63 protein-coding genes and 1 tRNA gene (2 of these 64 running past the window's edge) are annotated in these 56019 nt (G+C 36.5%); 30 read left to right on the top strand and 34 right to left on the bottom strand.

The features are described 5' to 3' along the window. Window positions 1-1381, bottom strand: the 5' portion of a protein-coding gene (locus ABMA78_RS11045) for an AMP-binding protein (protein ID WP_392860053.1). It extends 188 nt beyond the left edge of the window; only the first 1381 of its 1569 coding nucleotides appear in the window; it begins with the start codon at window positions 1379-1381; its stop codon lies beyond the left edge, outside the window. 48 nt (window positions 1382-1429) lie between these two features. Between ABMA78_RS11045 and ABMA78_RS11040 the strand changes: the two genes are divergently transcribed. Next, entirely contained in the window at window positions 1430-4105 is a 2676-nt protein-coding gene (locus ABMA78_RS11040; protein WP_392860052.1) for a PEP/pyruvate-binding domain-containing protein, read from the top strand. 27 nt (window positions 4106-4132) lie between these two features. On the opposite strand, the gene ABMA78_RS11035 is transcribed toward ABMA78_RS11040, so the two are convergent. Beyond that, on the bottom strand, window positions 4133-5170 hold the full coding sequence (locus ABMA78_RS11035; protein ID WP_392860050.1) for a DUF3419 family protein: 1038 nt from the start codon (window positions 5168-5170) through the stop codon (window positions 4133-4135). A gap of 63 nt (window positions 5171-5233) precedes the next feature. Between ABMA78_RS11035 and ABMA78_RS11030 the strand changes: the two genes are divergently transcribed. The 6 genes from ABMA78_RS11030 to ABMA78_RS11005 all read left to right on the top strand — a co-directional run bounded on the left by ABMA78_RS11030 (window position 5234) and on the right by ABMA78_RS11005 (window position 12428). Next, window positions 5234-6169 (top strand): hypothetical protein, encoded by a 936-nt coding sequence (locus ABMA78_RS11030; RefSeq protein WP_392860048.1) that lies wholly within the window; start codon window positions 5234-5236, stop codon window positions 6167-6169. Further along, complete coding sequence (locus ABMA78_RS11025; RefSeq protein WP_392860047.1) at window positions 6159-7073, top strand: hypothetical protein; 915 nt, start codon at window positions 6159-6161, stop codon at window positions 7071-7073. The genes ABMA78_RS11030 and ABMA78_RS11025 overlap by 11 nt, the downstream gene beginning before the upstream one ends. A 104-nt stretch (window positions 7074-7177) precedes the next feature. Continuing rightward, a complete protein-coding gene (locus ABMA78_RS11020) occupies window positions 7178-9523 on the top strand; it encodes a phosphotransferase (RefSeq protein WP_392860045.1) in 2346 nt (781 codons plus the stop codon). Continuing rightward, window positions 9516-11132 (top strand): AMP-binding protein, encoded by a 1617-nt coding sequence (locus tag ABMA78_RS11015; RefSeq protein ID WP_392860043.1) that lies wholly within the window; start codon window positions 9516-9518, stop codon window positions 11130-11132. Before ABMA78_RS11020 ends, ABMA78_RS11015 begins: the two co-directional genes overlap by 8 nt. Window positions 11133-11145: 13 nt before the next feature. Beyond that, a complete protein-coding gene (locus tag ABMA78_RS11010) occupies window positions 11146-11403 on the top strand; it encodes an acyl carrier protein (RefSeq protein WP_392860041.1) in 258 nt (85 codons plus the stop codon). Between the two features lie 11 nt (window positions 11404-11414). Further along, window positions 11415-12428, top strand: coding sequence for a diiron oxygenase (locus ABMA78_RS11005; protein WP_392860040.1), 1014 nt, complete (start codon window positions 11415-11417; stop codon window positions 12426-12428). 36 nt (window positions 12429-12464) lie between these two features. Here ABMA78_RS11005 and ABMA78_RS11000 read toward each other — a convergent pair whose 3' ends face one another. Both ABMA78_RS11000 and ABMA78_RS10995 read right to left on the bottom strand, forming a co-directional pair. Further along, complete coding sequence (locus tag ABMA78_RS11000) at window positions 12465-12830, bottom strand: response regulator (RefSeq protein WP_392860039.1); 366 nt, start codon at window positions 12828-12830, stop codon at window positions 12465-12467. After that, entirely contained in the window at window positions 12802-14094 is a 1293-nt protein-coding gene (locus ABMA78_RS10995) for a CFI-box-CTERM domain-containing protein (protein WP_392860037.1), read from the bottom strand. Before ABMA78_RS10995 ends, ABMA78_RS11000 begins: the two co-directional genes overlap by 29 nt. A gap of 105 nt (window positions 14095-14199) precedes the next feature. On the opposite strand from ABMA78_RS10995, the gene ABMA78_RS10990 reads away from it, so the two are divergent. From ABMA78_RS10990 to rpsD, 3 genes are all read left to right on the top strand, one after another. Further along, window positions 14200-14709: a rhodanese-like domain-containing protein gene (locus ABMA78_RS10990; protein ID WP_392860036.1), complete on the top strand. Its 510-nt coding sequence runs from the start codon at window positions 14200-14202 to the stop codon at window positions 14707-14709. Next, window positions 14706-15566, top strand: coding sequence for an aminotransferase class IV (locus tag ABMA78_RS10985; RefSeq protein WP_392860034.1), 861 nt, complete (start codon window positions 14706-14708; stop codon window positions 15564-15566). The genes ABMA78_RS10990 and ABMA78_RS10985 overlap by 4 nt, the downstream gene beginning before the upstream one ends. Window positions 15567-15749: 183 nt before the next feature. Beyond that, window positions 15750-16382, top strand: coding sequence for a 30S ribosomal protein S4 (gene rpsD / locus ABMA78_RS10980; protein WP_392860033.1), 633 nt, complete (start codon window positions 15750-15752; stop codon window positions 16380-16382). Window positions 16383-16647: 265 nt separating this feature from the next. On the opposite strand, the gene ABMA78_RS10975 is transcribed toward rpsD, so the two are convergent. Both ABMA78_RS10975 and ABMA78_RS10970 read right to left on the bottom strand, forming a co-directional pair. Continuing rightward, window positions 16648-17202 carry a hypothetical protein gene (locus ABMA78_RS10975; RefSeq protein ID WP_392860031.1) on the bottom strand — a complete coding sequence of 185 codons (555 nt, stop codon included), beginning with the start codon at window positions 17200-17202 and terminating at the stop codon, window positions 16648-16650. Window positions 17203-17205: 3 nt separating this feature from the next. Further along, window positions 17206-17508, bottom strand: a complete 303-nt coding sequence (locus ABMA78_RS10970) for a hypothetical protein (protein ID WP_392860029.1) — start codon at window positions 17506-17508, stop codon at window positions 17206-17208. A gap of 69 nt (window positions 17509-17577) precedes the next feature. On the opposite strand from ABMA78_RS10970, the gene ABMA78_RS10965 reads away from it, so the two are divergent. Together ABMA78_RS10965 and ABMA78_RS10960 are read left to right on the top strand one after the other, a co-directional pair. Beyond that, window positions 17578-17922 (top strand): hypothetical protein, encoded by a 345-nt coding sequence (locus ABMA78_RS10965; protein WP_392860028.1) that lies wholly within the window; start codon window positions 17578-17580, stop codon window positions 17920-17922. Beyond that, window positions 17922-18338: an NINE protein gene (locus ABMA78_RS10960; protein WP_392860027.1), complete on the top strand. Its 417-nt coding sequence runs from the start codon at window positions 17922-17924 to the stop codon at window positions 18336-18338. The genes ABMA78_RS10965 and ABMA78_RS10960 overlap by 1 nt, the downstream gene beginning before the upstream one ends. Window positions 18339-18387: 49 nt before the next feature. Here the strand turns inward: ABMA78_RS10960 and ABMA78_RS10955 are convergent, their stop codons facing one another. Next, a complete protein-coding gene (locus tag ABMA78_RS10955; protein WP_392860026.1) occupies window positions 18388-18957 on the bottom strand; it encodes a hypothetical protein in 570 nt (189 codons plus the stop codon). Between the two features lie 223 nt (window positions 18958-19180). Here ABMA78_RS10955 and ABMA78_RS10950 point away from each other — a divergent pair, with 223 nt between their 5' ends. After that, entirely contained in the window at window positions 19181-19402 is a 222-nt protein-coding gene (locus ABMA78_RS10950) for a hypothetical protein (protein ID WP_103219125.1), read from the top strand. Here the strand turns inward: ABMA78_RS10950 and dtd are convergent, their stop codons facing one another. After that, window positions 19403-19837, bottom strand: a complete 435-nt coding sequence (gene dtd, locus ABMA78_RS10945) for a D-aminoacyl-tRNA deacylase (RefSeq protein ID WP_392860025.1) — start codon at window positions 19835-19837, stop codon at window positions 19403-19405. Beyond that, entirely contained in the window at window positions 19837-21768 is a 1932-nt protein-coding gene (locus ABMA78_RS10940; protein ID WP_392860023.1) for a hypothetical protein, read from the bottom strand. The genes dtd and ABMA78_RS10940 overlap by 1 nt, the downstream gene beginning before the upstream one ends. 114 nt (window positions 21769-21882) lie before the next feature. Here ABMA78_RS10940 and ABMA78_RS10935 point away from each other — a divergent pair, with 114 nt between their 5' ends. The 5 genes from ABMA78_RS10935 (at window position 21883) to ABMA78_RS10915 (ending at window position 25707) form a co-directional block, all read left to right on the top strand. After that, a complete protein-coding gene (locus tag ABMA78_RS10935) occupies window positions 21883-22347 on the top strand; it encodes a hypothetical protein (protein ID WP_392860021.1) in 465 nt (154 codons plus the stop codon). 94 nt (window positions 22348-22441) lie between these two features. Further along, a complete protein-coding gene (locus tag ABMA78_RS10930; protein ID WP_392860019.1) occupies window positions 22442-23098 on the top strand; it encodes an inorganic pyrophosphatase in 657 nt (218 codons plus the stop codon). Then, on the top strand, window positions 23079-24068 hold the full coding sequence (locus ABMA78_RS10925) for a YceI family protein (protein WP_392860018.1): 990 nt from the start codon (window positions 23079-23081) through the stop codon (window positions 24066-24068). The genes ABMA78_RS10930 and ABMA78_RS10925 overlap by 20 nt, the downstream gene beginning before the upstream one ends. 96 nt (window positions 24069-24164) lie before the next feature. Then, window positions 24165-24347: a hypothetical protein gene (locus ABMA78_RS10920; RefSeq protein ID WP_392860017.1), complete on the top strand. Its 183-nt coding sequence runs from the start codon at window positions 24165-24167 to the stop codon at window positions 24345-24347. Window positions 24348-24417: 70 nt separating this feature from the next. Further along, window positions 24418-25707 carry an ectonucleotide pyrophosphatase/phosphodiesterase gene (locus ABMA78_RS10915; RefSeq protein WP_392860016.1) on the top strand — a complete coding sequence of 430 codons (1290 nt, stop codon included), beginning with the start codon at window positions 24418-24420 and terminating at the stop codon, window positions 25705-25707. 59 nt (window positions 25708-25766) lie between these two features. On the opposite strand, the gene ABMA78_RS10910 is transcribed toward ABMA78_RS10915, so the two are convergent. From ABMA78_RS10910 to ABMA78_RS10900, 3 genes are all read right to left on the bottom strand, one after another. Further along, window positions 25767-26636 carry a hypothetical protein gene (locus ABMA78_RS10910; protein WP_392860014.1) on the bottom strand — a complete coding sequence of 290 codons (870 nt, stop codon included), beginning with the start codon at window positions 26634-26636 and terminating at the stop codon, window positions 25767-25769. A 119-nt stretch (window positions 26637-26755) separates the two neighbouring features. Next, window positions 26756-27970, bottom strand: a complete 1215-nt coding sequence (locus tag ABMA78_RS10905) for a chloride channel protein (protein WP_392860013.1) — start codon at window positions 27968-27970, stop codon at window positions 26756-26758. 47 nt (window positions 27971-28017) lie between these two features. Beyond that, complete coding sequence (locus ABMA78_RS10900; protein WP_392860011.1) at window positions 28018-28476, bottom strand: VOC family protein; 459 nt, start codon at window positions 28474-28476, stop codon at window positions 28018-28020. Between the two features lie 138 nt (window positions 28477-28614). On the opposite strand from ABMA78_RS10900, the gene ABMA78_RS10895 reads away from it, so the two are divergent. Both ABMA78_RS10895 and ABMA78_RS10890 read left to right on the top strand, forming a co-directional pair. Then, complete coding sequence (locus tag ABMA78_RS10895; protein WP_392860010.1) at window positions 28615-28959, top strand: hypothetical protein; 345 nt, start codon at window positions 28615-28617, stop codon at window positions 28957-28959. A 103-nt stretch (window positions 28960-29062) separates the two neighbouring features. Then, the gene (locus tag ABMA78_RS10890; protein ID WP_392860009.1) at window positions 29063-29356 is read left to right on the top strand and encodes a hypothetical protein; all 294 of its coding nucleotides are present in this window, start codon (window positions 29063-29065) and stop codon (window positions 29354-29356) included. A 29-nt stretch (window positions 29357-29385) separates the two neighbouring features. Here the strand turns inward: ABMA78_RS10890 and ABMA78_RS10885 are convergent, their stop codons facing one another. The 3 genes from ABMA78_RS10885 to ABMA78_RS10875 all read right to left on the bottom strand — a co-directional run bounded on the left by ABMA78_RS10885 (window position 29386) and on the right by ABMA78_RS10875 (window position 32148). Continuing rightward, a complete protein-coding gene (locus ABMA78_RS10885; protein WP_392860007.1) occupies window positions 29386-29616 on the bottom strand; it encodes a hypothetical protein in 231 nt (76 codons plus the stop codon). 158 nt (window positions 29617-29774) lie between these two features. Beyond that, complete coding sequence (locus ABMA78_RS10880) at window positions 29775-31751, bottom strand: ATP-binding protein (protein ID WP_392860006.1); 1977 nt, start codon at window positions 31749-31751, stop codon at window positions 29775-29777. Between the two features lie 79 nt (window positions 31752-31830). Next, entirely contained in the window at window positions 31831-32148 is a 318-nt protein-coding gene (locus ABMA78_RS10875) for a hypothetical protein (RefSeq protein ID WP_392860004.1), read from the bottom strand. A 243-nt stretch (window positions 32149-32391) separates the two neighbouring features. Between ABMA78_RS10875 and ABMA78_RS10870 the strand changes: the two genes are divergently transcribed. Next, window positions 32392-33138: an endonuclease I family protein gene (locus ABMA78_RS10870; RefSeq protein ID WP_392860002.1), complete on the top strand. Its 747-nt coding sequence runs from the start codon at window positions 32392-32394 to the stop codon at window positions 33136-33138. A 54-nt stretch (window positions 33139-33192) separates the two neighbouring features. Here ABMA78_RS10870 and ABMA78_RS10865 read toward each other — a convergent pair whose 3' ends face one another. From ABMA78_RS10865 to ABMA78_RS10855, 3 genes are read right to left on the bottom strand one after another with little or no spacing between them, the layout of a single operon-like run. Next, on the bottom strand, window positions 33193-33915 hold the full coding sequence (locus ABMA78_RS10865; protein WP_392860001.1) for a phosphatase PAP2 family protein: 723 nt from the start codon (window positions 33913-33915) through the stop codon (window positions 33193-33195). Then, window positions 33915-34538, bottom strand: a complete 624-nt coding sequence (locus ABMA78_RS10860; protein ID WP_392860000.1) for a DUF6151 family protein — start codon at window positions 34536-34538, stop codon at window positions 33915-33917. The genes ABMA78_RS10865 and ABMA78_RS10860 overlap by 1 nt, the downstream gene beginning before the upstream one ends. A gap of 14 nt (window positions 34539-34552) precedes the next feature. Then, a complete protein-coding gene (locus ABMA78_RS10855; protein ID WP_392859998.1) occupies window positions 34553-34888 on the bottom strand; it encodes a hypothetical protein in 336 nt (111 codons plus the stop codon). A 194-nt stretch (window positions 34889-35082) separates the two neighbouring features. On the opposite strand from ABMA78_RS10855, the gene katG reads away from it, so the two are divergent. Further along, on the top strand, window positions 35083-37209 hold the full coding sequence (gene katG, locus ABMA78_RS10850; protein WP_392859996.1) for a catalase/peroxidase HPI: 2127 nt from the start codon (window positions 35083-35085) through the stop codon (window positions 37207-37209). Between the two features lie 17 nt (window positions 37210-37226). On the opposite strand, the gene ABMA78_RS10845 is transcribed toward katG, so the two are convergent. Both ABMA78_RS10845 and ABMA78_RS10840 read right to left on the bottom strand, forming a co-directional pair. Further along, window positions 37227-37634 (bottom strand): GFA family protein, encoded by a 408-nt coding sequence (locus ABMA78_RS10845; protein WP_392859995.1) that lies wholly within the window; start codon window positions 37632-37634, stop codon window positions 37227-37229. 17 nt (window positions 37635-37651) lie between these two features. Next, the gene (locus ABMA78_RS10840) at window positions 37652-38023 is read right to left on the bottom strand and encodes a tRNA-binding protein (RefSeq protein ID WP_392859994.1); all 372 of its coding nucleotides are present in this window, start codon (window positions 38021-38023) and stop codon (window positions 37652-37654) included. A 124-nt stretch (window positions 38024-38147) separates the two neighbouring features. On the opposite strand from ABMA78_RS10840, the gene ABMA78_RS10835 reads away from it, so the two are divergent. Continuing rightward, the gene (locus ABMA78_RS10835) at window positions 38148-38927 is read left to right on the top strand and encodes a hypothetical protein (RefSeq protein WP_392859993.1); all 780 of its coding nucleotides are present in this window, start codon (window positions 38148-38150) and stop codon (window positions 38925-38927) included. A gap of 10 nt (window positions 38928-38937) precedes the next feature. Here the strand turns inward: ABMA78_RS10835 and ABMA78_RS10830 are convergent, their stop codons facing one another. Both ABMA78_RS10830 and ABMA78_RS10825 read right to left on the bottom strand, forming a co-directional pair. Beyond that, complete coding sequence (locus ABMA78_RS10830; protein ID WP_392859991.1) at window positions 38938-39618, bottom strand: peroxiredoxin-like family protein; 681 nt, start codon at window positions 39616-39618, stop codon at window positions 38938-38940. Window positions 39619-39705: 87 nt separating this feature from the next. After that, on the bottom strand, window positions 39706-40152 hold the full coding sequence (locus ABMA78_RS10825) for a GNAT family N-acetyltransferase (protein WP_392859989.1): 447 nt from the start codon (window positions 40150-40152) through the stop codon (window positions 39706-39708). 175 nt (window positions 40153-40327) lie between these two features. Between ABMA78_RS10825 and ABMA78_RS10820 the strand changes: the two genes are divergently transcribed. Further along, window positions 40328-40810, top strand: coding sequence for a hypothetical protein (locus tag ABMA78_RS10820; protein ID WP_392859987.1), 483 nt, complete (start codon window positions 40328-40330; stop codon window positions 40808-40810). Window positions 40811-40871: 61 nt separating this feature from the next. On the opposite strand, the gene ABMA78_RS10815 is transcribed toward ABMA78_RS10820, so the two are convergent. Together ABMA78_RS10815 and ABMA78_RS10810 are read right to left on the bottom strand one after the other, a co-directional pair. Next, entirely contained in the window at window positions 40872-41285 is a 414-nt protein-coding gene (locus tag ABMA78_RS10815) for a DoxX family protein (protein ID WP_392859986.1), read from the bottom strand. 123 nt (window positions 41286-41408) lie between these two features. After that, window positions 41409-41843: a hypothetical protein gene (locus tag ABMA78_RS10810; protein ID WP_392859984.1), complete on the bottom strand. Its 435-nt coding sequence runs from the start codon at window positions 41841-41843 to the stop codon at window positions 41409-41411. 130 nt (window positions 41844-41973) lie between these two features. Between ABMA78_RS10810 and ABMA78_RS10805 the strand changes: the two genes are divergently transcribed. Next, window positions 41974-42837 (top strand): LysR family transcriptional regulator, encoded by an 864-nt coding sequence (locus ABMA78_RS10805; RefSeq protein ID WP_392859982.1) that lies wholly within the window; start codon window positions 41974-41976, stop codon window positions 42835-42837. 121 nt (window positions 42838-42958) lie between these two features. Next, window positions 42959-43327, top strand: a complete 369-nt coding sequence (locus ABMA78_RS10800; protein ID WP_392859981.1) for a hypothetical protein — start codon at window positions 42959-42961, stop codon at window positions 43325-43327. Window positions 43328-43355: 28 nt separating this feature from the next. On the opposite strand, the gene ABMA78_RS10795 is transcribed toward ABMA78_RS10800, so the two are convergent. Genes ABMA78_RS10795 through ABMA78_RS10775 form a run of 5 tightly spaced genes read right to left on the bottom strand, consistent with a single transcriptional unit; the run spans window position 43356 to window position 46690 of the window. Continuing rightward, window positions 43356-43598 (bottom strand): hypothetical protein, encoded by a 243-nt coding sequence (locus ABMA78_RS10795; RefSeq protein WP_392859979.1) that lies wholly within the window; start codon window positions 43596-43598, stop codon window positions 43356-43358. Between the two features lie 3 nt (window positions 43599-43601). After that, a complete protein-coding gene (locus ABMA78_RS10790; RefSeq protein ID WP_392859977.1) occupies window positions 43602-44441 on the bottom strand; it encodes an alpha/beta fold hydrolase in 840 nt (279 codons plus the stop codon). Between the two features lie 21 nt (window positions 44442-44462). Then, window positions 44463-45488, bottom strand: coding sequence for a lipoate--protein ligase (locus ABMA78_RS10785; RefSeq protein WP_392859976.1), 1026 nt, complete (start codon window positions 45486-45488; stop codon window positions 44463-44465). Window positions 45489-45499: 11 nt separating this feature from the next. After that, complete coding sequence (locus ABMA78_RS10780) at window positions 45500-45937, bottom strand: GNAT family N-acetyltransferase (RefSeq protein WP_392859974.1); 438 nt, start codon at window positions 45935-45937, stop codon at window positions 45500-45502. A 33-nt stretch (window positions 45938-45970) separates the two neighbouring features. Beyond that, window positions 45971-46690 carry a hypothetical protein gene (locus ABMA78_RS10775; RefSeq protein ID WP_392859972.1) on the bottom strand — a complete coding sequence of 240 codons (720 nt, stop codon included), beginning with the start codon at window positions 46688-46690 and terminating at the stop codon, window positions 45971-45973. Between the two features lie 121 nt (window positions 46691-46811). On the opposite strand from ABMA78_RS10775, the gene ABMA78_RS10770 reads away from it, so the two are divergent. Next, entirely contained in the window at window positions 46812-48803 is a 1992-nt protein-coding gene (locus ABMA78_RS10770) for a DEAD/DEAH box helicase (RefSeq protein WP_392859971.1), read from the top strand. 89 nt (window positions 48804-48892) lie between these two features. Here the strand turns inward: ABMA78_RS10770 and ABMA78_RS10765 are convergent, their stop codons facing one another. The 4 genes from ABMA78_RS10765 to ABMA78_RS10750 all read right to left on the bottom strand — a co-directional run bounded on the left by ABMA78_RS10765 (window position 48893) and on the right by ABMA78_RS10750 (window position 50978). Further along, on the bottom strand, window positions 48893-49378 hold the full coding sequence (locus ABMA78_RS10765; protein ID WP_392859969.1) for a GrpB family protein: 486 nt from the start codon (window positions 49376-49378) through the stop codon (window positions 48893-48895). A 1-nt stretch (window position 49379) separates the two neighbouring features. After that, window positions 49380-49796, bottom strand: coding sequence for a hypothetical protein (locus ABMA78_RS10760; protein ID WP_392859967.1), 417 nt, complete (start codon window positions 49794-49796; stop codon window positions 49380-49382). Then, a complete protein-coding gene (locus ABMA78_RS10755) occupies window positions 49774-50358 on the bottom strand; it encodes a GrpB family protein (protein WP_392859966.1) in 585 nt (194 codons plus the stop codon). Before ABMA78_RS10755 ends, ABMA78_RS10760 begins: the two co-directional genes overlap by 23 nt. Window positions 50359-50465: 107 nt before the next feature. Next, a complete protein-coding gene (locus ABMA78_RS10750; protein WP_392859964.1) occupies window positions 50466-50978 on the bottom strand; it encodes an ORF6N domain-containing protein in 513 nt (170 codons plus the stop codon). Between the two features lie 1039 nt (window positions 50979-52017). Here ABMA78_RS10750 and ABMA78_RS10745 point away from each other — a divergent pair. Both ABMA78_RS10745 and ABMA78_RS10740 read left to right on the top strand, forming a co-directional pair. After that, a complete protein-coding gene (locus ABMA78_RS10745) occupies window positions 52018-54606 on the top strand; it encodes an ankyrin repeat domain-containing protein (protein ID WP_392859962.1) in 2589 nt (862 codons plus the stop codon). Window positions 54607-54612: 6 nt separating this feature from the next. After that, window positions 54613-55590 (top strand): hypothetical protein, encoded by a 978-nt coding sequence (locus ABMA78_RS10740; protein ID WP_392859961.1) that lies wholly within the window; start codon window positions 54613-54615, stop codon window positions 55588-55590. 66 nt (window positions 55591-55656) lie between these two features. Here the strand turns inward: ABMA78_RS10740 and ABMA78_RS10735 are convergent. Then, window positions 55657-55732: transfer RNA gene (locus tag ABMA78_RS10735), tRNA-Phe, on the bottom strand. A 108-nt stretch (window positions 55733-55840) separates the two neighbouring features. Here ABMA78_RS10735 and ABMA78_RS10730 point away from each other — a divergent pair. Continuing rightward, on the top strand, window positions 55841-56019 hold the beginning of the coding sequence (locus ABMA78_RS10730; protein WP_392859959.1) for an alpha/beta hydrolase. The gene runs 604 nt beyond the window's last position; the window shows 179 of its 783 coding nt (coding positions 1-179); its start codon is at window positions 55841-55843; its stop codon lies beyond the right edge, outside the window.

Here is a 56019-nt window from a genome sequence, read left to right as displayed (position 1 = left end):
CAAGGGCCGCTCGCTCAATCCCCTCAATTCGTGCTAATTCATTTTCATAATGAAATGTAGGCACAAGCTTTCCATCAACACTTAAACAATCCTTTAGTCTACCCAAAAGAAAAATCTGTCCACCACTCATATAACCAACATCACCAGTTAAGTGCCATAATCTTCCCTGCTCATCCCACTTCTTAGTGGTCTCATTGGCCGGATGATTATCAATATACTCCTTGATCACATGAGGACCACTTAAACAAATCTCTCCCCAGATAAGCCCTTCTTGAAAGTCAAAACCATTAGCAATTTTATCAATTTTTACGTCTAAGACTTCAATGACATGACCTAGCTTAAGTCCTGTTTTTTTATTTGAGATATATTCATCAATTGGCACAAAACTAATAGGCTCGACTTCCGTTGATCCGTAGATAATATGAATCTCAATATCGTCATTTACCTTTTCAAATTGTTCCTTCACAAAGTTTGCATGCTTCGTTGAAATTTCAGCACCACCAATAATGATGCTTCTCAGGCTTGGAATCTTGATATCATTTGTAGCAAGGTAATTTGCAAGTCTCTTTATAATCATCGGATTGGCACTAAAGCGTGTCACACCATATTTGTTCATTTGATCAATTACTTTTGCAGCATCAAACTCAGATAAATTTCGATAGTCGATATCTGGAAAGATTGTCGTAATCCCAAGTCCCAAATTTTGTAGAACGAGAGTTGGAAAAAACGGCATATCTACTTCATCATCACGATGTAACCAGAAGTATTCTGAAACGATCTTCTGAGCTAAAAAGATATCAAGGCTTCTATTTGCGGCCTTTGGCCTGCCAGTTGAGCCAGTTGTAAAAGAGATAAGAGTTTGAGCATCTTGCTCAATTGGTGTTTGCGAAAAATTAAGATTATCTTCAGCTCTAATACTAGTTAAAGATTTAGCAAAGAAACAACTTTGGTCATATGTAAAACGCTTCATTTTCCAAAGGGTGGGAATTAATGGAGTCCACTTTAAAAGCTCTTTAACAGAGATGATTCCCTGAGCATTTGCATCTTCAATGGCCTGTTTAAGCTTATCCTTAGGCATCGTCGAGTCAATCGAAACAACAACTGCACCCATGTAGAACAAGGCAACCATAATCTGATAAAGCTCAAGACGAAGAGGAATAAGAACAATAACTCGATCCCCTTTCTTAATTCCAGCATCTGATAAGGTCTTTATCCACGCACCTACCTGTGACATAAATTCGCCGTAAGTCTGATCTTTATCTTGGTATATTAAGCATCGCTTTTCTAAGTTATTTCTAAAATGGGAGTCAAGGTAATGGCAGCCATTTATTGGCACACCGATATAACCCAGTTCTTGCCTTATATCTTCAATTTTTTTCATATGATAATATTAAATGAAAATAATATAATTTGTAATATTAGGTAGTAAATGTATCTATTAAGTAAATTTGATTCTCTTCTTACAACAAAAACACAAGTTGGCGGCAAGGCCTATAACCTAGCAAAGCTCGAGAAATGTCATGTTAATACACCTGACTGGTTTTGTATTACTAGTGATTACTTTCAAACATTAGTTGACCAAAACGAGGTATTAAAAAACCTTATTGCTCAATATACGCAACTTGAGTTTATCGATGACCTAAAAGCTCTCATTGAAAAGATTCACGCTGAAATAAATAAGTGTGAAATATCAATCATTGATGATGTGATGGAAAGGATTAATCCTGATATTCATTATGCCATTAGAAGTTCTGCTGCAGATGAAGATGGCAGTCACTTCTCTTTTGCAGGACAGCTTGAATCATTTCTTTACGTACAAGGAAAGGAAAGGATAGAAGCGGCCATAAGAAATTGCTTTAAGAGTAATTTTTCTCTTACCGCTCTTACTTATCGTTTTAAGAATCAAATTCACCAATCAACACCTAAGATGGCCGTCATCATACAAGAAATGATTGATCCAGAAAAATCAGGTGTTCTCTTTACGGCCAATCCAATTAACGGCTACAGAGATGAAATGCTTATTTCAGCAAATTATGGCCAAGGCGAAGGTGTCGTTAGCGGTGAGTGTAACACTGACGAGTACACGATCAATGACCGTGGCATTATAAAAGATGAAATTAGAGAAAAAGATTTTAAAATAATCGCTGACTACGACAATAAAACAACTAAGAAAGTCGAAGTCACTGGAAGTGATATTAACTCGAGTGTCTTGACTCATGCTGAAATTATCGAGTTAAATAAGCTCGCTCTTGAGATTCTCGCACTAAAGAAGAAGCCTCAAGATATTGAGTTTTGTTTTCAAAATGGAGAAATCTATATTGTCCAAACAAGAGATATCACCTCTCTTCCAATGGATAAGAGAGAAGAATTTGCCAATGTCTTTGATAATTCAAATATTCAAGAATCATTTAATGGCGTGACGACTCCCCTTACTTTCTCTTATGCCTCAAAGATGTACTATAAGGTTTATCACCAACTACTGGGTTTAACAGGACTAAGCGAAGAAGAACTCAAGAAGCACGAAAAGAGACATAAGAATATGATTGCTCTTATCGAGGGACGAGTCTTCTACAATATTCAGTCTTGGTATAAAGGACTTCTGCTACTTCCATCTTTTAAACAATCAAAGGGTGATATGGAGAAAATGATGGGTATCACAGATCCTGTCGACTTCATTGAAGATAAAGACCTACCATTTTGTGAGAGATTAAAAATGCTTCCAGGCCTAATTAAAACCTTTGGAAGTCTCCTGTGGTATTTTTCTAAAATCGATAAAGTTGTTGCAGACTTCATGTCCGGTTTTTATGAAGTATATGATGAAATTGATTTTTCAAAACTTAATAGGCTTAACCTCACACAGCTCTATGAGCTAACTGAAGAGCTTGATCAAAAAATTACAAGTAAGTGGCATGCTCCCCTAATTAATGACTTCTACGTTATGATGATGAATGGAAAGATGTATCGCTGGATGGAGAAGCTTGCGGTTGAAAATGCAGATATCACCCTTGGTAATTTATTATCTGGAGAGCATGATATTGCCAGTACTCAACCAACAAAAGAACTTTTAAAAATAAGTGACGAAATAAAGAAGAGTGATCAAGATTTTAAGGATCAATTCTTAAAACTGGAAAATTCAAAAGTCATGGACTTCTTCTATATTAACAACAAGGCCATCTTTGAGCTATGTCAGAAATATATTGAAAACTATGGTGACCGTACTATTGGTGAACTTAAGTTAGAAAGTTTATCTCTACGTGAAAACCCAGACTTTCTGATAAATATTCTTAAAAACTACGTCATTAAAGAAAGTCTAAGTTATGAGAGCTTTATTGCAAATGAGCTTGAACTTAGGGAGTCAGAAGAAGCTAAAATTGCTCCTATTGTTAAAAAGAAGCTTTCGTCATTTGCAAGAAAACGTTTTTATAAAGATCTTTCTAAACTTAGAAAGGCCATTCGATACAGAGAAAACACAAGACTATTACGAACGAAGTCTTTTGGAATTTCACGTCAAATTTACCGCGAAATGGGTAATCAATTGGCGAACTTTAACCTCATCAGTGCACCTGAAGATATCTTCTTTCTAACACTTAGTGAGATCGAAGAATTAAAAGATGGGCGCATTGTGCAGACAAGTCTAAAAGAGCTAATTAGCTTAAGAAAGTCTGAGTATGAATCATATGAAGATGAAGAGCCTGGCCATCATTTTAAGACTTTTGGCTTTGTTCATGCAGGAAATAAATTTATCTATGAAGGTAATACAAATCTCGATCATGATGGAGCACTAAAAGGGATAGGATGTTACCCGGGGCATATCACAGGAGAAGTCGCCCTACTCTTTAAACCAGACGATGGAATTGATGTTAATGATAAGATCCTTTGTACGGTAAGGACTGATCCAGGATGGGCCCCATTATTCCCGTCGATTAAAGGCCTACTTGTTGAAAAAGGATCAACACTTTCTCACTCGGCCGTTATTGCTAGAGAACTTAAAATACCAACAATTGTCGGTGTTCCAGGGATTACGAAAATTGTCGAAAATGGACAAGAGATTGAGATGGACTGTGAAAAAGGTCTGATTAACCTACTTCAAGAAAACCAAGAATAACAAAAGGCTTCTTAATGAAGCCTTTTTTTATGAAACTCTTTTATAAAATCTTATATCGTAAACCCCAATTTTTTCTTTCTTAATAAGATCTGTAAAGTCAGCTGTAATATCTTCATAACCGTCTAGTTTTGGAGAATGAACACGTAAGTAATAGCGAACACAGACCACACCACCAATGGAAATCGAAGCCTTGGCCTTTTGAAGAAAATCTCGACCTAGCTCATCATTAAAGTAACTCGGCACATCTGAGTAAGAGAAATAATCAAATTGATGTTTCCCACTCTCAAGTTCTGCAACAACATCACCAATATGATAATTGACTTGAGTTGTTTCAATACAGCCTTTAAGCTCAGAAAACTTTCGACAACGAAGTGGAGTATTTGTCAAAGTAACTTCTCCAAAAAAGCATAGACTTAAGAAAAAATTATCCTTAATGAGGTTATTCTTAAATAGACGAGCAAAGCGATTACGATAGAACTTCACATAGCTCTCAGGGATATTCTTTCTTATGAAGTCCCCTCGATACAAGAGAGAATTCATTAACGCTTTATTTCCTACAATTGATAGAACGACAGTCCACTTAACCTTAAAGCTCACTGTATCCATAATATTGAGTTGCTCTTGAATTGAATTACAATTTTTAAGGGCATCTATAATTCGATGGCCAAGGATCTTGCGACATAGCTTTGAGAAAGTAATAAACGTCTTTTCCCATGAACCAGCAAGGGCAGCTATTTCATTGGCCTCAAAGTATTCATTAAGGCCGACATTTGCTCCAACTGTCTTTAAGATTGCGGAATCATCGTGATACGCTCTTAGGAACTCTACTTCATCAAGGGCAAGAATCGCCTTCTCATACGCTCTGGCCCACTCTATTTGGAGCCCTGAAACATCAAAGAGGTCTAGCCTAGAATCAGTTTGTGTTACGAGATATAGGCCTCTTGGGCCGGCACCACAGATTGAGCCAATATTTTTTGGAGAAAGTTTTCTACAAACTTTTGACTCCATCTCAATATCTTCATTTGCTAGTGAGTAATTTAATTTGTCAGTAAAATATTTTGCCATGTCACAATTATAGTTGTTTTCATTATATAATGGTACAAAGAAATTAAATTCAGATGAGGATGTATGAGTAAAGAGATAAGTCATATTACAATGGAAGATTCATTTATTAAGAGATATTTAGCATGGTCAAACGAGCGCTTTCCAATGGCCAATGTCATCTCTGGCCTCATTACTTTCTTTGTCATGAGTCGCCTAGCGCTTTTCTTACAAGATAAAACACTAGACTTCACTCCATTAGATATCCTTGGCGCCATTGCAGTCGTAGGTCACTACTTTGTTCTAAGAGTGTTCGATGAACATAAGGACTTTAAAGTTGACTGTATTAATCACCCAGAGCGAGCACTCCAAAGAGGCCTCATAAAACTTTGGCACCTCGATATTATTGCGGCCATTTTTACGATTATTGGACTAACTTATTCATTCTTAATCTCAAATAACTATCTTACTCTTATTTGTTATGGGGCCGTTTACTTATGGTCAGTTCTTATGGCCAAGGAGTTCTTTATTGGCCCTTGGCTAGAAAAGCGCTTAACGCTCTACTCGATTAGCCACATGCTAGTCTCTCCTCTTATCATTATTTGGATTATGTCGGCAAAATGGCAAGTTCCAACATTTGAGTTCTACGTTTATCTAATTCTTGCCATGTCATTTGCTTCAGGCTTCTCATATGAATTCACAAGAAAGACGAGAGGGCCTGAAGAGGAAACTGAAACACTTGACTCATATACAAAAATTTATGGAGCTGGTGGTAGTGTTCTAATTATCACATTAATGAATATGGTCACTCTAGGGTGCTTCCTCTACCTTATTCCACTTATGCCAAATTTACGCTCAATCCTAGCGGCCATGGGAATAGCAGGGTTTGCAGCGGCACAATCAACTCTTTTTAAATACCTTAAAAAGCCAAGTCTAGAAGGACGCAAGAAGAATGAAAAGTCATTCGGACTCTTTGCTCTCCTACTTTATATCGCTCTCATTGTAGGTGTTTATGCAAATTAATTTAGACCTACTTGCACAGGAACAGAAACAAGAATTTCTTCTTTTTAAAGATAACGAAGCAATCTCAAGTATTGAGCAATTTGTCGATGGCACTGCTTCGGCAATATTCTTTCTTATAGGTAATGAAGCCTACTTTGGCTTTTGTTCAGGGAATTTATCAGACAACTTTATCACTGCAGCAAAGGCATATCGTGCAAGACATGGTATCGACAAAATAATTGGGCCTCTGAATTTTTCAACTTATAACACCTATCGACTTAAACAAAACGAAGACCTTCCCCACCATTTAATGGAGCCTCCTTATGACAAGGGCCTCTACGATTTACTAAATGCTAACGGTGAAGTCTTTGAGAGTTATGTAACTTATGAGATTAATGATTTTGATAAGCTCTTAAAGTGGTCTAAACAATTTGATGAAATAGATGACTCACCAATGACTCAAAATTATGAGCTCAAAGTGATTGATGGCCAATTTTGGCTAGATAACCTTGAACGTTTCTATCAAAGCGCCGATCAAGTCTTTGGAGAGAATATCGCCTACTCATCAATTTCATTTGAGACATTCAAGCTTAAGTATGGGGCCCAGGCCGCTGCTTTAATTTGCCCACACACCTCTCGTGCTCTAATTTCAAAAGAAGATAACTCGATAGTTGGTATCATCTTAAACTTTGTGGACCCCACAGCACTCAATACAAAAAGGCTCCTTATTAAGACCATGGGAGTCCATCCAGATCATCGCCATATGGGCCTAAGCTTCATCTATCTACTTAAACAGATCATCCCTCAAGTTAGATCTCAATATGACCAGGCCTACCTATGTTTAATGCGAGATGGGAACCTTCCTTCACTATTTGCGAAAGATATTTCTCAGAAGACTCGCTACTATCACCTTTTCAAGCTATAACTAATTGATTTTACAGGCAAAGGTATGCCGTCTACTGTGTATACGGCCATAGTACAATTTTCAATTAAACGTTCTCGTTCATCTTTATAAGCTATATTTGAACTATGAAGATCAATGAAACACACACAAATTCAGCTTCTGAGCAGGAAGCAAAAGTCGTAAAGCAGAAGCTTTCGGCTCCATCTCGTTTTGACTACTCTGAGGCAGCAAGGCTAAATCGCATTGCGATTCTAGAGGCCCAGTGCGGAGAAAACCTCGATTCAATTCAAGCAACTGACTTAGATGGATTAAACCTCAAGGGTAATATCGAGTCTTATGCAGGAAGTATTTCCATTCCAATGGGAATTTGTGGGCCTTTAAAAATAAATGAAAAAGGCGAAAAAGAAGATCTTTATATTCCGATTGCAACATCTGAGGGAGCACTTGTTTCTTCCATCACTCGTGGCGCACTTGCTGTTTCACTATGCGGTGGATTTAAGGCCAAGGTATTAAGAAAGCGCATGTATCGCGCTCCAGTTTTTACATTTGATGATATTGACCATGCTGATGAATTCGTCTCATGGCTTGAAGATAATTTCGATACAATTAAAAGTATCACTAAGAAGTATTCAAACTTTGCCGATCTTAAGAAGATTAAGCCAGTTCTTATTGGCCGCAACGTTCATGCTAAATTTATCTATGAATGCGCGGATGCCTCTGGTCAAAATATGACAACTGTTTGTACATGGCAGTCATGTCTTTGGATCAAAGAAGAGCTTTTAACATCGAAAATAAAACTCGTGGAATTCTTTCTTGAAGGAAATGGGTCAAGTGATAAGAAGGTTTCAGTTGGATCTGCCATGCAGACTCGTGGAACTTATGTAACTGCAGAATGTGTAATTTCTGAAAAAGTTTTAAAGCGTATCTTAAAAACATCGAGTACTGACCTGATCAATCTATACCTTAGATCTCTTCCTATCACTCGCCTTGAAGGAATGACTGGATATAACGTAAACGTTGCCAATGCTGTAGCTGCCATTTTTGCTTCAACAGGACAGGATCTTGCTTGTATTCACGAGTCTTCAACTGCGGTTCTAAATTTTGAAAAGCATGAAAAAGGTTTATATGTAAGCTTAACGCTACCTTCACTTGTTATTGGAACTGTTGGTGGAGGAACAGGGCTTGGACACTATAAAGACTGCCTAAAGTCGATTGGTTGTGCAGGAGCGGGGAAAGTCGAAAGATTTGCAAAAATCATCGCTGGTGCTGCCCTCTCACTAGAGCTTTCAACAATGTCGGCCATCTGTGGTGGACAATTTGCTTATGCTCACGACAAGCTAGGAAGAAATAATCCAAAAGATCAGCTTAAGACAAAAGATATCACAAAAGAATTTATCAATGAGAAATTTACTGATCAGTCGACTCTTGTAAAAGAAAGTGAATCAATTGAGCACGATCATAAGATCAATATTGAAAATGGGATTATCACTGAAGCGACTTCTCGAGTGGTTAATAAATCACTTGGCTTTACTTCACTAGAAGTGAATAAAGAAGAAAAAATCATCCTTAAGTCAAAGCCTCTTGATACTGACGTGATTGCAGGCTTTGCAGCTATTGCAGGTTTTGCTGATAGTGATATCAGAAGAAAGTTTATCAAAACAATTCATAATAATGAATTTACGAAATGTCATATTAGAGAAATTGAAGCATATCGTATGGTTTCAAAAGACTTCGCTCGCTATATGCCAGAGCTTCACGGTACATATGTGAGTGCTCAAAAAGAAGCTTACCTACTTCTTCTTGAAAACTTAAATTTCTCACAAATTGAACTCATGAACACTCAAGGAAGCCTAGAGCTTTGGATTAGTTCAACGCGTGAATTAATCTATGATGCAATTTCAAAAGTACACAAGAGCTTTGCAAATTCACAAGAGGTAGCAGAGTCATCACTTAATCTTGGAAAAGTTAATATTGATAAGGATTTAACAAAGTCGATTATCACTTATATTCGTGCACAAAATTATATTAGTGCAAAGACAGAAGAGAAATTAGAAGAAGTTCTAAATAACGTTGAACAATGGGCAAAGATCATTAATGAGGGGCCAAAGACGCTAACTCACAATGACTTTAACCCAAGAAATATTTGTTTTAAGAATGGACGTCCATGCTTCTATGACTGGGAATTATCACGCTTTAACTCTCCATATAGAGACTTGGTTGAATTCATGAGTTTCACTACGCCAAGTGGTGAGATCGCAAGTGATATCGAGTACTACTTCGCTAAAGATGGCCTAGAGCTATCTAAGCAAGAGAAGCTAGAAAATATGCTTTCATGTGCTAATGAGTACTTACTTAACCGTGTCCTATTCTACTATGTAGGTCATAGTGTAAATGAATACGAATTTATGCCACATATCTTTAATAAGACACTTGAAATTATTGCTTACTTAGAAGGTCAACTGAATGCGTAACCTAATTGACAAGCTACTTTCAAATAAAGATCTAGAAAAGAAGGTTCTCTTCTTTTATAAGAACTTTAAGCTTGTTAGCTCTCTTTCTATCGATGAGCTTATGGAGAAGGCCCGCATAATTGCTTCAAAAATTAAAGCAAATGAAATCACAGGCCGTAATATAATTCTTTCTTTTGAAAATGAAGAAAACTTTGTGACCTATTTCTTTGGTATTATTCTTTCAGGAAATGTGCCAGTTCCAATGGCATCAAATGCCTTAATGCTAAAAGATGATTACCAAGAACTGCTTTCCCAATTCTCTTCAGCGGCACAAACGAAGTATATCGCAGCAAAGAACTCTCCAGAGGGCTTTACAAATATTGCAAAATTTAACGACGTCGAAATGGCAACACAATTTGCTAATCCAGAAAGTGGTGAAACTTGTTTTATCCAATTTTCTTCAGGTTCAACTTCGTCTCCTAAGGGTGTTGTTATCAGCCATAGCAACCTTCTTGCAAATAATGATCAAATTAATCAAGGGATCAAACTTAGCGAATCAGATTCAATTTGTACTTGGCTTCCACTTCACCACGATATGGGATTAATTGGAAGTCTTCTAACGGCCCTGTTAAAGAATTTAGAATGTCATATTATTCGTACCCAAGACTACGTCATTGCACCTCATAAGTGGCTTCACCTCGTATCAGAAACGAAGTGTAGTGCCCTTTGTATTCCAAATTCGGCCTACTATGTTTGTGCGACCAAAATTCCTGAAAAGAAATTAGAAGGACTCGATCTTTCACATATTCGCTTCGCTCAATGTGGAGCTGAGCCTATTAAGGCCAATGTTTTAAAGGCATTCAGTAAGCGCTTTGAGAAATACGGTTTCAGTGCAAATGCTATTATGCCTGTTTATGGGCTAGCGGAGGCAACTCTTGCTGTAACATTTCATGAGGTTGGAACTAAGTTTGAGGCCCTAACAATTAAAAACGAAGAATTTATTTCATGTGGAAAGGTCCTTTCACCTACTCAGCTAGAGATAAGAAATCAAGACCAGGGTGTTGGAGAAATCTATATAAAAGGCCCGTCGATTTCCAATAACTACTTTGGTAGAGAGTCACATCTTGAAGATGGCTGGCTTAATACAGGAGACCTAGGCTTCCTCGATAAAGAAGGAAAACTCTACGTAACCGGAAGAAGCAAAGACCTGTTAATTTGTAACGGTGTTAATATCTTTGCCAACGACCTCGAATTTATGGCCGCCAAAGTTCCAGCGGTAAAGCTTGGGCGCATGGTTGCCTTCTCTATCCAAACGGATAAGAGCGAGCTACCACATCTCATCATTGAGCTTAATGAGAAGTCAAAAGAGGCCCGTAAGAGAGTTAAACAAGACGTCGCTAATGCACTTAAGTCAAAGATTGCTCTATCAGAAGATAATATCTCGATCGTGCCAGAATTGACCCTTAAGAAAACGACGAGTGGGAAGGTAAAACGCCAAAATGCCCAAAAAAGATACATGGCCGGAGAAATTACAAGAATCGAGAAAAATTATCGATTTAATCTTATAGTATCTCGATACATAAAAAATAAATTTAAGTTTAATTTCTTAGTTAAAGAGAAATTGGGATAACTTGGATACCACTATGAATGAGAAAATTTTAAAATATTTAAATGAAGCAATTGCTGAAGTTAGTGATGAGAGAGAGATCACACTGACTCTTGAGACAAGCTTTATAACCCTTGGACTTGACTCATATGATGCCATGTCTTTTATTGGGCGTCTAAAAGAAGATTTCGAAGAACTGCCTGTCACAATCTTCTTACAATGCCAAACAACGCAAGACTTAATTAATTACTTAGAAAAAAATCATAACGAAGAACTTAAGCAAGTACTTTCATAATTGGAGCTAAGATGGAATCAAGACTTATTAGCAAATTAGAAAAACTTAATAAACAATCTGTCGAGCGTGCCTTCACTGTTGATGCACTCGATTGGTCTAAACCAATTGATAAGAAGCTTAAGTGGACACCAGATGAAATGGTAACCATCTCTTACCTACCAAGTTATGACTTACTTACAGAGGCCCAAAAACTTAGATTTAACCAATTAATTGGACTTTCAATTTGCGAGCAATTCATTTGGTTTGAAAACGTTCTTCTAAATCCGGCCCTAAAAAGCTGTAAAAGAATCTATAAGCTAAACCCTCAAATGACAGAGGCCATTGATCACTTTATGGAAGAAGAAGATAAGCACGGTGAAATCTTTCTAAGAATGCTTATGAAGGCTGAGCCTGAAAACTATTCGAAAGAGAATCCCCTGCGTATTTTTAAACTTAGTCCTATGCAGAATTTCATCATGAAAGTTGTCACAACATTTCCAAATATCTTTCTGTGGTGGATTTGGATTGCCCTATTCTTTGAAGAGAGAACATTAGATATCTCTAAGAAATATAATAAGGCCCTTAAGGCCGGTGATGTTGATTGGAACTTCTGGCAGTGCCACTACTATCATATGCTTGATGAAGTAAGACACCAGCAAATTGATGAGTGCTTTCTTGCGGCCTTCTATGATAAGGCCAACCCAATCCTTAGAAAGATCAATGCCAGCGTCTTTGTGAAGTTTATTTCGTCATATTTTGGACCGAAGAGACTTGCCGGGAGAATCCTGGAACTCATGCAAGAAGAGTTCAGTGACCTTTCGCAGGAGACAGTTAATCAATTAAAAAGTGAATTTGAGTCACTTCGTACGAATGTTGAATTCCAACGAAGTGCCTTTTCGAGACAGGGGCTTGGCCGTACATATGAGTTACTGGCCAAATATAATGAAATGGATGGTTTTTGGGATCTCCTACTTGAAGAAAGTAAGGAAGATCACCTAGGGAAAAACCGATACGTACGAGGTACGCATTCGACAATCCTAAACTAGCCAAACAAAAAAGGGACCCAATACGGTCCCTTTTTTTTATTGTAGATCTTTTTTTAAACTTGTTAGTAATTCATCTAGATCAAAAGGCTTGTAAAAGAAACGAGTTACTCCTTCCTTCATTGCCTCTTTCAGAGAAATATCAGCTTGTCCTGAAACAAAGTAGAAAACTTTCTCTTTCTGATTGTCGTTGCTATTTGTGCAATCGAGAACAACCTTTCCATTTCCATCTGGCATCTTGTAGTCAGAAATAATGGCATCAAAAGTTTGGCCACTATTGATTAGCTTAACAGCACTATTTCCTGAGTTTGCGCACTCTGTCTCATAGCCTTCAAACTGAAGCTCTTCGGCCAGTAACTCTAGAATATCTGGTTCGTCATCGACGATTAAAACTTTGTAAGGCATAGATAAATTCTCTTCTAAACGTTAAAAACGTAATTATAGTCATGCATCCTAATATAAATAGGATATTTTGTAAAACAAAATACATTGAGAAACTATATCTCTTAATCATAGAGGCCAAGGCCTTATTATTCAAGATTGTTTCCACAAATAATGGCGCAGTGCCATAGTAAAAATCAACAAAAGCAGCGCCAAGGGCCGTCTTCATAAGATAGTCATCTCTAATGATCCTAAAGTAGTCTAAGACGTAGTGATCTCTTTGGAATCCCGCCGTCACAAGATAGCACTGATTTTGCGCAAGTAGCTTTTCGATTGGCTGTGGCTTGATATCTTCGCCAGTCTCAACCAATGGACTCACAAAGCCAAAATGATCAAGATATGCTATGGAAGCTCGATACTGACTATTATTAGAAAGCCCAGTAACCTTTGCATTCCCTTCATTACCTTGGTCTTCTAATATTTCTCTAAAATCTGTTCTTACAACACCTGCTCCCGCAGTGTCTTTTAAGTAGAGCGCCATTCGAGAGATATAAGTCCCATTTCCACCGTGATCACCTGCATACTCTATAACTGCTGAGCTATCTCCAGAATACGTCGAAATAATACTTAAGCTTGATCGTGTTTGAATATCAACTGTAGCAGCACTAATAACGAGCTTGAAAAAAATTGCTCTACCGACAGTATCGGGAATCTCCACTTCTTCGTTTGAGCTATAATCTGTGTCCTTAGGCATAAAGAATAAAACCAACTCAACACTATCTTTAATTGAAGCGATTGAATCTGTGATTCCTGCACAGTTTAACTCACTTGATGAGCAAATTTCAGCAAAGCTTACAAATGGGTTCTCTACTTGCGCATCTGGAATTCGAGAAATAATACGAAATACAGGACTTGAATTGTCATTGTCTTTTAATGCGACATAAAGCTCTTCATTAGTATAAGCAAGAGAGTCAACGTCTCTTAAAAAGAGCCCCCCTAGATCAGAGGTTTCATCTGCCAAGTTTGGCGATGTTCCACCTGAGTCGGCAATATGATAGGCTAAATCTTGTGCATTAGTTCCAAGACTTAGAGGAACATAGAGAGTAATTGCAGCTTCTGCTGTTGACCCATCTCCTCCAAGGTTATAAAAGAGCTCATTTAAATTTTCACCTGTTGAATTTCTGAGGTAAAAAACAGGCTCTGTCTTATCGTCTAGGCTTAAAGACGCACCGTAGGCACTAGAGATAGTAAGGTAAAGAAAAATGAAGATTTTAAATAATTTCTGCATAGTAAAATTATGGGTTAAGTTTTATTCATGGTCAAATAATTAAAGATTTGGCATGATAAATTGAAATAGTTAAGTAGTTTAAATGACAAAGGTTTGGATCAAATTATGAAATATATTGTGCTCTCTATGCTTCTACTAAGTTCATGTATTGGAACGGATGGAATTAAGGATCAGAGAAAAGTTATTGGCAGTATGGCCACGGCACTATCGAAGAAGTACCCAAGTGTTGAAAATGTGGATTGCGACTACCTAAAAAGACGCCTTCGCCTTAAGGATAATCGCCTTGTCGTCGTCGATGCACGAGATATTTATCAATTCGAGGTCTCTCATATTGAACGAGCAATACCTTTGTCGAAACTACATGAAGTCTATCCTCAGCTTCAAGGTAAGGAAGTCGTCGTTTATTCAACTATTGGAACCCGTTCAACGAAGGCAATTCTCGAGCTTTCAAAAACAAACCCAAATACAAAGTTTACGAATCTATTTGGTGGAATTCTTGACTGGCTCCAATGTGGCCAAAAGATCTATCTCATGGGTAAAGAAACAAAAGAGGTTCGTTTTGAAAATGATGCCTGGAATATTATCCCAGAAGGATACAAAGCAATTCTCCCATGAAAGTAATTAGCATTAACGGCCAAATTCTCGATCACGAAAGAGATGCAAAAATCTCAGTGCTTGATCGTGGCTTCCTCTACGGAGACTCTGTTTACGAAGTAACAGAAGTTCGAAGTGGAAAGGTTGGCTTTTTAAAAGAACACCTGGAGCGTCTTCAAAACTCTGCTTTAAAGATGCACATGCACCTCCAATTAAGTTTCAACGAGTATGAAAGACGTATTATTGAGGTTGCAACAAAGCTTCATGAAGCTGGTCATGACAGGTGCTATATTCGCTTAGTCGTCACGCGCGGAGAAGGAGAAATCACCCTCGACCCACAAGCGGCCAGCAATCAAAATGTTATCATTATCGGAAAAGAACTTCCGGAGAATCCTAGGACTTGGTATGACGATGGTGTCGAAGTTATTATTGCTTCCACTCTTAGAAACCCAGTTAAGTCCATGGACCCAAATATAAAGTCAGGAAATTATCTTAATAATATCCTCGCCTATAATGAGGCCAAGGAAGCAGGATACTTTGACGCCATCATGCTCAACCAAGACGGTAACGTTACAGAGTGTACGACAAGTAATATCTGGATTGTAAAAGATGGAGTTTTTAAAACCCCACCAATTGCGGCCGGACTCCTAAAAGGTATCACAAGAGAAAATGTTATTCGCATTCTTCGTGAGCAAGGCATTCCATTTGAAGAGGTAAATTTCACGGGCAGTGAGTTAAAAGAAGCGGATGAGTGCTTTCTTACGTCATCAACAAAATACCTTGTGCCAATCGTAAAAGTTGACGACACAACAATTGGAAATGGAAAACCTGGAAGCAAAACTCTGCAAGTACTTGATATCTTTAAATCAGAGCTCTGAAACTTCTATAATATCTAATATTTACATCCTTTCCCATTGACAACAGTGGCCATTGTTCGCTATAAAGCTTCAGTTACATCCGAAATTATTAAGTAAGATTGATGGGCCTAAGGCACTAGCCTTTGAGATGTGATGTAACTTTTCCTTGTCCCTAAAGTCTTTTTTATTCAAAAGGAGCCAACAATGGCAAAGAGTACTACAGCGAGATCACGCTTTAAAATCCAAAGAGCACTAGGTGTTGAACTTCCAGGTCTTGGAAAAGCTGGTGCATTAGCACGTCGTCCATACGGACCAGGTGTACACGGTAACAAAAGAAAGAAAATTTCTGACTATGCCGTACGTCTTAAAGAAAAACAAAAACTAGTATTCCACTACGGTCTAAGAGAAAAGCAACTTGTTACTTACGTAAAGCAAGCTAAGAAGAACACTGCTGGTAAGCCATGGATGGAAGTACTTCTATCTAACCTTGAGTCAAGACTGAACAACGTAGTTTTCAGACTTGGATTTGCACCATCAATGATGGCAGCTTCTCAAATGGTTTCTCACGGACAAATCCTAGTTAACGGAAAGAAAGTTGACCGTTCATCTTTCATCGTTAGCCAAGGTGACGTTATCTCTCTATCTGAGAAAGGTTATAACAACCAACTTTACAAGCAAACTCAAGAAACTCCACGTTTCGCAGCAGTTCCAGCTTGTTACAATGTTGAAGGTACAGATAAGAAGAAAGCAACTATGGTTGCAGCTCCTCTTGAATCAGATGTACCATTTGAATTCAACTCTCAGCTAGTTATTGAGTACTACTGGAAAGTTAAGTAAGCACTCGCGGCATTGGTTGCCCAAAGGCAACCTATTGGACGCGATGCTAGCTCCCCTCGAAGAGGGCAAATTATCTATTCAACAAGCCGGGTTCAAGCCCGGCTTTGTTGTATCTGGAGCTATGGGAAAGCCCAAGCGACAGAATAAAAAAAGCTCCTTATTAAGGAGCTTTTTTATTCTTAGCCTTTTATTCTTAGCCTTTTATTCTTAACCTTTTATTCTTAACCTTTTATTCTTAACCTTTTATTCTTAGCCTTTCCTATTTCTACTTTGATCTTATTTGCGTCGAACTTAGTTCTTGAAAATCATGAGGCCTAAGATAGATCACCTCAAGCTTTGAATTATACTCTTTAATCTTTGCTTCCACTTCCCTGTACTCATCCATTTTCTCATCACGAGGGACAACATAGATTTTTGTCAAAAGCTGACATACCTTTTCAACTTCAAACCACTTTAGAAATGATCCAAAGGTATCATCACCCATTAGCCAATTCACCTCAGGATACCTTACCTCTTGCAACCACTCATATGTAGGTCTTCTTAGCTTCTGTGCCCAAAAGCCCGTATAAATAGGAAAACGGGCCCCTGTCGCCTCTTTAATCTTTAGGTACTCACCATATGGATCTTCCTGTTCATTAGACTTCCAAGGACTATAGTCTAAGACGATAATAATATTGTCTTCATATTCACTACATTGATTAAGGCATTCAAGATGGCCATCATGAAATGGATGAAAACTTCCACCAAATAAAGTGACTGATGACTTTGTCTCGGAAGAATAGAGCTCTACGGCACTAGCAATCTCTTCTAATTTACTCATTCGTTAGAAATCTTTGCTTTGTAGAGTCTTTCGTCCATCTTGCTTAGCGCGCTCTGCTGCTGAGTCACACTTTACACGGACGATATCAGATAGAATTTCCATCACATTGGCCGATGTATTAAGGTTATGCTTATCCTTAATATATTTCTTAAGTTTTGAGGCCACAATTAAGATATCTTTATCTGTAAGATTAAGAGTTTTTTTATCACTTGATACTAGAATGCGACGAGGCTCTTTCCTCTCTTTCGAGTTATTTTCTTCGCTCACGTTTTCTCCATTTGAGTTCTTTAAATAATCAACTTTCACATATATCTCCAAGTCTAGTATAATAATAGTGTAACTTAAATTTAAATCTAATAAACCAACGAGCAAAATATGAAGTTCTCTTGCGAATTTAACGATATTGAGTATTTTTTCACGACAGAAATTGGCCCAGACACCAATGATAAATACCATTTATTTCTGTCTGGCCCAAAGCTTACCAAGTACCAAAATGATGAAATGAAATTTCATACATTGACGGTAAATGCTAAGTACCAAGGTGCTGAGCTAAATTATTTTATTACGGGAATTCCACTCTCTCTTGATGAAGAAGAGCAAATGGAAGAGCTAGAAGATTTTTTTGAGGCCAAAGAAATCTTTGAAAAGGTCGAGGATGCGTTTGAGCTACTACTAAGTGACCGCAAGGCACCTCCATGGGGCCTAAAGGAGTATAAGTAATGAATCAACAACAAGGAATACTTCCAAATAACTCTCACAGCAAAGTAATGGGCTATCTACTATGGCTCTTTGGCTTCATGGGTGCTCACCGCTTCTATTACGGGAAACCAATCTCAGGTACAATTTGGATGCTAACATTAGGGCTTCTAGGAATTGGTTGGTTAGTTGATCTTTTTCTAATTCCTGCAATGGATGAAGAATGCGATAATCGCTACTTTGAGGGTGTTCTTGATTATAATATTGCTTGGATTCTTTTAACTTTCTTAGGAGTCTTTGGCTTTCACAAATTCTATCAAGGTAAGATTGTGATGGGGATACTCTACCTTCTAACAGGTGGCTTCTTCCTCTTTGGTGTTCTTTATGACTTCTGGACACTGAATGAACAAATTGATGATATCAACAAAGGTATTGCATAAAAAAGGCCCTCACTTAGAGGGCCTTTTCTTTCTTTAAAATTTGATTTAATTAGAAACCACAACGACCTTGGTAAAGGTATACACGATCGTAGTCTCTAGAAGTTGCATCAAAAGTCGAATAAGTTTGTCCTGCATCTGCAACATCAATTTTGAAAACCTTAGAGATGATATCATCACGGTACTCAACAAAACGACGTCCTGGGTAGCGACGATAAACTGTCGTACACTGACCTCTTCTTCTGCTACAAATTACTTCTGGAATTGTGATTTCACAGAATTCATCACGGTGGCGAATTGGGCCACGTTCGATATCTGTTGTGATCGTTCCATGAAGATCATAGTTTAGAGTTGTATCGGCCTTATCAAGAGTAAACTCTCCATTTCTTGGAAGTTTAAACTTCTCATCAAACTTAACAGTTAGCTTTTCACCAGCAACTTTAATTTTAAGTTTTCTTTTTCCAATAAACTTTAGCTTCGCATTGTAGTCACCTTTAGCAAGTGAAATACTATCGTCTTTTGACTTAAGCTCTACTGCAGAATCAACAGAAAGTGTTCCTTTAAACTCAGTCTTACAACCAACTAATAGCCCTAGTAATAAGGCAAATGTGAAAAATCTCATATCCCCTCCATATGATGAAAAATAAAATAAATTGTATTTAAAACACAAAATTTGGATTGTCCATACTTGCATAAGTGGCGTGAAATTTATACTTATTTCGAAACTAAACAAAAAACTGATAAAGAACATGTTTTCTATTTGTGATTTGTAGTAAGTTAATACTGGACAATTTTCTTAAATTGTTTAATATTGACGCAATATCGACTACTTAAACGGAGACCCCATGGAAAACACTAAAGTTTACGAGACGTCTATTGTTCCTAAAGGTGAAATGCTAGAGCCAGTTAGAGATACAGCATATATCGCATCTTCTCTGACGATTGAAGTTCTTCACGTTATGACTTTCTTTGTGATCTTTGCCTTCATCTTTGCTGGAATTTGGAAAACAGCAGTTAGAATGGAGAAGAGAGAAAAAGAAGGATCTAAATCTAAAGTTACTGCTTAATTAAAATTCAATATGAAAAGTTACTGGCCCGTCGTTATGTATTTCGACGGCCATGCTTTCTCCAAATACTCCCTTCTCTACAGGGACGCTGCTTTGTAGTACCTCAACGAATTCATTAAACATCTTATTTGCGATCTCTGGCCTTGCACTTCCATCAAAGCTTGGGCGATTCCCCTTTTTACCATTCCACGAAAGTGTAAATTGTGAAACAGCAAGGATGCTTCCTTCGATTTCAACAACAGATCGATTCATGCGTCCTTGCTCATCTGCAAAGATTCTTAAGGCCAAAATCTTATCTGCTGCTTTCTTGAGTGTTTGCTGACTATCTTCATGTTCAATACAAACTAGCAAATGAAGTCCTCGCTCAATCTGAGCAACAACTTCATTATTTACTTTTACATTGGAACTTGAGACTCGCTGGACAACTATTTTCATTAACTCTGCTTATACTCTTCAATTTGTTTTAATTCATATTGTTTTTTTAAGTTCTTAATCTTCTCTTCATAGCTTGAAACAAGTTGATCTCTAAGCCTTTGAGAGTCACTCATTTGTCTCTCTAACTTCTTTTGAGCAAGATTAAGCTTTCTTCTCATATCTGTGTTGTGATTAGCTGTCATCTTCTGCTTTTCAAGATTATGATTATGAGTCATACGAGATGATTTTACTTCATTCTCTCTCTTTACCATTTTCAATCGAGTATTAAAGTCATCGCGAAGCGCTTGAAATTTCTTTTCATACTGATCCTTGATATGGACGATATTTTCTTTCATTTCAGTTCTTTGCATTCGAGACTGCTCTTGAAAGAACTCACTTTCAGATTGCTGCTTTCTCTTAGAAGAAGTTCTTAGCATATAGAGCTTTTCTTCTGCATCAGCGATAGATTTCTTCAACTGCTCTTCTTGTAATTGAAACTTACCTTCATAAGAAGCTTGAATGTCAGAAATCTTCTTATCCATCTCTTGACGATGCGACTTAAGAGTCTCCGCATACATCTCATGGTTGCGAGTATTAATCTCTTCTTTTTCTGCTCTAAAAGAGTCTTGGAGAGACTTCACTGTTTCAAGATTTTTTTCTTCTGTACGAATCAAATTATCTCTAAAGTGGTCTCTTTGATTATCCATTAGCTCACGAAATTGATTTTCTTTCTGAACAACATTATCTTCAGCAACTTTCTTTTCATGAGTGATATTTCTATTGTATTGAGACTTTTTTATTTCGTGCTGACGCTGAGAACGAGCTTGAATAGTATCAGCATTTGCTCTTGTTTCATTCTTAAACTCGGCCATGCGGGCCTGTTGTTCACGAGACTGATCCTTAACTCTTTTTGTCACAGCATTATCTTTTTCAACAAGCTTATCTTCAAAGTCTTTAATGATCGCAGAGTTAAGCTGCTTTAGGCGATCGATCTTTTGTTGAAATTTATCTTCAACACCTCTTTGCTCCATTTGATTCATCGACTGAGAGCTTTTAAAGCGCGCAATATCAAGGTCGTGATCACCTTTGATATCTTCTCTCTTACTGATCTGATCTCTCAATAAATCAGAAACCTCTTTCTCATGACTAAGCCTTTGATCTTGTAACGACTTTTGAGTCTTCATATGAAGCTCACGGGCCAATTGATCGACCCCTGCCTGCTTCTCATTTACTTGACGTAGATAAGCCTGATTTGCTTCTTCAAGGGCATTCTTTTTTGAAGCGACTAGAAAGTCCTCACGCCTCTTACCTTCATCAACAACCTTTCTAAGATTCTTATCCGCAGCATTTTTGAGGTCACGATTCTCTAGTGAAAATTGTGACTTAAGCTCATTTAACTGGTCACGATTTCTTCTCACTTGTACTTTTTCGCGGGCGGCGAAGTCGGCATTTAATTTCTGATTGGATTCTGTCGTGTGCTCACTTAGCTGCTTGATTGTATCCTGAAAGCGGTCTTGATTTAGATCGATGCGCTCTTGTGATCTCTTATTTTGTGATTCGAGATTAGTTTGATAAGTCGTATCTCTTTGTTCAATTGTATCAGCATAAGCTTGCTTAAGAGTTGCAAGCTTCTCATCGAATTTCGATTTTTGTTCAGTTGAAGTTTTATGGAAGTCTTCTCTAATTTGCTCATTTCTTTCGCGAAAGAATTCTTTTGACTTGGCCATAGCAAGCTTGGCCTTCTTTGCAGCTTCATCAAGTTTTTGCTGATTATCCTCAATAAGCGCCTGTTGCTTCTTGGCGTGCTCATGCTTGATATTATCAACCTTATGAGCATTCTTATCTTGAATATTTTGTAAATTAGACTGGTAGCCTTCACGAATGTGATTGAGCTGCTTACGCTGCTCTTGATTCATTTGAGTAATTTTCTTTGAGTAATCTTCGACTTTCATAAATTTACACTACCGCCCGTCTCTAAAATTATACCTTCTTTATAGTCTCTCGTTCACTAGGCAAAGAGTATCATGCCTAAACACCTGATTTTGCTGCTGTGCTAAGATAATTCAATGAATAGCTTAAGCGATGAAAAGAAATACGAAAGTTTCCTAAATATGTGGAGAACACTTGTTTCTCTGACACACCTCGACAATATTGTTTCCGAGCAGGAAACGGCCCTTATCCAAGACTTCATTCTCAATGCAAAACTTGAAGAACAGGACAGAGCACTGCTTAAGGAAGATCTTATTCAAAGGCATCGCCCTGATGAGTTCATTCATAAAGTAAACTACCCTGCTCACCTAAGCCAACTCCATCATTTGGCCAACGTTCTCTTTCGATCAGATGAACTTGATCCAAAAGAAGAAGCCTTTTTAAAGAAAATCCTTGATGATATCGAGGCAAAAATCGGCATTCTCAACGCAACAACCCATAGCGCTCATGCCATTAGCGAACTCAACAAAAACGATGTAAGAAAACGAGCAAATGGCCCTCGAAGTGCATTTGCAGAGATCATTCGCTTCTTTTCAAAATAGCCACAAAACAGCTTTTTATTGGGCCTGATAAAACTTCCTAGACGATCCTCTTTGTGCTAAGTTATTGCCAAAATATTCACAAAAAGGATTAATAATGACTAACTCAGAACTTAATGATTTCTTAGAGAAATATGGAAAAATGTTTAGGCCAAATCCATGGCATGGTATCAAGACTTGGGACGATCAAGATAAGAAAGTTCTTAATGCTTATATCGAAATTACTCCAAATGACCGTGTGAAATATGAAGTTCATAAAGAAAGCGGTTACCTAATGGTTGATCGCCCACAGAAGTTCTCAAATATTATTCCACAACTATATGGACTAATCCCACGTACATACTCAGATGAAAAATCTGCAAACTTTGCTCAAGAAGAAACAGGACGCACAGGAATTGTTGGTGATCTTGACCCAATCGATATTTGTGTACTTGCTGAAAAGAATATTGTTCAAGGTGACATCCTAGTAAACTGTATTCCAGTTGGTGGTTTCAGAATGCTTGATGGTGGTGAAATTGATGACAAAATTATTGCTGTTCTAAAAGACGATGCAATGTTTGGACATATCACTGATATCGATCAAGTTCCAGCTCCAGTACTTGCAGAACTTAAGCACTACTTCTTAACTTACAAGGAAATCCCTGTAAAAGAAGGAGAAGCTAAAGTTGAAATTACAGAAACATACAATGCAGAAACTGCAATGAAAGTTATTAACCTCGGTGTAGAAGACTATAATGAAAAATTTGTTAAATAATTATAAAGGGTGCCTTATTGCGCACCTTTTTTTTGCTCTAATAATTTCCCTTAATACTTTTGGCTCATCTTATATTGTAAATAAAGAGCACTCTAAGCTTAAGTTTAGCATTAAGTATATGGCATTAACTGATGTTGAAGGCCAATTTGATGACTATACGATCTACTTTAAAAAGGATGAAAATAAGATCACTGACCTTCAAGGTGAGATTATCGTTAAAAGTATCAACACTTTTGATAAGAAGAGAGACCAGCATTTAAAGAAGAACGAATTCTTTAATGCAGAAAGCTTTCCAATTATTAAATTTAAAAATGCTGAGGCCATTGTTTTAAAAGATAATAAGGCCGATGCAAAGCTTGCTCTTACAGTAAAAGATAAAACGAAGACTGTGCCAGTTAGCCTTAAATACTTAGGTAAGCGTACAGATCCTTGGACAAATAAAGATGGGATCTACTTCGAAGGTAGCTTTAAAATCAATCGCTTTGACTTTGGCATTAACTGGAGTAAGAACTTTGATGGTGGCGTGGTTGTTGGTGAAGAAGTAATCATTAAGTTTACAATTGAAGCCTATCAATCAAATGATAAGCCGGCCTTCTCTCGCTTTTACCTTCCAACAAACTCAGTAAAAAGAAACGTCTCTCTGGATGCTAAGACATCCGGAGGGGCACTCATTCTTCCAAATGGTAAGATCACTAAGAACACAACGGCCAATGTTGCACCAGATAGTGACTATACTGAAATTTCAAATATCGTCCTAACACTTGTCTCGACAGGTATTCTCTTTGTTATCACGATCGTTTTTGGAATCTGGGGACAGGCCAAACTCGTAAATTATTTAGAAGAGAAAGGAATGTCAGAAAATGTTACACTCCTACTATCAACTGTAATCGTAACATCATTTATTGTGACATGTATCTACATCACTAGTGAATACACGGGTGTAGGAACTCACCCACTTTTCAACCGTTAACGAACCTTAAGATAACCTTAAGAAACGGGGCCTTAGAGATTTTCTTAAGAAAATCTTTACTTGTTCACCTTTAGTTAATTGTCTTAAAATTTCTCCATGAAGAAGGAGATAAATGTTATGACAATTGAAGCAGTTGAATACAGAGTTGAAGAAGGAATTATTTTTACGAAAGATTTAGATGGTCTTTTTCGTCAAGAATACGATATTCCTCTTGAGCATATTAGAACATTAAAATTCAGATTTTCAGATATCGATTTTGATGATTATAACTGTTATTAATTCCTAATATACAAGAACACGGTTAATCCCTTACAATTTAAGTAAATATTGATTTACAAGGGATTAACCAATGAAAAAGTTACTCGTACCATTAGCATTAATATCGCTATTCTCGTACACGGCCTGTACAAAGAACAGTTCAACATATAAGAATAGTTATCATATTGAACGATCAAATCAGAACACAGCTTCTGTTGAAGAACTACAAAATATCAATCCAGTTCTTCTGATCTCCCTAGACGGCTACCGCTACGATTACACAAAGAAGTATCAACCAAAATTCTTATCAAAATTTTCAAATGAAGGAACTCAACTTAAGAGTCTTATTCCTTCATACCCTACAAAAACTTTTCCAAATCACTTATCAATTGCGACAGGTTCCTATCCAATGAATCATGGGATTGTGGCAAATCACTTCTACGCACCAGACCTTGAGCAGAGTTACTCACTTAAAGATCGTAAGGCCGTTAAAAATAAGAACTTCTACCTATCTCCTACGATTTGGGTAGCAGCAGAGGAGCAAGGACTAAAGACAGCAACACTATTTTGGCCTGGCTCAGAAGCTGATATCTCAGGTATCAGACCTTCATATTGGTATGATTATATTCACTCGATGCCACACCAGGATCGTGTTGACCAAGTTCTAGAGTGGCTAAAGTTGCCACCAAAGGAAAGGCCATACTTTATGACGCTCTACTTTCCTGACGTAGACTCTGCTGGCCACCATCACGGGACAGAGTCTAAAGAAGTTAAGGAGGCCATCGCTAAAGTTGATGCAACATTAGAAAAATTTATTACTCAAGCAACTAAGCTTGCGCCAAACTTAAATATTATCATTGTCTCTGATCATGGAATGAAGAATGTCGATGAGAAGAAGAAAGAAATCATCTTAAAAAATGATGATCTCATGCAGTTAAAAGAAGATTATCGAGTTTATGGAGCTGGTCCAATTACTCAATTCTACCTAAAGGCCAAGGGGAGAAATGTCGAAAAAGATATCGTCGCACTAAATGCTAAGGCAGAGAATTTTAAATGCTACAACAAAGACAACACTCCAGAAAAACTTAACTTTAGAAATAATGTTCGAGTTGGATCAATTGCTTGTATCGCTAATTCTGGCTGGTGGATTGCCGCCACAGACTTTAGCTACCCTAAAGCAACTCACGGCTGGGATCAATTTAGTGATATGGATATGCATGGAATTTTCTATGCTCAGGGACCTGACTTTAAGAAAAACTATATAGCAGAGTCAAAAGAGAATATTCACATCTTCCCTCTTATTCTAAGAGTTTTAGGGCTTGATAATCATTATCAAATCGATGGAAAGATCGAAGCAATTCAAGACGTCATCAATCAATAGAAATAAAAAAAGGCAGGTTTAAAACCTGCCTTTCTTTTTATATATAATTTAAAATTTAATTACATATTTTTTGGCTTATACCAACATAGTGGTCTAATACCTGTTTCGTAGCTATCTACTCTGTTACAAGTACCTGCTAGAGCATCTGTCTTAGATACGTCATCGTTTAGGTCTTTGTCACATAGTGCACCTTGAAAGTAAGTATCTAGACGACACTGACCAGCTGGGTGCTTGTCATCAGTCTTTCTAACAACAGACATATCTGGAGTTGTAAAAGATACTGAACGACCTGAGTTAAGAAGAGTCGCTAGACCCTTAGCAGCTTGTGCCATTCTCTTACATAGAGCATTTTCGTTTGAATCAGACCATACAGCGCTACACTTTGACTCAACTTCTGGATCGATATCCATTTTAGAAACGATACGTGCATTGTCGTCATCTTGGAAGATTCTTCTGAAACACTTAAGTGATGCCCAGTAATCAGATTGACCTTCGTTTGATGCCCATGATGGAATCCAAAATCTTTTAATTTTTGGAGCACCTGCTAGGTGGTGACCTAGTTCGTGACATACAACAAGAGCAAATCCATCTGGAGATACTAGCTCGTGACGAGCAAGACCACCAAACATGTGAACATTCCAAACACCTCCACCTTGGTTAGCGTAAGCATTTACTGTTCCATCTTCCCATTTACGGTGAAACTTAAGTGTTGCACCTTCAGTTTCAACAACTGGTGCGTAAACTTCGTTTGCACGATCAATAATGATATTGAATAACTCTTCAGTCATTCCATTACCTGTTAGTGCATCAACACCACGGTAAAGATCATTTTCTGGCATGATTCCTGTTTTTCCATGAATATCACATGAATAAGATTGCATTGAAAAGATTGCAGCAAAAAGAGCAATCAATAGCGTTGATTTTCTCATCTCTTTCCTCCCTGAAAGTACATAAATAAATATAAACAAGTTATTATAGAAATTAAAAAAACACTCTGTGAAGAAAAAAAATTAACTTGCCAGACTTAGTTAGAAAGTATTTTGGTCAACTATTTAAATTTCTTAACAATCTGTGCTGAATAAATGGTCTCTTTACCCGAAACGATTTGTCCGATAATCATGGCAATAGCAAGATAAGGCAGTAGCTCATATCCAAAGATTTCTGCACCCATGGCAATACATGCTAGAGGCGTATTAGAAGCGCTTCCAAAGACAACACAAAAACCAATGGCCGCAAGAAAGTTAGGATTAATTGAAACAATCGACGACATCCAAGAGCCCATTGTTGTTCCGATATAAACAAGTGGAGTGAACTCTCCCCCTTTGATTCCTGAAACAAGTGAAATTGCTGTGAGAATAAATTTTAAAATAAAATCTTTAATGGATACGATTTCTATTAGTGCCTGTTGAATAACTTCAATCCCTAGCCCAGTGTAGCGCTGCTTATAGAAATCATTAAGAACATAGTAGAATAGTAATAAGACAAAACCACCTAGAAATGTTATGAGTAGTGGCCTACCAAATGTTTTAATTTTATCTTTTGATTTCTCAATAGTAAGGACAAATAGTCTTGCAACTAGGCCAAAACCAACTCCTGCTATAAGGGTATAGAGGACAAGCTTCCATGAAAACTCTAATTGAGTTATTTGAATATATGTCGAGTGAGGAGCATAAAGTAAATGGGTTGTGTAAAAGCCAATATAAGAAGCGATTAGGCACTCAAGAAAAGTCGATATCTTTATCCTAGCGTTTAAGTAAATTGCTTCAATCCCAAAGATAGCACCAGCAAAAGGAGCACCAATAGCAGAACCAAATCCGGCCCCACATCCCGCCATTAAAAGAACCGCCCTCTTTCTTTTAGAGTGATTGAATAATTTTGCTAAATAATTTCCAATTGCTCCCCCCATCTGCACAGCACTTCCTTCTCGCCCAACACTTGCACCAAATAAGTGAGAGATTAACGTCGAAAAGAGAATCAGGGGTATCATGATTAGCGGAATATCTCTTTTAGGATGATGGACTTCATCAATAATAAGATTATTTCCCTTCTCACTAATCGGAGACCATTTTTTATAGCAAAAATTAACTGCTACCATCGCTATTGGTAGAAAATAAATGAGAAAGCTATATTTGAATCGAAGAGTTGTTACTAATTTTAGTAGATGTAAGAAGACAGAAGAAGCTATCCCCGTAAGGACACCTAAAACAATAAAGGAAAAATAATACTTTAAATTGCGACTATCATTACTAATTTCTGCTGCCATATTTCTATTCTAAGTTAGAAATATAGCAGCGTCTATTATTATGAATTTTACCAAGAACCTGTATTTTCCATATCCTTCCAAGGAGCGGCAGGAGAAAGAGGCTCACCTTTTTGAAGTAGCTCAATAGAGATATCATCAGGAGATTTTAAAAAGGCCATATAACCATCTCTTGGTGGACGGTTAATAGTCACGCCTTGATCCATAAGCTTTTGGCAAGTCTCATAAATGTCATCGACACGAAATGCTAGATGGCCCCAGTTACGACTACTTTCTGGCAATTTTTCAGTGTTGCCATTTTCATCAGGCCAATTATAAGTTAGCTCAATAAGTGGAGCTTGTTCTACTAATGCCTTCTCTTCGTCTTCAGGTGCACTTAAGTACACTAGAGAGAATTTCCCAGCTTCACTTTCAATACGGTGAACTTCTTTGAGTCCTAGTTTATTACAATAGAAGTCCATACTTTCATCTAGATTACTTACACGAACCATTGTGTGGAGAAACTTCATTCCAACCTCCATAATTAGTTGTCAAATTTTCCTCTACTTTAACAAGTCTCACCCATATAAAGTACTAAAATTTCGTTAGTTTTTGGTCAAATCTAATTCCCACTTATAATTTCTGCATAATTTTAAAGAGGGCCCAATATGAAGTATTTAAGGCTATTTATCGTTACTTTATCACTTAAACTATCTACCTTTGTCTTAGCAGAACAGATTGATCGAAATACAACCGTTTCAATGATTGACCAAATGGTTGCAAGAGGAATTATTGGAAAGCACGAAGCTGAGCAGGCCAAGTCAAAACTTGCGGCAATGCCAGATCAAGAGTGGGGCCAATTAAGTGAATTAGGTAGAAAGCTGGCCTCTCAACAAATCGCAAATGGTAATGTAGACCTAAGTGTTGATAGTGCTGCTCAAAATATTGATTTCAATTCAAAACAATTTAAAGATATTCAATCGCAAGTTAAGAGTATTATGCAGTCTCCCTAATATTTATCAAGATTGCATTAATTTTTTCATACATACTCAATGGCAATTGACCGATTAAAACAAAATTCATATAAGCTCCTTAAAATCACTTTGAGGAGTCCCTATGAAATCACTAATTAAACTTGTATTAGTTTCTGTTATTGCACTATCAAGCACATATGCTTCATGTCGTCTTGAAGTAGAGCTTCAATCAATGGATATTCTAGCTCAAGAGCTAGCAGTATCTTATGATGAAGTTTATAACGAGTACCAAACAAATATTTCATTTGTCGGGATAAATGCAGATGGCCAAGATCTTTACTCGGCCTATTTCAATACTTATTCTGGTGCATTTAAACTGGATACTGTAATTGATGAAAGATGTGATGTTGTAAGTTTCGAACTTTCACTAATGTAATAAAAAAGGCTACTTTAAGTAGCCTTTTTTTAACGTTCTCTTGTTTCTGACTGAAGTACCTCTCGGTAATCCTGGATATCATCAAAGCTTCTCTTGTAGTTCTTTCTCTGATGACTTTTTTTTCCATTTGCATAATTGCTTAATTCATTCACTTTACTCTTTGGCGCATTGTAATTTTCAGAACTATTAATTCTTCTCTCATTAGTTGCAAAAGTAAGTGGCGAAGTTAAGAAAACAGCAAGAATAAATAAACGCTTCATCCTACACTCCTAATTTTCTTAAACTGTGTAAACGATTCATTCGTTTTACTATTCTATTGTAATCCACTTCTATATGGGGCGAAAGGGCCCGGCAATTACTTATTCAAAACTTAACATACTTAACAAAAACATAACACTTTACTAATGAGACCTTAATTTTAAGCAACTTTCTTTTCAGTAACTCCTCGCATGGCCTTAGAAATTTCTTGTACGATATCTTCTTCTGTAAAAGGCTTATATAAAAATCCATCAACCATAGTTGAGGCTTCCCTATCTTCGCCTTCGAGATTTAAATTTACACAACCTGTAGTAATAAGAATTCGGGGCTGTTCAATTAATTTATTACTTCTAATACTCTTTATTAACTTAGGGCCATTCATAACAGGCATCTTCATATCAGTAATAATGAGATCATAACTTTCAGGACTTGCAACGTACATATCATATGCAACCTTGCCATTTTCAGCTAAGGAAACCGTGACACCAATATCTTGTAATATTTCTTCGAGAAGATCTCTAATGCCTTCCTCATCATCAACAACTATTGCACGAAACTTCATCTTAAAATCACTCAAGCTTACCACATTACTCTCCTGTGAAGATGATACCTCTTGTCCATAATGTATTGGTAGAGAGACTTTAAATACAGTCCCTATCCCAACAACACTCTTCAACGTCATCCTTCCGTTAAATTCATCCTTTATAAAACCATGGGCAATAGAGAGTCCCATCCCTGTCCCCTTACCTATATCCTTAGTCGTATAGAATAAATCAAAAACTCTACCTCGATCTTCTTCGCTGATGCCGTGTCCATTGTCTTCAATTTTAAATGTTATTCGTTCATTATTTTCTTTAACAATAACATTTACTTTTCCATTATCCTTACCTTCTACCGCATCTCTAGCATTAGAAATAAGATTGATTAGAACTTGCTGAAACTTTCCTCTTTCTCCTTTGATCAATGCCTTTTCATTCACATTCATATAGAGATTCAAATGAATATTATCCTTATCATAGAAATCCTTAAGCATTGATACAGTATCTTCAAAAACACTGACCACACTAAAATCAGTAGGCTCTTCATCTTGGGCCTGTCTTGAAAACTTTCTAAGCCCTGATACAATTTTTTCTATTCGCTGAGCTGCTATTTCCGATTTTTCAACTTTCTCTAAGAGCTCCTTGACATTCTTTTCTCCCATTCTTTTTTTGAGCGATTTTAAGTGCCCAAGAATAATTGTTAACGGGTTATTAATTTCATGACCAATACCTGCTGCTAATATCCCAATCGAGGCCAATCTTTCATTTTGACTAACAAGCTTCTTTTGCCTCCCCAACTCTTCATACTGCTTTTTAATTGCCTCTTCCTGCCTTCTTACCTTCTTAGAGATGAGATACTCTCTTCTTCTTCCTGTTTCGATGATATAAACCGTTAAGACTATGATGAATAAAAAAAGAGCCAGGTTAACAATATAATCGAAAGGGAATGTAAGGGTCGATGAAGTTCTTGGCCCAGATACTGTCAGGTAGTAATTAGTATTTCCATCAGTTGCAAATGGTTCTTCATGACGGTAAAAATTATAATTCTTATCACCATCACCATAACCAACATCAAGGTTTACTCGATAATTTGAGTTCGTATCACTTTTAAATCTTTCAGGTAATAAAGAGGAGAACGTGAATATCATATAGGCCCTCCCCTTTGTTCCATCAACAGAGCTTACAAATTCTTGTAAGATAATATCTGATGTTGCAGTATCAAAGATGACCTTATTATTTTTGCCAAACTTACCACAAGTCTTTCCTTTCGACTGTAGCGTTTCATAGAGGGTTCCATTTTCTCCGCTATAACAAATGGCCGAAATATTAAGCTTATTCAAAGTTGTTTTTGTAAAATTATTAAATTCCCACTCATTAACATTTAAAGATGAAGCAAAGAAGTGTGAGATCGCAAGTAAAGCCTCACCACGTACCACACGATTTGCTTGGATTGTTGAAATAATCTCCTGAGCGCTACTTTTAAATTCTTCTTCATACTTATCTCGTAAGAACTGCTCTCTTTGATAATATAGAAGGGAAAGGAATGATATTCCTAAGACGAGTATTGTTAATGAGATTTTAGAGAGGCCAAGTTTCACAGCAAACAAATCGACCTTGCTTGCTGCAAACTTAACTTAAGATTCTTACGTGATTATTAGCACTATTATTAACTATTCTTTACTTGTAACAAGTAATGTCTGTAACTGCGCTAACTTGAGGGTAAGAACCATCAATCACATCATCTCTTCCTTGAATTGGTAACTTAAAAACACTACTTAGAGTTAGTTGAATATCAGTTCGACCAATACGTGCATTGTCTAACTCTCCACACTTTTCAATAGCGGCCTCAAAGATCTTTGCTTTTAATTCAGCTTCCATATTTGAAAAAGAGCCAACGTATAAATTTATCGAACTTTGTGGAATTATAACTGCTTCAGCATATACCGCTTTAGAAAAGCTCAATACAACTGCAAGACCTAAAATTAACTTTTTCATAATACTCTCCTTAAGCAAATCCAAATCATTTTGGATAAGGAGACTTTAGTTAATTCAATTTAATAAAAAAAATGAATAGATTCGATCACTGGAATAAGAGTTTTTCATGATGCTGCGCAAACCATCTAATATTACAATGAAACACCTTATACATTAGCCCAGCTAATTTTAACCATTAGACAATTTAATACTCTTAAACTATAACATTTTTACACACACAAAAATGAACACTTGGAGAATTGAATGTTTAAACTTCTAATTGTATCCGCACTTTGCCTTTGCGCATACTCATCGACTAACCTTGAGAAAGCTAAGGCAATCCTAGCAAGCTCAAATACTTCTGTTGGCGTTCGCTACGACCTTGAAAGACTAACTACTAAGGGACACACTAGAAACTCTTACAAAACTGCCAGAAAACACCTATTTGGAACTCTTCACCTTGAGAGAGACAATGGGAATGCAGCCTATATTCGCGATGTATACTGTGACGAGGTTTACACAAACTCAACTCCTCGCATTGGTAAAATTGGAAAAGGAAGAATACCTAACCATGAAGTTGTAAATTGCGAGCACACATGGCCACAATCAAAATTTGATCGCGGTGCCCTTTCGAGATATCAAGTTGGTGACCTACACCACCTCTACCCTTCTCAAAACAGAGCAAATAGCACACGTGGGAATTATAACTTTGGAAAGGTAGACGCTAAGAACTCAAGACTAGACTACTGCCCAGCTTCTAAGTTTGATGGAAACACTTACGAGCCACCAACTTACCACAAAGGAAATGTTGCAAGAGCAATGTTCTACTTTGCAGTTCGCTATGATCGTAAAATCAATTCACAAATGGAAGAAACTCTACGTCAGTGGCATGAGTTAGATCCAGTAGATGAAGAAGAACGTCTAAGAAATGACAGAATTGAAGACATCCAAGGAAATAGAAACCCATTTATCGATGCTCCAGATCTAGTTTCAAGAATTACAGATTTCTAAAATTATTTTTAAATATCTATAAAAAGGGCGCTTAATAAGTGCCCTTTTTTTATTTCAAAAGCTTTGAGAAAAGCTAAGAGTTAGGCCATCTAACTTAGCTGTTGGAAGAACACTCAACCAATAAGGCTTATTATATTCAACATGGTTAAAATAAATCCCCCAACCATAACTTAATCCAATCGTCATTCCCGCCGTGACATCGTGTAGGTAGTGCCAACTATCATTTAAACGACTAAAAGAAATGAAAATTGCGGCCAAGTGAGCAGCAGAGCCCCATCCCCATCCATGTTGTGCCGTCACAACTGATGCAAAGGCAAAGGAAGCAGAGGCGTGTCCTGAAGGGAAAGAATCTTTTTCATCGGGATAACCAGGTCTCGATTCGTCAATAGTAGTCTTTAAAGCAACAGTCGTCCCTACAGTATAGGCCGTCGCTTGTAACATATGTGATGCACGCTCTTTTCCAAGCCTTCCTCCCCAGAAGTATTGACCAATGATATAGGCTCCATTTAAAACACCGTAGCCAATATCACCTCCAAACTGTCCAAGATCTTTAAGATGGTTTTTTTGAGCAGCACGCTTTTGGATTTCATCAATTCCCTTATATTCCTTCAGAAGACGCAGTCCTAAAGTGATCCCTGTCCCCGTCCAAAAGATATACTTAGCGTCAGTACAGATCGGTGCCGTCAGATCGGAAAGAAAACTTCCACATTCATTTGCAAACGTTTTTTGAAAACTACTTAATAATAAAATTAAAATAAATATTTTTCTGAAACTCATTATTTACCAAGGTGTGCAATTTTACTTCGTGTATACTCTCTTTCCTCTTTTGAAAGAATTTGTGGTTCAACCTTAGGTAGGCCAGAGTTCATATCAAAGAATGAATTAGGCTTTGTTAATCTTAATATAGACCCAATAGAAATGAGCTTTAGAAGAATTAGACCTGCCATTTTAGAAAATTTTAAAAAGCCTTTTTTTGGCCAACTCTCGTGATCAACTGAAGAGTACTTCATCATATTATAAGATTGAATATCACCTAGCTTAGACTTTTCTTCATTAGAGACAAAAGCGCAAACAATGCCACTAAATGGAATTTTTGCATCAAGAGTATTTACCATTGGAAAATTGCAACAGCCTGCATACCAACGATAAAGCCCCTTAGGACTTAATCTTAGACATGAGATATGCTCATGGCCTTTCGTAATCTTTATATAGCTTGGTGCTGTTTGAAAGAGCTCTGTACCATCAAACTCATCTAATAAGTTTCGACGACCTAAGTACTGAGCATAGGTCTGACAGTCATCACAACAGCAAACAACATGATTACTCAAACTTTTATTAATTGTTAACTCGCCTTCAACTGCGCCACATTCACACTTTAGGGAAACGATCTCTTTACTCACCTTATATATCCTTCTTAATAAATACTCTTACAGGAAGCAGAGCAATCTTCAAAATTTTGAATATCAGCTCGTTGACTTAAGCGAAGGCCATTAATATTGGCCAAGAGATCACGCCACTCCGCATGGCCCCCACCAAATAAATCATAAATTTCTTTTGCGACACCTATGATAGCAGAAGAGCTGATTCCACACTCGATACCAACGATGCAAGAGATAGTACAATGCCTATACTTATCAACTTCTAAATTCTGAGACTCTAGAACTCTTTTATAATAAGTTGCTGATTCAACAGCGCAAAGAAGTCCATCTACTCTTTTATTGGAGCTGATTGAAGCATAGGATAAATTCATTAAAAAAACTGCCAATAGCATTAATACGCATCGCATATAAAAACCTTTTGTTATTGAAGTTTAATTATAAGAATTCCTAAGACGTTCTGGCAAAAATCAAATTCAAAAATATAAATAAAAATTAAAGATGTTAATAAATATTTTTCATATATAATTTAATAAAAAATTATTTACTCATCAAAGGAGCATAAATTATGTGGGGAACTAATAATAATGACTGGTGGCCTAATCGCCTAAGACTTAACATTTTAAGACAACACTCAGAACTTGCTAATCCAATGGGTGAACAATTTAACTACGCAAAAGAATTTAACTCACTTGATCTTAGTGCACTAAAAAAAGACATCTTCGCATTAATGACAGACTCACAACCCTGGTGGCCTGCGGACTACGGTCACTATGGACCGCTCTTTATTCGTATGACATGGCATGCCGCCGGTACATATAGAACATCAGATGGACGTGGAGGCGCCAATACAGGAAACCAAAGATTTGCTCCTCTTAATAGTTGGCCAGATAATGGAAACCTAGACAAGGCCCGTAGACTCTTATGGCCAGTAAAACAAAAGTACGGAAATAAAATCTCATGGGCAGATCTATTTGTTCTTGCAGGTAACTGCGCTCTAGAATCAATGGGATTTAAAACATTTGGTTTTGCAGGTGGACGTGAGGATATCTATCAACCGGAAGAAGATGTTTACTGGGGAACAGAGGCCCAGTGGCTTGGTGATAAAAGATACTCAGGAGAGCGTGAACTTGAAAAACCACTTGCAGCTGTTCAGATGGGGCTTATCTATGTAAACCCAGAAGGGCCAAACGCCAATCCAGACCCTGTTGCCTCAGGTATAGATGTACGTGAAACATTTGCACGTATGGCAATGAATGATGAAGAAACTGTTGCACTTGTTGCCGGAGGACATACATTTGGAAAATGTCACGGAGCTGCACCAGATTCAAATCTTGGACGAGAACCAGAGGCTGCACCAATCGAACAAATGGGACTTGGATGGAAAAATACATTTGGTACAGGTAAAGGTGGCGACACAATCACAAGTGGTATCGAAGGTGCTTGGAAACCAAACCCGACAAAGTGGGATAATGGTTACCTGACAACTCTCTTTAAATACGAATGGGAAAAAGTAAAGTCTCCAGCTGGAGCTTGGCAATGGCTTGCAAAAGATGTGGCCGATGAAGATATGATTGTGGACGCTCACGATAAAACAAAAAAGCATCGTCCAATGATGACGACAGCCGATCTTTCACTACGCTTTGACCCAGCATACGAAAAAATTGCAAGACGCTACAAAGATAATCCAGAAGAGTTTAGAGAGAATTTTGCAAAAGCATGGTTTAAGCTTACACACAGGGATATGGGCCCTAAATCTCGCTACCTTGGATCAGAAGTTCCTAGAGAGGATCTAATTTGGCAAGACCCAATTCCTGCTGTTAATCATGAACTAGTAAATGAAATCGATATCGCAGAATTAAAAAATCAAATTCTAAACTCTCCTCTAACTGTCTCTCAAATGGTTAGAACGGCTTGGGCATCAGCTTCAAGCTTTAGAGGATCAGATATGCGTGGAGGTGCCAATGGAGCACGTCTTCGCCTTGCTCCACAAAAAGACTGGGCCGTTAATATGCCATCAGAGCTAAATGAAGTCATAGCGACACTTGAAGATATCCAAAAAGGATTTGATAAACCAGTTTCTCTTGCTGATGTGATTGTTCTTGCTGGGTGTGCAGGAGTCGAAAAAGCAGCGAGTGATGCAGGAGTAAAAATTGAAGTTCCATTTACACCAGGACGTATGGATACAACGCAAGAGCTTACTGATACTGAATCATTTTCTGTTCTTGAACCAGAAGCTGATGGATTTAGAAACTACTTGAAAACAAAGTTTACGGTTGCAACAGAAGAGCTTCTACTTGATAAGGCACAACTACTAACATTAACGGCTCCTGAGATGACAGTACTTGTAGGTGGCCTTCGTGTACTAGGAGCAAACCATGACAATTCAAAGCATGGTGTATTCACTGATAAAGTAGGTGTTCTCTCGAATGACTTCTTCACTAACCTTCTTGATATGAACTATGAATGGAAGGCAAAAGATAGTGATAACGAATTATTTGAAGGTATTGACGTTACTTCAGGAAAGTCTGTATGGACAGCGACTCGTGCGGACTTAATCTTTGGTTCAAACTCGGAGCTTAGAGCAATTTCAGAAGTATACGGTCAAAATGATTCAAAAGATAAATTTGTAAATGACTTTGTTACGGCCTGGAATAAAGTGATGAATCTCGATAGATTTGAGTTGAAAAAATAAATATACTGAAGGTCTGCCTAACTAGGTAGACCTTCTAATTTAGAAACACTCTCTAAATTATTATCCCAGTTTGCCTTACTTTTAATAAAAAGATGTGCACTAGGCTTAATGTCAACTGGCGTATCAAGACATCCGGCCGGGATGACCACAAGCTTCCCCTCACTATAAACTCCAGGCACAGCTGATCCACATGTCTTACAAAAGCTACGAGCATGCCTTGTTTCAGGTAAGCGGTAAGATTGAATATTTCCTTCCCCACTTAACCACTTGAACTTCATATCACTTGCAAAGAGATTAGCAGCGTGTGCAGAACCCGTGTCTTTTTGACAATACTTACAATGGCATAGGAAGAAGTTATCAAAAGACCCTTCTGCTTCAAATTCAATAGTGCCACATAGGCATGAACCTTTATGAATATTGCTCATTAAAACTCTCCCTTGGACTAATGTAGACGCGCTCCATTTGGCACATCTTTATCGAGGTTAAATAGGACGATATCATTATTTGAATCTGAGAATCCCATAACGAGAACTTCAGACATGAACTTTCCAATTTGCCTTGGAGGAAAATTAACGACGGCCAAGACCTTCTTTCCAATCAGTCCTTCCTTCTTATAGTGGACAGTGATCTGAGCACTTGATTTTTTAATACCTACACCTGGGCCAAAATCAATCTTGAGTTTATAGCTAGGTTTTCTTGCTTCAGGAAAGTCTTCAGCTTCTATAACCTCACCTATTCTCATATCAACTTCTAAAAATTTACTAAAATCTATATCGGTGAGAGCTGGCGCACTCGGTTCAAAATCTAAATGCATAAATATCCTTTCTAGTTTCTTAAATTATACAAGAAAAACGAATGGTCACCAAATAATTAATCTTCACACAAAAATGACAGAGAACAAACCACAGATTTGACGTTTGAGAAATAAAATAGATGTAATGAGAAAATTTCATTTAAGCTTCATCATCTCCTTATTACTTCATGCACTCTTACTCTTTACCTACTCAAAGAATCATAAAATAAAAAATATCACACATAGAGAACCAATCAAAATGAAAGTGAAATCCTTAAAACAAAAAAAGAAATCTATACAAAAGAGTTTTTCAAAAAACTATAAGACAAAGGGATTAAAGCTCTCAGACTTCTCTATTGATCCAAAACACTTAAGTCTAGACGAAGCAAAGATTTCAACGAACTCGAATATTGGACTAGCAAAAGCAAATCGCATATTTGCTAAAATAGAACAAAACTTAACATACCCAGAAGAGCTTGTTGAAATTGAGTCCCAAGGACATTTTCAAGTCACATTCTATCTCGATAAGGGTGCACGCTATGATGAGAAACGAACTAAAATCTCAACTGGTTCAAGGTTCTTGAGGGCCTATATTGCTAAAGTACTAAGAAACTCTCTAAAGAATTTAGATCAAAGAGATTTAAAACTTAAAAAGCTTACAAAATTTGATGCTGTCTTTAAATTCAACTTAACAACTTCCGTCACAGAACTTGGACAATCCCAGTTATTGAAAGATCGCTATTTCTTTTACCGTCAAAGATATGGAGTCTCTACCGGCAGAGATAAAGTTATGAATGGTGTCTCAAAAACACTTGCAGGAATTACAAATGTTCTTAGCTTACTAGAATATTTACCAGATAGTGATGCAACAAAACTTAAAAAGAAAAGAATTTTAGAAACTTATATCAATGATCCATTCTATTAAAAAGTAACTTCTATTTTAAATATCGTATTAAATCTTTAGGATCGGCTCTTTTTGTATAATCAGCATCTGCAAAAGCATAGATAATCTTTCCATCCTTATTAACAATATAAGTACCAGGTAAAGGAAGTTCAAACTGTTCGCTATTTTGATTATTTTTAATATCAATACCAAATTTCACATAAAGTTCTTTCAGGCTTTCTTCAAGCTTAAAAGCAAGTCCAAATTTTTTTGCAATTTGATTATCGACATCTGAATAGATAGGAAAATCTAATTTATGATTTCTTTTAGTTTTTGCAATTTCTTTCTTTGTGTCAGGAGCAAGAACGATTAGTTTGGCACCCTTTTTTTGAATTTCTTGATAGTATTTTTGATACTCTTTCAATTGGATCATACAGTAAGGGCACCAACTTCCGCGATAGAAGCTGATAATGGTATTTCCATCTTTATAGTATTCACTTATATCTTTCCCACCAACTTTAAAACTCGGAACTTGAGTTCCCTTCTTCACACTCTCTTCCACAATTCCAGAATCTTTAAGATGTTTTAGAGCTTCGTCCATAACCTTAGTTACTTCAACAGGTCTTTTCTTATTCGCATTCTCTCTTCTTTCATCAAGTCGATCTTGGAGGGCACTATCTGCAAGAGAGGAGAACGTCAGCGCGAATAAGCTTAATATTGTAATAGTTTTCATTGAGGGTCCTTTATAAAATTCTATTTTATAAAAGAATATCCTCAGGAGAGAAATTGATTGTTAGCGGTTTGTTAAATCTTGGTGCATTTATAGATTTTTTTCAAGAATCAACTGCTCTATTTGATTTTCCTTGATTCTCGTATCAATTAATCTAAAACCAAACTTTTCATTGAGTTCAATCATTTCAGGATAGCGAGCATCAGTGTGAGTACGAACCTTTGTGAAGCCTTGTTCTTTGGCCCACTCATGTTGCCTCTCCATCAACTTTGTCGCTAATTTTTGACCACGATAGAATGGCACAACACCACCTACCCAGCTATAGAAATAATCACCACAATCATAGCCAACTTTAAAGGCGATTGGCTGACTTCCATCAAAGTAAAATTGTGCAAGAAACTTAGTGCAGTCTTTTGTTTTTGAGTACATTCTGTCGACACAATACGGCGTACTAAAGATCTGAGAATTCGTCTGGGAAACGATCTCGAAGACCTCATCAGAGATTTGCGAATATTCTTTATACTCATAATGATTCATAAGGACGCAGAATATATCATAAAATTTTAAAACGTACACATATAGATTGTTAAATTTCAATACTTTACAATCACCACCCCCTAAGCCCTTGTAAGTAAATATTATCTAGTACCTTTGCACATCATGTCACTTTCGCTATTTAAACAAAAAACAAAAATTTCGCAGGGAGTAATAAATGAAAGGTCTTCTATCTTTTCTAGTTTTAATTTCACTATCAACAGCTGTCTCAGCTCAGTCTGATTTTCTATCCAAATCAGAAGCAAAAGATATCAATGACTACATGGGTGATATTTGTATGGATACATACTGTGGTGGCGATATAAATTGGTATGCACAAGGGATGAACTGCAGCGGTGATCAGTGTACAATTTCATACGAGGCCTATACTTGGAAAGATTCAGCTGATTCATTTGATGCAGATCTTCTAAAAGCACTAGATGGAAAGACTAAAGATTATCGTCATTTAAACTCATCGCTTAAATTTGAAAATTTCCAACTAGTTAGACAAGGCAGAGCATTTGTAAATATCTCATGTACTATGTACGGACTTAATAATGAAACTCTTGCTGAATACGATAATGACAAACAAGAATATCTATATATGACTATTCTCGAGTCATGTATTGATCCTGTTGAATCACTAATTCTAAATTACTAATAAATAAAAAGGCCCTTGTATCATACAAAGGCCTTATATAAATATCTTAATAAAATTAATCTTATTCTTGTCCTTGAAGCTTATCGTAAAAACAAAAGAGTAAGAACGAAGCTGCAGCTGCTGTAAAGACGCTATAATCAAAAGCCCCCTTAATCCCACTTGTAAATGTCATACTCAGTGCAAAGAGAGACAGAAGTCCAAAGCTTATAAGTGATGTAATCTTAATTCTAAAGCCGATTATAAATAAGATACCTAAAACAATCTCAAGGCCAGTTGCTGAATATCCTAAGAATTCAGAAAGAGCTGTTGGTGCCCATGGGTTTAAGAACTGAGTGTATTCAAGAAATGATTTCATATTTCCCCACACAACTCCTGGCTCACCGTACTTTCCCCAAAGGCCAAATCGATCGGCCACAGCAGAAAGATAACTACCAGCTAGAGCAAGCCTGAGAAATAATAATGATGCTTTATCCATAACGAAATCCTTCTAAAACTTTGAATATTTATAAAGCTTAACAGGATGAAATTAATGAGACAAATGAAATGAGGAAAGGTGCCCGCCTATTATTTAATAGTGAAGGCACCGTTATCGATTTATTTAAAACACGTCTTTAATAGAGATTTCTAGATTGCCATCAATTGAGAACATATCAAAGTTCACAAGAAGCTTTTCACGAACTTCGTTATTTAAGACGAGAATCTTAGCACGACATGAATAGTCGTACTCTCCTTGTACTCCATTGGCATCTTTCTCGCACTCATACATATTCAGATCTACTTCATAGCAGACTTCACCGTATTCATGAGCACCAATTGCTCCAATTTCACATCTTTCTTCAGTATTATTTAAAAGAAAAACTTCACTGTGCATATAGTTTGAGAGTTTCCAACTCATTTCATACTTGAAAGGCAGATCCCCGTCCCAATCTCTACTCACATCAAATGTATTCTCACTTGCCTGCATAGAACCAAAGGCGATAGCAGGTAAAAGATAAACAGCTGAAAGTACAACAAATAAACTAAGCTTCTTCATAAACTCTCCTATGATATTGGCCACGAGATTTCGCCACCACCGTTTCAACGAAGAGAAAAATAGCTATTTTCAGCACATAAGTAAAAACACTTTATTTGATAAAGCACATAAGTTTTAGTAATACACTTATATGAATATAAAACTTCTCGAATCCTTTTATCATGTTGTCATTGAAGAAAGCTTTATCAAGGCCGCAAAGAAGCTCTCAGTTTCTCAACCTGCAATTTCAAGTAGTATAAAGAAGCTAGAGGAGCAACTCGCGACTAATCTACTTGAGCGATCAAATCGAGGGATCATCCTTACTCCAACTGGCGAGAGAATCTTTGAGTCCTGTAAATTAATCTTTTTAGAGCTTGATAATTTAGAATATGACCTTGGGGTTGATAATGATGTTGTTAAGGGCCCGCTTAAAATTGGAACAAGTGATGAGATCGCAAGTTATCTGCTGGCAAATAAGCTTAAACACTTAAAAGAAGAATTCCCACTTACAACGCCTGAGATTTATACTGCACCAGCGGCTGAGTTACTTGAAAAACTAAAAGACGGCGAACTTGATATTCTCATTCTCTTCTATACTCCCTCTCTGCCAGAAGGTATCTCTGAACGATCACTCTTTAATATTCGCTTTAAGGGAGTCATTAAGAAAAGTCTAAAGAATAAGAAAGAAATATTAAATAAGCTCATTGGAGATAAGATTATCTTTCCTTCACACAAGAAGAAATTTTCAGCATTAAAGAAGCATCTAAAGACCAACAAAGACTCGAAGTTTTGCATATCAACGAATAATATCAATATGCACTTACAAATGGCCCTGCAAGGAGAAGGAATTACATTCCTTCCAGAATTTATCGTGAATCCCCTTATCAAATCAGGAAAGCTTGCTGTCCTTCACCCTTCAGAAAAAGACTATTACTCACTCAAAGTGGTGATGAGAAATAGCTTTGTACCAAACAAAGCCTATAAGAAACTCATTGAACTTATTTCCCCGAGTTAGGTTTAGTCCTTAGAAGGCCATAAGTTACTAGTACACATGTCAATAACTTAGACACTTCGCCCCTGTAAACCAATGAAATCATGACAAAGAAGCTGGCATAAAACATGCGGTTATAATAACGATGTGTAAATCTATCTTTCTTCTATTCATCCTAAACCTCTCGGTCTGGTTAGCAGATCTTCATCTCTTTAATACAGATGAAAGCTTTAATGACGACTTTGCACAGAATATTTTATCGGGAGATCTTAAAGCTAATGAAGCAATCCATTTAAGAGGTAAGAGTGTTATCTTCAAAGAAATACTTGGAAGTGGAAATACAACAATCATTCTGAAAGTCTATGATGAAGAACTACAAAGTTACCTTGCTCTAAGACTGCCTCATGGAAATCAAGATAAACAGTACACAATCTTTGATGGAAAAAAGTTCATTGATTACTCTTACCAAGGTTTTGGAGAATTAGATGAGTCAAAGCTTACTAAGAATATATAGGGCCAATTAAGTTGGCCCTTTTTATTCTTCATTTTTTTAAGACACACCAACGTTTGCTACCAATACACTTTTGCATCTCAACACGATATCCATCGGGACAACTTTTACCATCTTCAAGAATGATAGATTCAGATGACTTGGTATTTCGTACAGAGCTTTCGCAGCAACTATTACCATTGCACTTTTTTATGTACTGATCGTAGTATTCTTCAGAATTCGATTGGCAACTTAGACTAAGAATAAGTGTCGCTAACGTAATGAGATATTTCATGGCCTAATTGTAGCATAACCTTTTCAAGATATAACTGCCATGAGTCCAAATCAAGGCTCCGCCAACACTATCAATAACTTCAGCTGTAAACTTTGAATTTCTTCGTGCTAGAGTCAATCCAAAATCTGGAGAATGAACTGGGCTATAATCATGTTTCCCATATAGATGAAATACGTCTGTTGTAACTTCTTCAAGATTGAAGCCCCAAGGAGATAAGCACATAGATAAGTCTTGAAAGTAGGATTTAAATGAGCTTCCAATCCCTTCTTGAAGACATTCACGATACATCTTTTTATATGGATCTTGCGTATAAACTTTCTTATCGACCTCAGAAGATGTTCCGATAACAAAATCGATAAAGCCATCCAGGTTAAAAGTTTTTTGAAATTCATCACATGTTAATTGACCACTACTTACAGAATTCACGAAATTTTTCGTATTCTCATCAAGTAATTCGAATGTACTTTTATCGTGTAGATCATCTTGACCAGACACAACCACGGCCTCTTTAATAATCCCATGTAAGCACATATGGTACAAAAAAGGCGCTCCTTGAGAAAATGCAACAGCGTCAATCTGATCTAACTTAAGCTCTCTTAATAACAATTCTACTGATTCAGTGATACTAGAAAAAGACTTATCTTCATTGAAGTCCGACTGACCAAAGCCAGGCCTATCAATCGAATAAAGCTTGATATTATTATTTATAAGGTCTTCTTGATAGAAATTTAAACTACCACTCATCCCTGCACCATTTATATAAAGGACAGGTTTTCCAAGTTCTGCTCCAGATACCCTGAAACATGTTTTTAAATTATCTTTTAAAATATATATGTCTTTCAATTATTAAAACTCCAGATCAGTTTATCTGATATTTGAAACAAGCCACATAGAAAAGTCATCCACTTCATTATGATGATCTTGAAAATCTTCTTTAAGTTTATTCAAGGTATCTTGAACAGCCTTAACATCATAGGCAATGCCTTTTAATTTTTCTGCAAAAGACTCAATTAAAGGCGGATGTAGACAGTCACTAAAGATAGTGATCTCTTCAATTAGTCCTTTGTTTGAGTTGATATGAACTTCAACACTACCCCAAGTAAATCTCTCATCAAATTGATGGTTAAACTTTGGCGTTTTTCCATAAAGCCAATCCCAATCCTTTAATTCATCATAGTATTCATTAACTTTAGGAACAGACTTTAGGAAGTCGTAGTTTAAGACCTCTACTTGGCCCTGAGCATCGTAGAAACGACAAAACTCTTCAATAATCGCACTTGAGAGACTCTCATGATTGATTTCAGAATTAAGCTCCGCAAGATTGATCACACGTGCACGTGCAGATTTGATCCCCTTAGACTCTAGTTTTTTCTTATTAGGGTTTAAGTAGTTAGCAAGTTTACTTAAATCAGCATTAATTAGAAGTGTTCCATGGTGAAAGCTTCGATCTCTTTTTACCTTAAAGGCCGAACCAGAAATTTTTCTAGATCCTTCTTCTTCAGCTATCTTTACTTCAATATCATTTCTTCCATTAGCAAAGGCATCAACACCAAATACTTTTAATGCATTTGTGATGATCTTATTATTTGCATCCTTATCGTATGATTCTTTAGATGACATGAAAGTGAAATTCGTATTTCCCAAATCATGAAAAACCGCCCCGCCACCACTTTGACGTCTCGCAAGTTTAACTCCGTCTTCTTCCATCTTACTTGTAATACACTCTGTCCACGGATTTTGGTGCTTTCCAATGACAACAGTTTCATCATTTTGCCAAAGAAAGAGAACATGAGAATCCGTGTCCATATCGTTAAAGATCCAATTCTCTGTGGCGAGATTAAAATATGGATCATATTGTTCAGCTACAAAAATTTTTACTTTCTTACTCATATTATTCCTATTTATAAATCTGTTTTCTCAAATCGCAGGCCATTACAATCATCGTAGTAATCTTTCTCGATTTCAGTCTGTTTAAAACCAAATTTCTTATATAAAGCAATTGCCGAATAATTATCTTCTCTAACAGTCAAAGACAAGGGCATTTGGGCATGATTTTTTAAACATTCTTCAAGTAACGTAGAGCCATGACCCCTTCCTTGGAAATCTTTTGAGACAGCAATATCAACAAGCTCGATATTTCCGTCCTCTTCCACGGTACAATAAAATCCGATTACCTCTGTATCTACTAGTACCTTAAGCTCATAGCCGATATAGTCTTCTGGAAATTCAACTAGGGCCTGAAAGGTTTCTTTCTCAGTCGCCTCTTGTTCACCATAGTTTTCTATTTCAATTTGAAATAACTTATCTACGTCTGACAGACTTGGCGTTCTAATATTCATTGTGGCCTCAATATATCTAAAAAGTTTTAATTATTATAGTTTAGACCAAGCAAGATTACTATACTGATAAGTAAAGCCAGTATTTTTACTTTTAGAATTATCAATTACTCGTAATTCTGAGTTCTCCGGATCAAAAGATATCGCTGAATTAAAATTACGATAAAATTCCTCTTTAGTAGGATGATCATCACAAACTAGATTAAAATCTTGATTACTAATATTATGATTTACGACATGATGTAAAAATTCAGCGACATCACTAGTGTGAACCAAATTAACATTAGTTTGTGACTTTGATAGCTTTGTCATTTTCTTAGAAAAGAATTTTGGATGGCGTTTACTATCAATTAAACCTCCCGGCCTAACAATCACATAATCATCCAACTGTGATATCAATTTTTCGCACTCAATAAGCTCTTTAGCATTTCTTGTTTGACCAACTTTCATACTATCTTCACTAATATGACCAAAACCATAAACCGAAGTTGAACTAACAAAAATAACTTTATTTAAAGCCCCTAAATCATTTAATAGTTTTTGAAGCTTAAGTGAATAATCTTCTGTAGGAGGAAATGAGATGATAATAACATCAAAGTCCCTTGAAGCTTTCCAGCTTTCACCTAAGGTGTATTCGATGAGGTTAGTTTTTAAATCATCTGACTTTCTTCTTGTTCCAATAATTTCATGTATTTTATTTTGCGAAAGAAAGTGCTGTCCTAAATGTCCAAGTCCTAAAAAGAGAATTTTTTTCATAAGTCATTATAGTTAGATATACTTCGCTATAAAAAGGCAAAAAAGCACTCAAATACAGTAAATACAATGAAATTTAAGAAATTACTTAGATAAGCGTGATGTTTAGCGTATATTGATTACTATGACTAACAATATCCCATTTGAAGAATTCAATTTACGCCCCGGCCTTCTTAACTCCATTAAAAAATGCGGTTTTACAACAGCAAGCGCCATTCAAGAACTAACAATACAACCAATCTTAGAAGGTAAAGACATCCTTGCTCTTGCTGAAACGGGATCTGGTAAAACTGCGTCATTCGCCATCCCGATCATCGAACATATCATTCATGATGATCTCGTGGAAGTTGATGAGGTTCACTACGTTGTCCTATCTCCCACAAGAGAACTAGCGCAACAAACTGAAAAGGTCTTCAAAGAACTTGGTAGTGAGTCTGGAGTTAATACAGTCTGCGTTATTGGTGGTGAAAGCCTCGAAAAGCAAAAAGAACTAATTAATAAAGGTGCACATATCATTGTTGCAACACCTGGCCGCTTAGTAGATCTATTAAAGCAAAAGGCCGTCCTCATTGATCGCACTTACGGAATCGTATTTGATGAAGCTGACCGGTTATTTGATATGGGCTTTAAAAGAGATATCGAATACACTCTTGGACAAATGCCAGATGATAGACAATTAATCATGGTATCAGCTACGACTAATATGGAAGTTTTAAACACGGCATATAAGTTCAACTCAACTCCAATCGAGCTTAAGTTGAATGAAGATAACATGGTTGTTGATCATATCGATCATAAGCTAGCGATGATTAATGCTAATGAAAAGATGGGCCTTCTTGTAAGTACCATCCGAAATCATGAAGATGCATACGCTCTAGTCTTCTGTAATACAAAATTTCAAACACACTTAGTTGCTGAATGGCTGATCGCAATGAATTTCAAAGCAAAAGCAATCTCAGGCGGCCTATCTCAAAGCAAGAGAACAAAATTAATTAAAGATTTTAGATCTAAAGAAACGACAATCCTTGTCTGTACAGATGTTGCGGCACGAGGTCTCGACATTAAAGATGTTAATCTTGTTATCAATTACGATCTTCCACAAGATGCTGCAAACTATGTTCACCGAATCGGTCGAACAGGTCGCGCAGGCTGCGAAGGAGAAGCAATAAGCTTTTGCTCATTTGATGACTGTGAATACCTAGACCCTATTCAAGAGTTCATTGGTGACAAAATTCCAAAGTTAGAAATTGTCCCAGAAGATATTTCAAAAAATCTTTCAAAGAAGCCATTTATTGACCGCAAAACTTTTAAGGTTGTCGATAGAACGACTGGTAAGCCACTAACAGAGCAACAAAAAGAACAACGTAAGAAACCTCAGCGCAAAAAGACCCAAAATAATGCTAAGAAGAGAACTCAAGAAAGAGTTAAAAAGACAGTTGAAGTAGCTAATAGGCCAGTATCAAAACCGATTAAGAAGATAGAAAAGAAACCAAATACACCGACGTTTACGATTCAAGCAGAATCGCAAGAAAGTGCGAAGGCAGCCGCTCTTGCATTCTTTAAGATAAAGTATGATTCTCAACTAAACCTTGATGAATCGACTCTGGGACGTAAGAAGTACTTCCTATTTGGAAAGAGACTCACAAGATTCACTTATAGTCTTAGGCCAACGTATAAAAAAATCGTGATGCCATTTCTAATTAATCTTATTAAAAAGGCAAAGTTGAAGCTATTCGCCAAGTTCTCATTTAATGGAAAGGATATTAAAATCTTCTTTTCTGGAGCAGATGAGAAAATGTTAACAAGAGATAATAATGAACTACTCCAAGCTCTTGAATACCTGACAAGACTTCACCTTTACAACAGTGTTGAAGTTCCTCGAGAAGTTAGACTAAATTTCAAGTGTAAGGGTGTAAAGAGTCAGGAAGACAGTCTTATTAAGATGGTTGAGCGTGAGACGGCAAAAGTTCTAGACTCTCGTAAGCCAGTCACACTAAAAGCATTAAATGCTTCAGATCGCAGACTTGTTCATCAGCACCTTGATAAGCACAAGGAAGTTAAAACAGTCTCAATCGGTGAAGGCCGAATGAAGAAGATTCAAATTACTTTAGCATAATTTTTTATCCCAGGTGCTTTTCGCTTGCCTTACGTGAAAGAAAAGCACCTGGAATATGCATATTCTATAAATAGGGCCTTTGATTCTTTTTATTCCGTCATGAGGCTTTTCAATAGACTTTCAACCCATTTCGATTTTTTGCTTCTATATTCATCTTCATTAAGATGAGAAGAACTTCGTTTGAGCTCATTATATTCTTCGACGAGAGAAGGTTTGGTAGACAATAATTTTTTAAATTTCAAAAAGTCTTCAAATTCACTTCCATTCTCCACTAACTGGATTGCTACATCATGATTATATTTTTCTGTAATCAGCATGCAAAGCTGAGGAGTTCTTAAAGTGCTCTCTTTCTCAACGTAGCCAAGGTTCTTAATTGTTATTAAACTTGATTCGAAGTCTTTCTTATCCACGCCAACAAAAACATCTAAATCTCCTTTAGAGATAGCACCAGGGATTGATGATGCTCCAATATGAATGATTCGAACATTAACAAGATGTTGAGATAGCTCAAACTCTAAGTCCTTAAAAATTTCATTCACTTTATCTTGATAGTCTTGTGCTTCATAAAATTTCATACTACTTCTTTCTTACAAGATAAGACATATCCATTTGTTGAATATTTCCATTTGTCCATGTTTCCCTATGAAAAACATACTTATCTCCCATAGTATAAAGTCTAAACTTAAAGATCATCTCCTCATGCCTCCCTTCTAGATAATATACATTACCCTTAACAATCCCCTCTGCTCTGAAAGGTCCTTGTGACATGACAACCTTTTCACCTTCAACTTCTAGGCACATATCCTTAGTTAAATCTTTTCCGTCTTTAAACCCATGCGCCGTGATTGTAATGACATGCTCACTCTTACCAACCATCGTTTCAGGATAAACTTCTCTTTTGACTTCTTTTCCATTTGAAATTTCAAAGCTAATATTATCCCACTCGCCAATAAGAAAACCCACCAATGGGTTATAAAATTCTTTTGTCTTCATAAAGAGTGCTCCTTTCTTTATATGCCTCTTCTAATAGCTCTGAGATAATTTCTGTTTTTGCATTTGAGTATTCACTTCTTGGTATATCCAAAGATTTTTTAAGCTCTTCATATCTCAATGCTGCACTTGGATTGGAAATAAGATAATCTTTAAAAATAATATGGTCTTTAAGTTCCTTACTGCCCGACTTAAAGATGTGAAGATGACAAAACCCTTTGGTCTTTTCGAAGTTATAGAAAACAGAGTATCTCCTACCTTCGATCCCATATTCACCTTTATATTCGTAACCGAGCTTCTCAAGTAAATCTTTCTTTTTATCTAACTCTTCTAAAGAAGAAATTTCACCAACGATATCAAGTATTGGTTTTGCGACAATATTTGGAATTGCAGTGCTTCCGCAGTGGTGTAATTTTAATGAATTAATATTTAATAATTCAACGATTCGATTAGATTCAAACTTGAAGACATCACGCCATTTATTATTATGATCAACAAGACGAACTTTGTTATCCCTTTCCAGGCCCAGGCCGTGCTCTTCAAAAACGGTAAAAACTTTTTGCATGAACTTATTTTAGTACGATAAGGTGGAAAAAAGGCAAAAAAAAAGCTACTTCAAAGAAGTAGCTTTTTAATGGTGCCCCGATGTCAGTAAATATCGAATTACGGTACTTAATTCTCATGCTTAAGTCCTATTTTCTTTCGCCTTTTTGTATTTCTCCTAATCTCTTCAAGATTATCTAATCTTTCAAAAACAACTTTGAAGACTTGGGTCACATTTTGCTCAAGGTTACCAACTTTTCTTTCAATTCGTTCCTCTAAAGCATAATAACTACGAAGCTTAGTAAAAATACGCATAATTGCGATGTTAACTTCAATCGCACGATCACTCTTAAGAACTGCAGACAGCATTGCCACTCCATTTTCAGTAAAAACAAGTGGTTGCTTCTGCTTTCCACCTCTTCCGTCTTTTGAAGTCACAATTTGTGACTTCAAAACCTCATACTCTTCCCTCGTTAACTGAAACATAAAGTCATCTGGAAACCTCTTTAGATTCCTACGCACCGATTGATTTAGTACTCTAGTCTCAACTCCATAAAGTTCTGCTAAATCACTATCAAGCATGACTTGAGTTCCTCGAATATGATAAATTTTGTTTTGAATTTGTTCTAATTGAATTTTCATTTCATCTCCATTTTTGAATAATAGAGTTTGATAACGAAATTTAAGATTTTATAAAAGTTTAAAAGCTAAAGAGCATGAGGTTTTTCTAATTTGAAATTTAGGCAAAAAAAACTACTTCAAAGAAGTAGCTTTTTTATAATTTTAAGATCTCCGTAGCTCAATGATGAGCTAATTTTGATTTCTTATTACTCAAAAATATCACCTCATAACTAATTAATATCTTAGCGATTAACAAAGAAAGTTAGTGACTCGTATATCTGTCAAGACTGTTTAGACCGACAGCTTCACTATATAATCGTTAAACAACATAGGAGGAGATTGAATAAATATCAGAGACCTTACCAAAGAACTAGAGAAAGAATTAATTGAAGCAGTAGATAAAGATACAGACTTTACAGGGCCAGAAGAAATGTTTGACCATCAAATAGATCAAGGAGACCTAGACCCATACACTATAAAGACAGTTAGGGACTTAATAATAGCTCAGAAATTTAAGCCTAAAAAGAAATAATCAACTAAGGCTTTTAACCTTGGCTATTATGTGATGGTAAAGAATTGTTTGAGTAATAATCCGCATCCTGCTCGTTGGACACCTCCGCCCATCTTGGGCTACGGCCTGCCCGAACTCGCACTCGCATTGACTGTCTGCAAGTAGCTCCAGAAGCGGACTTACGGGTATAAGATTTTTTATAACTATAGGTTGAAAGTTCTCTATGCTTGTCAATAAAGGATGAGTGCGGTGCGTACACCATTAAGGGAGGTATGCCCTAATTTGAAATTTAGACAAAAGAGATGCTACTTTAAAGAAGCGTTCTTTTTGAGGTGTTCAATACATCTCTAGTTATCGAAATATTATTATATAATCTAGCACTTAACTATTTTGTAGACTCAATTAAAGTCAGACATTCAACATATTCTAGCGTTATTACCTATAAAAGACACGATATTTGTTTTATTTACATGATATAAACAAAATCCTCTTAAAAAGCCTTAGAAAGTGATAAATATGGTTAAAATATATAAAATCAAAGGTGCCCAAATGAAAATTAAGTTTTTATTCCTTCTTCTATGTCTTATGACTTTATTAAAGCCAGCTCATGCGAATTATAGAGACAAGATAACCACTGAGTCAGATCTTCAAGCAGTAATAGATAAAGTTATTAATACCTTTAGACCTAGATTAGAAGTGCAAGGAAGACGCTTTACTATTGAAAGAGACCAATACAATCCAAATATTTCATTTAAGACTTTCCGTAAAAGTACCAAAGAATCGGGAATATTAATAAGCGGTAATGCCCAAAGATTCGCCGGTGCCACATCTGACGCTATTGCATTCGCTATATGTACACAACTAGGGAGTCTTATAGGCGGAGCTCCCTACCAAAGAGTTACAGGAGGCTTTGGTGCTGTAAATGGACAAGCAATCTATTGGGCATCTCTTAAGTGTTTTCGAAAAGTATTTGAAAACGACTTCAATTATATGGGAGATACAACTAATCCAGAGATTCGTAAAAAATGTAGAGCTACTTGGGGATATAAGAATAGAGATAATGAAGCCGTCCAGCTGTGTGAAAGAACAGCACAGGCCGGACTTGATCTAGCAAAAATAAGCGCTGACTATGTTAATAGTAACGCTAGTATATTAAATAAAGATAAAAAAATTGTATTTTTAACTAATACGCAAAACCTTCTACCACAATGCAAACTTGATACAATCATGGCCGGTGCACTATGCAAGAAAGACGTAAGTTCACAAGTGAGCTTTTATAATGAAGGCCAAGGAGTTTGTACTAGAAAGAGTTTACAAAATAAGGAGGGTGTAAGGCCACTATGTTGGTATCGCCCACAACGACAAGACTTATATCGATACGAAAAGCCGCTTGATATCAAGCAAAACTTACTAAATTACTTAATAAAGGGAAATTTAGAAGTTGTGAGAGAAGCACTAGACAATGAGCACTTTCGACAAAATAATCGAGTTGCAGGAAGTCCTAACTCAGCTCTCCACAACGCTGTCATTCTGCGAGACAAAGCAATGGTAAAGTTACTTCTTCAATACGAAGGAGCGAGCGTTAACTTTAACAATCCAAAAGATATATTTAATGAAGCGTTTTCACCAATCGCCCTAGCGGTAAAAAAGAATTATCCAGAAATTTTAAAAATGCTCTTAGATGTGCAAAATCCTTTCTTATGGAGCAAAGATAAAAATGGAAAAAGCCTTGTTGATTTAATTAATACTCTCCCTGACAGTGAAAGTGTCTCGCTGTTAAGAAATATTTTCAGCACAGCTAAACTTAGAAAGAATCTGGTTTCATTAGCTAAAGAAAATAGATTAGACGATATAAAAAAGGTCTTTGCAGCTGACAGATATTATTTCAATGATCCACTAGATAAGTGGGAGGCTATCAAAGTCGCAATAAAAGAAAACCATAATGAAGTAGCGAAATTCTTCTTACAAAGAACTTATTTAGATTATAAAGGGAAAGAGTTACTTGAAATCGCACTTACGAACAATAATCAGGATGTTGCTGAATTTATAAGAACTGAAATAGAACGAGAAAATGCGCAGAGTTCTTTAAATTATAGTATAAAAAATAAGCTTGATTTAGACTCAAAGTTTGAAAGCCTTATACAGTCCCCTCTTGTAAGCATGAATGCTAACTTTAACTTTAGGATTAAACACAATGACTATGATTCCCCTTTGACTTACGGTCACTTATTAACTGTGTCACTATTTAAAAATAATTTTGAAAAATTTGAAAAAGTATTAAAACACAAAGATATTAATGTTGATTCAAGTTCTAACCGAGCTCGTTCTTTGTTGAATCAAATTTATAGAATATCAGAAAAACAATTTAGCTATATAGACAAAGAACATAAGAAATTAATTGGAAAAAATTTAAGTGCGTTCTTACACCATAGTAATCAACTCACTACAAGAAAAGGGATCTTTCTAAGTATCGTCTATGAAAACATCGAAGATGTAGAATCGATATTAACTTCTGCAAGTAGGAAGATGATTAACCAGGATCGCTTTAAGTACTTTACTAAAACATCAGATGAGATTAGAAGACGACTCGTAAATTCAGATAAATTTGACATTCACGAGCGTCAAGATGAAATTGATAGTGAATCAATTTTAGGGCTGGCAATAAAAGCTAATGATATTGACCTTGCCTTTGAATTAATGACTATACGCGATGTTGATATTAATGGCACAACCACATGCTATCTCGAAGATTGTAGGTATACATCTACACTAGCAACAAACCCTTTTGGCCATGCCTTAAAGTCAGGAAACCAAGGACTTATTAACTATTTTATGGACCGTGATGACTTATTATTTAACGGAACTTTTAATACACCATTAACAGCTGCCGTAGAAAGTAATAATATCGATACTCTGGAGATGATTTTAGAAGATAGTCGCCTTAATAGAAATAATGTTCAAATTTTAAGCTACATTGTTCATCGAGAAAATTACAAAATGCTTAAACTAGTATTAAAGTCTAAATATAAACTGATTTTTTCAAAGTGGGAACTTGAGTATGCCATTGAAGTCGCTCAAAAAAATGAGCTTAAGAAGTTTGAGAGATATTTAAAAAGAGCATTGAGAAAAAGGTATTAGATTAAAATGAAGAAAATACTCATATTCTTACTACTGACTTCCTGTGCGAGCTCGAATCGAAGACTACCTGTTGATATAAATAATAATGTTAAGGTTGCCGAAGATCTTATAGAGCAAGGTGCTGTTAAATTCTGGCCAGAGTTAAAAGACTATAAGCCACTCGTTCTAATCAACCACCATAACACTCAATATCTTCTCAACTCTAATACTTATCCTAATAATGGGTATTATTATTTTAATGATACTATTAGGCATCCTCTTGGAATAAAAATTAAGAAAAGGCCTTATCATACTGCTTATTTAAGTAAGATGCATAAAGGACTCGAGAATTCAATTTTTATGATCGATTCACAGGAGACGATGTCTGAAAAAGGCCAAAATTGGAATGATTATGACTGGATAACTATCTACATACATGAGGTATTTCATTTATTTCAAAATAATAAACTAGGACAGCAGTTAGTCTTATCTCCAAATAAGATGAATACTGATGCACTTATAAGTTTGAAAAAAAATAAAAGCTACATTGACTCGATAAACCAAGAAGTTCAGTTAGTCAGAAATGCTGTATTAAAGTTAGACTTACAAAAAGCAAGTAACAAGATAAATACCTGTAGAGATCTTATAAAACATCGAGAAAATAGATTTAAAAATTTTAAGATCAATAATGATACAAAAGCTTCTGAGCTATTTTATGAAACCGTAGAAGGTACAGCTCGATATTTTGAAAAACATATTGACCTACAAGCAATGAAAAACCCTAAGCTTAACAAGCTTATGAATGCGGAACTTCTGAACTATTACGCCAAATACGGTAGGAAGACTTTTGAATATATGATTACTCCGTTAGATCAGAATAGTAATTATTACTACGATACAGGATTTTTCCTTTCCATCTTACTCGATAAAATAAGCCCTGATTGGAAGCAGGATGCGTTTAAAACAACTTTATGGGATCAGTTTAAGCATGCCTGTAAGAAATAGAACTCTTCACACTTGAAGGTGGAAAGAAGGCAAAAAAAAAGCTACTTCAAAGAAGTAGCTTTTTTATGGTGCCCCGACGCGGATTCGAACCACGGACACAAGGATTTTCAGTCCTTTGCTCTACCAACTGAGCTATCAGGGCATAAATGATTTGGTTCCATTAAATTAATGGTTTATCTCTCTTTCGTCAATAGAAAATTAAAAAGTTTTTTAATTTTAATTTGAGATATCTTTAATTATGATGTCTGCTATGAATGAAAAGTTTTTAAGTATCGATAAAATTATTTTAACTCAAGGGCAAACGACGGTTAATGCCCTTCTATTTAGGCCACCTAGCTCAAAGCTCAAAGACACCGGATACGCCATCTTTACTCATGGTTACACGTCTCATAAGATCAGTATCTTCTCGTGGGCACAAAAACTTTGTGA

It is taken from the genome of Halobacteriovorax sp. RZ-2 (assembly GCF_043196685.1).
In the GTDB taxonomy this organism is placed as follows: domain Bacteria; phylum Bdellovibrionota; class Bacteriovoracia; order Bacteriovoracales; family Bacteriovoracaceae; genus Halobacteriovorax_A.
This window is presented reverse-complemented; position numbering and strand designations above follow the sequence as displayed.

Bases quoted from the DNA above. Each gene is read 5' to 3' on its own strand.
- ABMA78_RS11040 (WP_392860052.1), top strand. From the start codon at position 1,430: ATGTATCTATTAAGTAAATTTGATTCTCTTCTTACAACAAAAACACAA.
- ABMA78_RS11035 (WP_392860050.1), bottom strand. From the start codon at position 5,170: ATGGCAAAATATTTTACTGACAAATTAAATTACTCACTAGCAAATGAA.
- ABMA78_RS11030 (WP_392860048.1), top strand. From the start codon at position 5,234: ATGAGTAAAGAGATAAGTCATATTACAATGGAAGATTCATTTATTAAG.
- ABMA78_RS11025 (WP_392860047.1), top strand. From the start codon at position 6,159: ATGCAAATTAATTTAGACCTACTTGCACAGGAACAGAAACAAGAATTT.
- ABMA78_RS11020 (WP_392860045.1), top strand. From the start codon at position 7,178: ATGAAGATCAATGAAACACACACAAATTCAGCTTCTGAGCAGGAAGCA.
- ABMA78_RS11015 (WP_392860043.1), top strand. From the start codon at position 9,516: ATGCGTAACCTAATTGACAAGCTACTTTCAAATAAAGATCTAGAAAAG.
- ABMA78_RS11010 (WP_392860041.1), top strand. From the start codon at position 11,146: ATGAATGAGAAAATTTTAAAATATTTAAATGAAGCAATTGCTGAAGTT.
- ABMA78_RS11005 (WP_392860040.1), top strand. From the start codon at position 11,415: ATGGAATCAAGACTTATTAGCAAATTAGAAAAACTTAATAAACAATCT.
- ABMA78_RS11000 (WP_392860039.1), bottom strand. From the start codon at position 12,830: ATGCCTTACAAAGTTTTAATCGTCGATGACGAACCAGATATTCTAGAG.
- ABMA78_RS10995 (WP_392860037.1), bottom strand. From the start codon at position 14,094: ATGCAGAAATTATTTAAAATCTTCATTTTTCTTTACCTTACTATCTCT.
- ABMA78_RS10990 (WP_392860036.1), top strand. From the start codon at position 14,200: ATGAAATATATTGTGCTCTCTATGCTTCTACTAAGTTCATGTATTGGA.
- ABMA78_RS10985 (WP_392860034.1), top strand. From the start codon at position 14,706: ATGAAAGTAATTAGCATTAACGGCCAAATTCTCGATCACGAAAGAGAT.
- rpsD (WP_392860033.1), top strand. From the start codon at position 15,750: ATGGCAAAGAGTACTACAGCGAGATCACGCTTTAAAATCCAAAGAGCA.
- ABMA78_RS10975 (WP_392860031.1), bottom strand. From the start codon at position 17,202: ATGAGTAAATTAGAAGAGATTGCTAGTGCCGTAGAGCTCTATTCTTCC.
- ABMA78_RS10965 (WP_392860028.1), top strand. From the start codon at position 17,578: ATGAAGTTCTCTTGCGAATTTAACGATATTGAGTATTTTTTCACGACA.
- ABMA78_RS10960 (WP_392860027.1), top strand. From the start codon at position 17,922: ATGAATCAACAACAAGGAATACTTCCAAATAACTCTCACAGCAAAGTA.
- ABMA78_RS10955 (WP_392860026.1), bottom strand. From the start codon at position 18,957: ATGAGATTTTTCACATTTGCCTTATTACTAGGGCTATTAGTTGGTTGT.
- ABMA78_RS10950 (WP_103219125.1), top strand. From the start codon at position 19,181: ATGGAAAACACTAAAGTTTACGAGACGTCTATTGTTCCTAAAGGTGAA.
- dtd (WP_392860025.1), bottom strand. From the start codon at position 19,837: ATGAAAATAGTTGTCCAGCGAGTCTCAAGTTCCAATGTAAAAGTAAAT.
- ABMA78_RS10940 (WP_392860023.1), bottom strand. From the start codon at position 21,768: ATGAAAGTCGAAGATTACTCAAAGAAAATTACTCAAATGAATCAAGAG.
- ABMA78_RS10935 (WP_392860021.1), top strand. From the start codon at position 21,883: ATGAATAGCTTAAGCGATGAAAAGAAATACGAAAGTTTCCTAAATATG.
- ABMA78_RS10930 (WP_392860019.1), top strand. From the start codon at position 22,442: ATGACTAACTCAGAACTTAATGATTTCTTAGAGAAATATGGAAAAATG.
- ABMA78_RS10925 (WP_392860018.1), top strand. From the start codon at position 23,079: ATGAAAAATTTGTTAAATAATTATAAAGGGTGCCTTATTGCGCACCTT.
- ABMA78_RS10920 (WP_392860017.1), top strand. From the start codon at position 24,165: ATGAAGAAGGAGATAAATGTTATGACAATTGAAGCAGTTGAATACAGA.
- ABMA78_RS10915 (WP_392860016.1), top strand. From the start codon at position 24,418: ATGAAAAAGTTACTCGTACCATTAGCATTAATATCGCTATTCTCGTAC.
- ABMA78_RS10910 (WP_392860014.1), bottom strand. From the start codon at position 26,636: ATGAGAAAATCAACGCTATTGATTGCTCTTTTTGCTGCAATCTTTTCA.
- ABMA78_RS10905 (WP_392860013.1), bottom strand. From the start codon at position 27,970: ATGGCAGCAGAAATTAGTAATGATAGTCGCAATTTAAAGTATTATTTT.
- ABMA78_RS10900 (WP_392860011.1), bottom strand. From the start codon at position 28,476: ATGAAGTTTCTCCACACAATGGTTCGTGTAAGTAATCTAGATGAAAGT.
- ABMA78_RS10895 (WP_392860010.1), top strand. From the start codon at position 28,615: ATGAAGTATTTAAGGCTATTTATCGTTACTTTATCACTTAAACTATCT.
- ABMA78_RS10890 (WP_392860009.1), top strand. From the start codon at position 29,063: ATGAAATCACTAATTAAACTTGTATTAGTTTCTGTTATTGCACTATCA.
- ABMA78_RS10885 (WP_392860007.1), bottom strand. From the start codon at position 29,616: ATGAAGCGTTTATTTATTCTTGCTGTTTTCTTAACTTCGCCACTTACT.
- ABMA78_RS10875 (WP_392860004.1), bottom strand. From the start codon at position 32,148: ATGAAAAAGTTAATTTTAGGTCTTGCAGTTGTATTGAGCTTTTCTAAA.
- ABMA78_RS10870 (WP_392860002.1), top strand. From the start codon at position 32,392: ATGTTTAAACTTCTAATTGTATCCGCACTTTGCCTTTGCGCATACTCA.
- ABMA78_RS10865 (WP_392860001.1), bottom strand. From the start codon at position 33,915: ATGAGTTTCAGAAAAATATTTATTTTAATTTTATTATTAAGTAGTTTT.
- ABMA78_RS10855 (WP_392859998.1), bottom strand. From the start codon at position 34,888: ATGAATTTATCCTATGCTTCAATCAGCTCCAATAAAAGAGTAGATGGA.
- katG (WP_392859996.1), top strand. From the start codon at position 35,083: ATGTGGGGAACTAATAATAATGACTGGTGGCCTAATCGCCTAAGACTT.
- ABMA78_RS10845 (WP_392859995.1), bottom strand. From the start codon at position 37,634: ATGAGCAATATTCATAAAGGTTCATGCCTATGTGGCACTATTGAATTT.
- ABMA78_RS10840 (WP_392859994.1), bottom strand. From the start codon at position 38,023: ATGCATTTAGATTTTGAACCGAGTGCGCCAGCTCTCACCGATATAGAT.
- ABMA78_RS10835 (WP_392859993.1), top strand. From the start codon at position 38,148: ATGAGAAAATTTCATTTAAGCTTCATCATCTCCTTATTACTTCATGCA.
- ABMA78_RS10830 (WP_392859991.1), bottom strand. From the start codon at position 39,618: ATGAAAACTATTACAATATTAAGCTTATTCGCGCTGACGTTCTCCTCT.
- ABMA78_RS10825 (WP_392859989.1), bottom strand. From the start codon at position 40,152: ATGAATCATTATGAGTATAAAGAATATTCGCAAATCTCTGATGAGGTC.
- ABMA78_RS10820 (WP_392859987.1), top strand. From the start codon at position 40,328: ATGAAAGGTCTTCTATCTTTTCTAGTTTTAATTTCACTATCAACAGCT.
- ABMA78_RS10815 (WP_392859986.1), bottom strand. From the start codon at position 41,285: ATGGATAAAGCATCATTATTATTTCTCAGGCTTGCTCTAGCTGGTAGT.
- ABMA78_RS10810 (WP_392859984.1), bottom strand. From the start codon at position 41,843: ATGAAGAAGCTTAGTTTATTTGTTGTACTTTCAGCTGTTTATCTTTTA.
- ABMA78_RS10805 (WP_392859982.1), top strand. From the start codon at position 41,974: ATGAATATAAAACTTCTCGAATCCTTTTATCATGTTGTCATTGAAGAA.
- ABMA78_RS10800 (WP_392859981.1), top strand. From the start codon at position 42,959: ATGTGTAAATCTATCTTTCTTCTATTCATCCTAAACCTCTCGGTCTGG.
- ABMA78_RS10795 (WP_392859979.1), bottom strand. From the start codon at position 43,598: ATGAAATATCTCATTACGTTAGCGACACTTATTCTTAGTCTAAGTTGC.
- ABMA78_RS10785 (WP_392859976.1), bottom strand. From the start codon at position 45,488: ATGAGTAAGAAAGTAAAAATTTTTGTAGCTGAACAATATGATCCATAT.
- ABMA78_RS10780 (WP_392859974.1), bottom strand. From the start codon at position 45,937: ATGAATATTAGAACGCCAAGTCTGTCAGACGTAGATAAGTTATTTCAA.
- ABMA78_RS10775 (WP_392859972.1), bottom strand. From the start codon at position 46,690: ATGAAAAAAATTCTCTTTTTAGGACTTGGACATTTAGGACAGCACTTT.
- ABMA78_RS10770 (WP_392859971.1), top strand. From the start codon at position 46,812: ATGACTAACAATATCCCATTTGAAGAATTCAATTTACGCCCCGGCCTT.
- ABMA78_RS10765 (WP_392859969.1), bottom strand. From the start codon at position 49,378: ATGAAATTTTATGAAGCACAAGACTATCAAGATAAAGTGAATGAAATT.
- ABMA78_RS10760 (WP_392859967.1), bottom strand. From the start codon at position 49,796: ATGAAGACAAAAGAATTTTATAACCCATTGGTGGGTTTTCTTATTGGC.
- ABMA78_RS10755 (WP_392859966.1), bottom strand. From the start codon at position 50,358: ATGCAAAAAGTTTTTACCGTTTTTGAAGAGCACGGCCTGGGCCTGGAA.
- ABMA78_RS10750 (WP_392859964.1), bottom strand. From the start codon at position 50,978: ATGAAAATTCAATTAGAACAAATTCAAAACAAAATTTATCATATTCGA.
- ABMA78_RS10745 (WP_392859962.1), top strand. From the start codon at position 52,018: ATGAAAATTAAGTTTTTATTCCTTCTTCTATGTCTTATGACTTTATTA.
- ABMA78_RS10740 (WP_392859961.1), top strand. From the start codon at position 54,613: ATGAAGAAAATACTCATATTCTTACTACTGACTTCCTGTGCGAGCTCG.